The sequence below is a fragment of the Mesorhizobium sp. Ca11 genome (assembly GCF_020165275.1).
GTDB lineage: Bacteria > Pseudomonadota > Alphaproteobacteria > Rhizobiales > Rhizobiaceae > Mesorhizobium.
In genome coordinates, this window is the sequence record NZ_JAIUHU010000012.1 from 111,499 (window position 1) to 167,967 (window position 56,469).

The window sequence follows — 56,469 nt, forward strand, 5'->3', positions numbered from 1 at the left end:
CCAGCGTGTTGCGCATGGCCTTCTGCTCGTCGGACTGGGCTTCGACCCAGTCGCGCATGATCTGCTGCTCGGAGCGCATGTTCTTCACCAACCCCGAGATGCCGTCGGCAAGATTGGCCATGGCGGTGGCGACGCGCGGATTGGAGCCGCCGCCATTCTCCTGCAGGCTGCGCAGCCGCTCCGACAAGAGCCGGATGTCCTCGGAGGACTCGGCTGCTTTCGACGTCTCGGACACAACTATGTCCGACGACAGATCGGTGACCGAAGACAGCCAGTTCTCAAGCTCGGTGTAGAAGCGGGTCTGGGCGCGGCCGGCCTGCAGGTCGAGGAAGCCGAGCACCAGCGAGCCGGAAAGGCCGAACAGCGAGGACGAGAACGCGGTGCCCATGCCGGCGAGCGGCGCCGACAGGCCTTGCTTGAGCGCGTCGAGCACGGCGGCAGCATCGCCGGTGCCCGGGTCCAGCGCCTCTATCGTCTCGCGGATCGAGGCGATGGTGTTGAGCAGGCCCCAGAAGGTGCCGAGCAGGCCGAGGAACACAAGCAGGCCGACCAGATAGCGCGAGGTGTCGCGGCTCTCGTCGAGGCGGGTGGCGATGGAGTCCAGCATGGTGCGCATCGACGAGGTCGAAAACGCGATCGTCGACGAGCGGCCGATCATCGCCTTCATCGGCGCCAAAAGCACCGGCTCGGTGGTTTCGGAGCCGGCGCGGAAGGAATTGACCCAGCGCACCTCGCGGAACAGCCGCCCGACCTGGGCGAAGGCAAGCAGGATGCCGACCGCCAGCACGCCGACGATCAATCCGTTGAGCCCCGGATTGCTGGAGAAGGCGGTCGAGATCTGGCGGGTGAGGATGGCGGCGATGAAAGCGACGATGATCAGGAAGATCACCATGGTGAGCAGGAAGACCTGCGGGCTCGACAGCTTGTGCGGATCATAGACCAGGACGTCCGATCGCCTGCCGAAGGATCTGAGAAAAGCCATCCGTGCCCCGTTTCCGATGCCACCGCCGCAGAATTGCCGCGACTCTAAACGGAATTGTGACCAAATTGAATGGCGCTTGGCAATATGGCCGATAGGCCCGCGCCACAGGGCTAAAACCGGTTAACGACGAGGCAGTCAACCATGGCGGCCAGATGGAGGCCGGCGCCGGCGACGACGAAGCCGTGCCAGACGGCATTGTGAAAGCGCAGGCCCTTCCAGGCGAAGAAGACGACGCCGCAGGAATAGACGATGCCGCCGGCGACGAGCAGCGCGACCGAGGTCGTCGGCAGCGTCGCGACCAGCGGTCCGGCCAGCACGACGCCGCTCCAGCCGATGGCGAGATAGAAGACGATCGCCAGCCGGTCGTAGCGGCCGGGCAAGAACATCTTGATGGCGATGCCGGCCGCTGCCGCGCTCCACACGATGACGATCATGGTCAGCGCCAGCGGCGAGTTGTCGAGCTGGGCGAGGAAGGGCGTGTAGGTCGCGGCGATCAGGAGATAGATCGCGGCATGGTCGAAGCGGCGCAGGATCCATTTCGCCGGCCACGAGACCGGCCACAGATTATAGGCCAGCGAAACCGAGAGCACGGTGAGCAGCGACACCACATAGAACACCGCGGCGACATATTCGCCGGGGCCGGAGTGAAAGGCGGCCAGGGCCAGGAAAGTCGAGCCGGCGGCGATCGCCAGCACGATGCCCACCGCGTGAACGATGCCGTCGGCGATCATTTCGGCGCGCGAGTAGTGCCAGCGCCCGACAAAGGGGATCTCAAGCTGTGTATCTGGATGCGCGTCGTTCATGAATGATCCTGCAACGCCTAATCTGGGCAGTCGCGGACCAGTATTTCAAGCTTCGGTTGCGGTTTTGCGACCCAAGCCGCGCGTCCTTTCGACGCAAAGAACGCCTTAAAGCGCGTCGCGTTGGACCGGATTGAGGCGACGCGCTTTAAGTCTTCGTTTTGATGTCTTTGTCCCAGAACCGCTGCACAGTTCTGGGCGACATGCATTGGTCAGCGAGCAGCCAATGGCTTCTTCACGGTTTTCAGCAACGCGCGCTGGATGAGCTCGTTGCCGGCGACGACCTCGCCGCTGTCCAGCATGTCCTGTCCGCCATCCATGTCGGAGACGAAGCCGCCGGCTTCGCGCACCAGAAGGATGCCGGCGGCGACGTCCCAGGACGACAGGCCGGTTTCCCAGAAACCATCCATGCGTCCAGCTGCGACATAGGCAAGGTCGAGCGCGGCGGAGCCAAGGCGGCGGACGCCGGAGACTTCGGCCATGACGTTGCGCAGCTCGATCAGGAAATTGCCGTGCTGGCCGCGGCCGAGATGCGGCACGCCGCAGCCGATCACCGCGTCGGTCAGCTTGGAGCGGCCGGCAACACGCAACCGCCGGTCGTTCATGAAGGCGCCGCCGCCGCGCTCGGCCGTGTAGAGTTCGTCCATCGCCGGATTGTAGACGACACCGGCGACGATCTGGCCCTGGCGCTCGAGCGCGATCGACACCGAGAAGAGCGGAATGCCGTGCAGGAAGTTGGTGGTGCCGTCGAGCGGATCGACGAGCCAGCGGTGCTGAGCGTCCTCGCCTTCGACGGCGCCGCGCTCCTCCATCAGGAAGGCATAGCCCGGCCGCGCCTTGGAAAGCTCGGCGAAGACGATCTCTTCGGCCTTGCGGTCGGCCTGGCTGACATAGTCGCCCGGGCCCTTCATCGAGACCTGCAGGTTCTGCACCTCGCCGAAGTCGCGCGACAACGAGCGGCCGGCCTTCATCGCGGCCTGGACCATGACGTTGAGGAGAGCGGAACGCGCCATTTTTTCTTCCTGCTTTCTTGCCGTTAATCCGCGCGGCGCACGTAGGTGATTTCGTTGGTGTCGACGATGATGCGCTCGCCGGCCGAGATGAAGGGCGGCACCAGCACGCGGATGCCGTTCTCCAGCACCGCCGGCTTGTAGGAGGAGGCGGCCGTCTGGCCCCGCACCACCGGGTCGGCCTCGGTGATGGCCAGCGTCACCTGGTCGGGCAGCGAAATGCCGATCGGGCGCTCCTCGTAAAGCTGCACCGTCACCGTCATGCCGTCTTGCAGGAAGGCGGCGCGCTCGCCGACGAAGTCTTTCGCCAGCTCAAGCTGCTCGTAGCTTTCGGTATCCATGAAGACCAGCGCGTCGCCCTGCTCGTAGAGGAACGAAAAATCCTTCAGATCGAGCCGGATTTGCTCGACGGTCTCGGCCGAGCGGAAGCGCTCGTTGAGCTTGGTGCCGTTGATCAGGTTCTTCAGCTCGACCTGATTGTAGGCGCCGCCCTTGCCCGGCTTGACAGTGTTGGTCTTGACCGCCACCCAAAGCCCGCCATCATGCTCGATGACATAGCCGGGACGGATTTCGTTGCCACTGATCTTGGCCATGATGAACTGATCCGGAATGAGATTTTTCTGGCGCGGGTCGCGATTTGGCGCCTCCAAGACCACAAATTGCCCGGGGAGGCAAGGGAGGGAGCCCAAGGCGGCCCGGACATGCTGTCCGTGACGCCATGCGTCAAGGCAGGCGATTTGCCTTCTGCAGCGCCTGCGTGGTCTGTTCGTCGTCGAGGCCCTGCAGGAAATCGTCCATCTGCGGATCGATCAGCCCGGCGCGGCGGGCGACGATGTACCAGGCGCCGGCAAGGATCAGGTCCGGATCGGTGCCGATGCCGCTCATATAGAGCTTGGCGAGACGGTTCTGGGCGGCGACGTTGCCGCCTTCCGCCGCCCGTTTCATCCAGGCAAAGCCCGATTTCAGATCGCGCCCGCCGCCGCGCCCCTCGATCATCCAGGCGGCGAGGTCGATCTGCGCGGTGTCGTAGTTCTGTCTTGCGGCCTGTGCCAGGAGAAGACGCGCCTGGGCGTCGTCATGCGGCTTGCCACCGACGCCATTGGCGTAGAGCTGCGCCAGCGCATATTGCGCATCGGCAAGTCCGGTGGCGGCGGCGCGTTCGTAATAGGCGGCGGCCTTCACAAGGCCGTCGTCGCCGGGATCCTGCTGGACGAGCAACTGGGCGAAGTTGAACTGGGCAAGCCGGTTGCCGGCCTCGGCCGCGGCCTGCATCAGCGCGAAAGCGGCCTTTTCATCCTTCTTCACATAACGGCCGTCCAACAGCGCCAGCGCGTATTGGAACTGAGCCTCCGGCACGCCCTGTTCGGCGGCCAGCGCATACCATTTCGCGGCCTCGGCCGGATTGAGCGGCACACCCAGCCCACGCGACAGGATTTCGGCCACGAGCGTCTCGGCCGCCGGATCGCCGTTTTTGGCGCGCCCCATGGCGAGGTTGTAGGCGGTCTTGTAAAGCCCGCGCTGGAAGGCGCCATAGGCGGCGTCCGGTTGCTTGGCGCCGAAGCGGTCGGGATTGACGGCGTCGGCCGACGGCGGCGTCATGGTCGCCGGTTGCGGCAAGGTGTTTTGGATCGGCTTGTCGATATGCGCGCCGGTGCCGAACCTGTTCGGATCCGGCTCGCCGGCGTCCGGCGCGGCCGTGTCCAGTTTGCCCTTATCCGGCATGCCCTTATCCGGCGTGCCAGTATCCGGCGTGCTTGCATCCGGCTTGGTTGCGTCGGATGCGCTCTTGTCCGGTGCGCTCGTCTCCGGCCGCGGCTGCGGCAGCGGGACGGTCTCAGCCGCCATCGCGGCCTGCGCCAACAAGCCGGCCAGAACCGTCAGGCAAAGGCCACGCAGGCGCATGTCAGTCCTCGAAACGCGGCGCGGTTTCATCGAGCAACGCGTTGGCGGCAGCGATCGCGGCGCGCGGGTCGCGTCCGTCGGCAAAGACGGCGCTGGACAGCGCTACGAACTCGGCGCCGGTCGCGGCCACCGTCTCGACCGAGGCAAGCTCGGAGCCGGCCATGACGATGCAGGGGATCGAAATCATCTCCGCCCACCATTCGCCCAGGGCGAGGTTGCGGTGGTGCGGCTCCGGCTTGTTGTCATAGCCGAAACGGCCGAAGAACATATAGTCGGGCCGCTCCTCGCCGAGCTCCAGCGCCTCGTCGCGCGTCTTGGCGCCGCCGGCGCCGACCATCATCTTGCCGGCCACCCGCTCGATCGTCTCGGCGAGTTCCGCGGGCTTCACTTCGACATGGATGCCATCGGCCTGGACGCGCCCGGCGATGCGGCTGTCGCCGGCGATGATGACGGCGACGCCGGCACTTTGAGCGATCGGCACGATCCTTTCGGCGAAGGCCTGGAAGGAGGCATCGTCCATGCCGTTGTCGGGCAGGATCAACGAGGCGACGTCGCCACCGTCGAACGCCGCGCAGATTTGCTCCGCCGGCACGAGCGGCGGCGCGATCAGCACGATGCGGCAGCGGTTGGGAGGAGTTGCTTCGTTCATTGGCCTTCGATCCCGGTTTCGCCTATGCCGGGCGAAGATGGTTGCATTGCGGCATAGAGCAAAGGGAGCGGCTTGAACAGTCGGCTATGCGGCGCATGAGGACCGGTCGAGCATCGTCGCGCACGTCGATATCGGGCTGGCAATAGCGGATGCCGGCATTAATGACTATCCCGGCGGCGCCGTTCTGCGCTATGGCTGAATTCCCGCCCCCTCCAACCTTTGCCGATGTCAGGCCTGCTCAGCGACCCGTGGTTCTATGCTGCTGCCATTCCGGCGGTGATCCTTGTCGGCCTGTCGAAAGGCGGCTTCGGCGGCGCTGTCGGTTTCGTCGGCGTGCCGTTGATGGCTCTGACCATCCCGCCGGTTCAGGCGGCCGCCATCCTGCTGCCGATCCTGTGCCTGATGGACGTGGTTTCAGTGTGGACCTGGTGGGGCGTCTACGACCGCAGGATGCTGGTTGACATGATGCCCGGCGCCGTCATCGGCATCGGGCTCGGCTGGTTGACGGCGGCGTTGGTCACAGAGGAGATGGTGCGGCTGATCGTCGGCGCCGTCGCGCTGGTGTTCGTGCTGCGCTGGATCTACCTGCAGTTCCGTCACGGCGCCGATCATGTGGCGGAACCGAACCGCATTGCCGCCGCCTTCTGGGGCGCTGTCGCCGGCTTCACCAGCTTCGTCGCCCATGTCGGCGGCCCGCCCTTCCAGGTCTATGCGCTGCCGATTCGGCTCGATCCGAAAGTGCTGTCGGGAACGGCGGCGATCTTCTTTGCCGCCACCAATGCGCTGAAGCTCATCCCCTATTTCGCGCTCGGCCAGTTCGACACCGCCAATCTCACCGCTTCGGCGGTGCTGATGCCGCTGGCGCCGCTGTCGACCATCGCCGGTGCGTGGCTGGTGCGCCGCATGCGGCCGGAGATCTTCTATCCGTTCACCTACGCCACCGTCGCGGTGGTCGCCGTCAAGCTGCTTTGGGACGGCATTGCCGGTCTGATGTGAGGCGCGTCGATATTCAGGTGAGGCCGGCCTGCAAATGGCGATTTCCTGCGCTTCCGGTGCTCACGTACTTAAAGTACGCTCCGCTCCCGTTCTCGGAAATCACCACTTTCGACTCGGCCTGACCTGAATCTCAACGCGCCTTCGAGCGAGCGCCTTAATGTCACGCGGCGCTCGGTACCATCTGGCGGCTGCCGCCGAAGGCGAGCGCGGCGCCCAGCGCGACCACCATCGCCATGCCGGCAAGAATGCCGACGTCGTGCAGAGTGGGCTTCAGCACCATGTCGGCGATGATCACCAGCATCACCGCATAATCGAGGCGCGCCCAGTTCATCATGCGCTGGCCGATGGAGAGGGCGGCCGGCGTCACGCCCTGCTCGGCGATCATGGCGCCCATGCGCTCGCCGGTCGGCTTGAAGATCAGCATGCCGATCGAGAAGGTCGTGGCATAGCCGACGAGGCCGATGACGATCCACAGGTCGGCAAAGCCGACCCAGAAGCCGCACATGATGAGGCCAAAGACCAGCGTCAGCATCGACATCGGCGCGAAGAACCGGCCGCCGAGCTGTCCGCTGGCGCGTATAGCCAGCAGCTTGTCCTCGATGTTGCCGGCGCGCTCGGCCAGCACGCCGAGCAGGAACAGCACGAAGCCGCCGCCGACCCACAAAATAGCCGAGACGACGTGAAGAAATTTAACGATCGAATACCAATCCATGGTTTGCTCCGGATATCCTGCCTGATTTCAAGCGGCACGGATTTGCGCGCCGCCTTTGTGGAGCGGCCTTTTGCGTGGCGCGTGTTTCGGAACGATGCCGCGGCAGCAACAAACATGTTACGGCGCCATGATCGGCGCCCGAAATCCGGTGCTCGGACGATCCGGGCGGCGAAGCCGCTGTCCTGTTCCGGCACAGGAACGCGCGTTCGCTTAAAAAATCGCCGCCGCGTTAAGGGTTCATTAAGCTTTACAGGCGTTTACTACACCCATCCAGTTTTGCTGGATTCTTACCGAGTGGTTGGAGCCACTTTGTTTGACGCCTCCCTGTTAAACTCCTGAGAGCCGCCTTATCCGCGGCTCTTTTTTTATCCGCTGCCGGCTGGCTGATGCCATCCGCTTGCGGATGGCCGGAAGCGGCCCGGCGTTAACCGTTTGTTAAACATGCGCTTGCCTTCATTGGCATCGAAGCGCATTTTCAAGCCTCAGTCATTTAGGGTGCGGGCCGCGTCGGCAAGGATGCCGAATCGGCTTGCGGCAGTGCAGGGGCGTATCGATGAACGAGCCTTCGAAGGGCAGCGCGAAAACCATAAAACTGGCGGAGCGCCGGGTTTTCTCCCAATCCTTCAAGCCGCTTTACCAGGAAGGCATGGGGCTGGTCGAACAGGCCGCCGAATATCTCGATGGCAAGGGCAGGCTCGAAGCCAAGAAATTGTCGCGCACGGCAGCGACGCTCTATGCGGCCGAATCGATGCGGCTGACCACAAGGCTTATGCAGGTCGCCTCATGGCTGCTTTTGCAGCGGGCGGCGAATTCCGGCGAGATGACGCGCGACCAAGTGGCTTCGGAGAAATCCAAGGTGCGTCTCGACACCGCCTCCGCGCATGACGAGGCGCTTGGCTGGAACGAGCTCCCCAAGGATTTTCTGGACCTCGTGACGCGCTCGCTGCGCCTGCAGTCGCTGGTGCGGCGCATGGACGAGGAAATCTATGGCGGCGTCATCAGCGAGACGCACGCGCCCGGTCGGCGTGCCAACCCGGTGTCCGACCAGATCAGCCTTTTGAATACGGCGTTCGCGCGCGGCTGAAACCGCGTTTGCAAAAAAAACGATAGCGGTAGCGGCATATCCTTGATTGGGCGGTAATTTGGCCGTGGCTTTGGCTGCAAGTTCAACGCTTGCGACTCCGGCCGCTCGTCGAACCTGCGGCAGCCATCGCCGTATTGAAGGCCATGCCGGCCTTCGCGGGAAAGATCACACTTGCCTTGAAGCGATAGGCCCCTAGTTGGAGCCGTTCGCCGCAGCCGGGTCGACCCGAGCCGGTTCTGCAAGAAAACCACCGTCACTGTGACCAAAGCAGATTGCGAGGCTTGATCCCGTGCATTCGCCATTGGACCGCATCCCGGTATCGATCATCATCCCCAACTACAATTACGAACAGTTTCTAGGACGCGCCATCGACAGCGCGTTGGAGCAGGACCACCGAAATGTCGAGGTCGTGGTCGTCGACGACGCATCGACGGATGCATCGGTGGCCGTAATCGAATCCTACGGCGACAAAATCCGTCCGTGCCTGAGGCGCAGGAATGGCGGACATGCGGCTGCGTTCAATACCGGGTTCGAGGCGAGCACCGGGGAGATCGTCCTTTTCCTCGACGCCGACGACTATCTCTATCCGAACGCCGTTTCAGAGGTGTTGGACGAGTGGGATGCGGATGTCGCCCAGGCGCAATTCAGATTGCATCTCGTTGATGAGGACCAGCATATCAAGGATGTCTTTCCACCACCGGAACAGCCGTTCGATTCAGGCGACGTCGTGCCGGAATTGCTGCGCAAAGGGCGGTACCGTACGACGGTAACAAGCGGGCTGGCGTTCGACCGCGAGGCCCTGGAAACGATAATGCCGATGCCTGAAAGCGATTTCCGGCAAGGCGCCGACGGCTATCTCGCAACGCTGGCGCCGCTGCACGGAGAGGTGAAATCCATCGATACCTGCCTTGGCGCCTACCGCATCCACGGCTCCAATCATTCGATCTTTGCCGAAAAGCTTGCCGAGCGAGCGCGCTGGCGCGTGCAGCATGATTTCCGGCGCCTCGAGGCCTTGTCCGGCCGGGCGGCCGAGATCGGCTTGACCGTGCCGCCGGATGCCGGCCTTCGCGATCCAGTGCATCTGGAAGAGCGGCTGGCTTCGCTCTGCGTCGACGAGCCCCAGCATCCGGTCGCCACCGACTCCCGGCTGGGACTGGCAAGAGCGGGCGCCGCCGCCAGCCTGGAAATGAACGCATCCTGGCGGCGGCGGGCTGCTCTGGCGGCCTGGTTCCTTTGCATCGGAATCCTGCCGCGGCGCATGGGCAATGCAGTCCTGGCGTGGAAGCTGGTCGCATCGTCCAGGCCGGCATTTCTCACGCGACTGTCGAAAACCATCCGCCGCGTGACGAATTAGGCATCTCGCTGTTGTACGGAAACGGCGCATAGCCGAGATTGCAATTGTTTCCGGTTTGTTCACATTTTGCTGACATCGCTTGCCGCCACGGCTAGACTTGGCGCATGGGGGAAGCGATTCGCATCATCGGCATCGATCCGGGCCTGAGGCGCACCGGCTGGGGCATTATCGACAGCGTGGGCAATTCGCTGCGCTTCATCGCATCCGGCACGGTGCGGTCCGACGAGAAGGAGTCGCTGGCGACAAGACTGTGCCAGCTGCATGACGGCTTGGCCGAGGTGCTGCACCAGGCCATGCCGCAGGAGGCAGCGGTCGAGCAGACCTTCGTCAACAAGGATGCGACGGCGACGCTGAAGCTCGGCCAGGCGCGCGGCATCGCCATGCTGGTGCCGGCGCGCGCCGGGCTGGTGGTGGCCGAATATGCCCCCAATGCCGTCAAGAAGGCAGTTATCGGCGTCGGCCACGGCGAGAAGAAGCAGATCCACATGATGGTGAAGGTGCTGATGCCGAAGGCTGTCTTCGACACCGACGACGCCGCCGACGCTCTGGCCATCGCCATCTGCCATGCGCATCACCGCCCGAGCACAGCCTACCGCATGGCCGCGCTGGCGTGAGGGGACAATCATGATCGGCAAGCTGAAAGGCACGCTGGACGAGATCGATGAGGATTCCTGCATCATCGACGTGCATGGCGTCGGCTATGTCGCGCACTGCTCGGCGCGCACGCTGGCCGCCTTGCCCTCGCCCGGCGAGGCGGTGGTGCTGTTCATCGAGACCTATGTGCGCGAGGACATGATCCGGCTCTATGGCTTCCAGAGCGGGCTGGAGCGCGAGTGGTTTCGCCTCTTGATGAATAATGTCCAGGGCGTCGGCGCCAAAGTGGCGCTGGCCATCCTATCGACGCTGGCGCCGGCCGACCTCGCCAACGCGATCGCGCTGCGCGACATCGCCATGGTTTCGCGCGCGCCCGGCGTCGGCAAGAAGGTGGCCGAGCGCATCGTCACCGAATTGCGCACCAAGGCGCCTGCCTATGCGGGCGCGGCCAGCGGTACGATCGGGCTCAAGCAGGAGCTTGGCGAAGGTGTCGCGGCCGCACCGATCACCGATGCGGTCTCGGCGCTCGTCAATCTCGGCTATTCGCGAGACATCGCGGCGAACGCGGTTGCCGCGGCGCTGAAATCAGCCGGCGAGGGTGCGGATGCGTCCAAGCTCATCCGTTTCGGCCTGAAGGAACTGGCGCGGTGAAGCGACGCTTGTCCCGCCATCGGTCCTATGCAAGGAAGGCGGCATGACCCTTTCGCCTCGCCTCATTGCTCCCGACAAGCGCGGCGAGGATGCCGACCAGACGCTGCGGCCGCAGTCGCTCGATGAGTTCGTCGGCCAGGCGGCGGTGCGCGCCAATCTCAAGGTCTTCGTCGATGCCGCCAAGAGCCGCGGCGAGGCGCTCGACCATGTGCTGTTCGTCGGGCCGCCGGGACTCGGCAAGACGACGCTGGCGCAGATCATGGCGCGCGAGCTCGGCGTCAATTTCCGCTCGACCTCGGGTCCGGTTATCGCCAAGGCCGGCGATCTCGCCGCGCTGCTCACCAATCTCGAGGAGCGCGACGTCCTTTTCATCGACGAGATCCATCGCCTCAATCCGGCGGTCGAGGAAATCCTCTATCCGGCAATGGAGGATTTCCAGCTCGATCTCATCATCGGCGAGGGGCCGGCGGCGCGCTCGGTCAAGATCGACCTTGCCCGTTTCACGCTGGTCGCGGCAACGACGAGGCTCGGCCTGCTGACCAATCCGTTGCGCGACCGTTTCGGCATTCCGGTGCGGCTCAATTTCTATACGGTCGAGGAGCTGGAGCAGATCGTGCGCCGCGGCGCCCGCATCCTGTCGATGCCGCTCGGCGACGATGGGGCGGTGGAGATCGCGCGCCGCGCGCGCGGCACGCCGCGCATCGCCGGCCGGCTGCTGCGCCGGGTGCGCGATTTTGCTTCAGTCGCCGGGGACGGTCATGTCGACAGGAGGATCGCCGACGAGGCGCTGACCAGGCTGGAGGTCGATGCGCTCGGCCTCGACGCGCTCGATCGCCGCTATCTGTCGATGATCGCGCGCAATTTCGGCGGCGGGCCGGTCGGCATCGAGACAATCGCCGCCGGGCTCTCCGAGCCGCGCGACGCGATCGAGGATATCATCGAGCCTTACCTGATCCAGCAGGGCTTCATCCAGCGCACGCCGCGCGGTCGCGTGCTGACCGCCAACGCCTGGCGCCATCTCGGCCTCGACCCGCCGAAGGACATCGCCCAGCAGCAGATCAGCCTGTTTCAGGAAGAGTAACGCAGATTTGTTCGCCGTTTCGGCGGCGCAATGGCCCATCTGCGCAGAATCTGCGCGCCTCGGCCCGACTGAGGGCGCAATTGCATCCTTTAAGATAGGCTATCTGACGCAGTCCTAGGGCTTGGGGCGACCTATGATCACCAGACGCGCTTTCCTGCGCCTTGTCGGCGGCTCGGCCTTCGCCATGGTGTCGCTCAGCGCCTATGCGGTCGGCATCGAGCCGATGCTGCTCACCCATGTGAAGCGCTACACATTGACGCCGCCGCACTGGCCGGCCGGGCTCAAGCTGCGCGTCGTCGCGCTTGCCGATATCCACTCCTGCCGGCCCTGGATGACGCCGGAACGGATCGCAGCGCTTGCCCAGGAGGCCAACGCGTTGCAGCCGGATCTGATCGTGCTGCTCGGTGACTATACCGCCGGGACAAAGCTGGTGACGGGCCGGGTGCGGGTGGAGGAGTGGGCCGAGGCATTGTCGGGGCTGAAGGCGCCGCTCGGCGTGCTGTCGATCCTCGGCAATCACGACTGGTGGACCGATTTCTTCGCGCAGCGAGCGGAAGCCGGCCCGACCCAGTCGCGCAAGGCGCTCGAGCATGTCGGCATCCCGGTGCTGGAAAACGACGTCGTGCGGCTGGAAAAGGACGGGCATGGCTTCTGGATCGCCGGGCTAGCCGATCAACTCGCGCTGCTGCCGAACAAGGCCAAGGGACGCGACAGTTTCCAGGGCTTCGACGATCTCCCGGGCACCTTGGACAAGATCCAGGGGAGCGAGCCGATCATCCTGCTTGCACATGAACCGGACATCTTTCCAAAGGTGCCCTCGCGGGTATCGCTCACCTTGTCCGGCCACACGCATGGCGGACAGGTGCGGCTGTTTGGTTATTCGCCGGTCGTGCCTTCGGACTATGGCAACCGCTTCGCCTACGGCCATGTCGTGGAGAATGACCGCAACTTGATCGTGTCGGGCGGGCTGGGCTTCAGCATTCTGCCGGTTCGTCTCGGGGTGCGGCCGGAGATCCTGCAGATCGATCTGGGCTGAGGCGTGCCGCCCCGGCCCGCCGCCTCAGCGCAGCGACCTGATCACCTCCATCACGTCCGGTTCCGCCTTCTCGCCGTCGAAGGCGTCGATGACGCCGAAGGCGCCGCCATAGCTCCACACCGACCAGGAAAAGCCATGCGCCTCGGCGCGGGCGATCATGTCGCGCACATAGGCTGCGCGATATACAGCCGGCATGACGAAGCTGTTGCCGTATTCCTTGCGGATCATGCCGAATTCACCGAGCGTGATGTCCTGCGGCTTGATCCCGTTGGCCTTCGCCCAGGCGTCGACCGTCGCGAACGGCGCATCCATCACGCCGCGCAGCTTTTCAGGACTGTCCGTCGTCGCCACCTGCTCGTCGAGATAGCTAAGCAGGCCGCTTCGCCGCGCCCAGGGCGCCTCGGCCCTGATCCGGTCGCGGATCGCGTCCAGCGCCATGTCGAGTTGCGCCTTCGGCACAGCCGTCAACGGATAGGGCAGGCCGGTTACGTAGGGGATGAAGTCGCCGGCCCAGCTTGCGCCCTGATGTGTCAAAAGGAACGGATCGTAGGAATGGAAGGTCCAGATGATGTTGTCATCGGCGATCGTCTTGGGGTCGATCCTGGCCAGCGACTCCGCGTTCGAATAGCAGCCGCCGGTCAGGATCAGCGTCAGTCTGGTGGCGGAGGCGCGCGCGGCGGCGAACAGCTGCTTCTGGCGGTCGGGCCAAAGGTTGGTGCCGTTCGCCTCACAATCGGCCAGCGGCTCGTTCATCAGTTCCAGCGCGACAAGCTTCGGATCCTCGTTGGCGAGCGTCCGCGCCATCTTGCGCACCAGCTCGGCATAGGCATCGAAGGCGGCCGGATCATGCACCACCTCGCTCATGCCGATCTTGCGATTGCCGCCGGCGGGGATCAGATGCAGGTCGACGATCACCTTCAGGCCGGCACGGTTGATCATGCGAGCGGAATCCAGCACGCTGGCATAGAGGTCGTCGCGAAGGTCCGTGGTGCGGTCCGAAAGAAAGGGCGAGGGATCGACCGGCATGCGCAGGAAGTCGAGGCCGGCGCCCTTGAGCGCCTTGAGGTCGTCCTCCTTAAGGAACTTACGCCATTCCGGGTAAGGCAGGATCGCCTGGCGCTCGCCCCATGTGTCCTCGACCGGCCAGGTGACCCACTGGTCGAGATTGAGGCCGCGCTTCATCGAGAAGGTCGCCGCTGCGGCGGGCAACGCCAACGGGCCAAGCGCAAGCAGCGCCACCATCAAGGTCTTGATCATCGTGCCCAACAGTGCCATCCCGTTCCCGCGCGAAAACAGTGCGTGTCGCCCAAAGTGTGCAGCGGTTTTTGGGACAACGACACGCATAGAAAAATGCCTAAAGCCGGAGGGCTTTAGGTGCCTGTTCGGGCCTGAAAAGGAAAGCGCGATGGACGATCATGGTGAATCGGCGGCGCTCGGCGCCGGGCTTTCCGGAGCGCTGACGGAGTTCGGCCACCGGCTGATGGCGAGGGTCTACTATGCCGACACGGATTTCTCCGGCGTCGTCTATCATGCGCGCTATCTCGAATTCCTCGAACGCGGCCGCTCCGACTATCTGAGGCTGACCGGCGTCCACCACACCGAACTCCTGGACGGCAAGCATGGCGAGCGCATCGTCTGGGTGGTGCGGCGCATGGAGATCGACTTCCGTTCGCCGGCGCGCATGGACGATATCCTCACCATCGACACGCGCACCGACGATATTTCCGGCGCCCGCATCTTCATGGGCCAGCAATTGAAGCGTGGCGGCGATGTGCTGGTCGAGGCCAAGGTCGAAGCGGCGATCGTCGGCGAAAGCGGCCGGCCAAAGCGTTTCCCAAAGGAATGGATCGCGGCTTTCATGCCGAAGGCAGAAGCCTGAAGCTTCCACGCGAGGCCCACCTTGAAGGCTTCAACCGGACGGCTCCGGTTGCCGGCCGCGCCAGCCATGCGCGGCAATGCGCCGCGCCTGATCCCCTAACCCATCCTTAACCATAACGGTTCATGAAGGAATTGGCGAAGTTTGGCGCAATCCGTGCGCCTTCCTTTCACCAATATTTGCCTCGAAAAGGCCGCGAAACGGTGCATTCGGGGCTATCCCGCAAGCTTCTAGCTTCGCGCGATCGGACCAAAGGAATGCCCATGGGCCAGCCGCCAGCGATGCCCGGAAAATCTTAAGGACGTAAGTCATGGAAAATATCGCACTCGCCGAACCGGGCGCGCATCTGTCGCTCTGGGCCCTATTCATGCAGGCCGGCTGGGTGGTCAAGCTGGTCATGATCGGCCTGCTCTGCGCCTCGATCTGGACCTGGGCGATCATCATCGACAAGCTCGTCGCCTATAGCCGCATGCGGCTGGCGCTCAACCGCTTCGAGCAGGTGTTCTGGTCGGGCCAGTCGCTGGAGGATCTCTACCGCACGCTGGCCGATCGCAAGACCACGGGGATGGGCGCGATCTTCGTCGCTGCCATGCGCGAATGGAAGAAGAGTTTCGAAAAGGGCGCGAAATCGGCGCTGGCGCTGCAGACCCGCATCGACAAGGCGATGGACCTGGCGCTGACGCGCGAGATGGAGAAGCTGGAGGGTCGGCTCGGCTTCCTCGCCACCACCGGCTCGGCCGCACCCTTCATCGGGCTGTTCGGCACCGTCATCGGCATCATGACGTCGTTCCAGGCGATCGCCGCCTCGAAGAACACCAGCCTTTCGGTGGTGGCACCCGGTATCGCCGAGGCGCTGCTCGCCACCGCGATCGGCCTGCTCGCGGCCATTCCCGCGGTCATCGCCTACAACAAGCTGTCATCGGACGCGAACAAGATCGGCATGCGCATGGAAGGCTTCGCGGACGAGTTCTCCGCCATACTCTCGCGCCAAATCGATGAAAAAGTAGCGCAGAAGGGCTGAGGATCGACAATGGGGATGTCTGCTGCAGGCGCAAGTGGCTCGGGGCGAGGCGGACGCGGCCATAGGCGGCGCGGCCGTCACCATGCCCTGATGTCCGAGATCAACGTCACGCCGATGGTCGACGTGATGCTGGTGCTGTTGATCATCTTCATGGTCGCGGCGCCGCTGCTCACCGTCGGCGTTCCAATCGACCTGCCGGACACGCAGGCCAAGGCGATGAATGTCGACACGCAGCCGATCACCGTCTCGATTGACTCGACGGGCAAGATTTTCCTGCAGGAGACCGAGATCCCGATCGAGGAGCTGGTAGCCAAGCTGCAGGCGATCTCGAAGACCGGTTACGACGAACGCATCTTCATCCGCGGCGACAAGTCGACCGACTACGGCACGGCAATGAAGGTGATGGCCCGCATTTCGGCGGCCGGCTACAAGAATATCGGCCTGGTCTCGCTGCAGGAACAGGATCAGTAGACGCCAAATGCGGACCGGCCTCACCTCATCGGTGATCTTGCATACGGTGGCGCTGGCCTTCGGGCTGTTCACGCTGTCGTCGCCACCTGCAATGCCCGCGGCCGACGTGGAGTCGGTGGCGGTCGACATCGTGCCTATGGAAGCCGTGCCGCAGACGCTGCAAGGTGACAAGAAGTCGGTGATGCATGAAAAACCGGCGCCGCTGCCGACCAAGCGGCCGGACGTCGTGCCCAATGCACAGAAGGTCGGCGAGAACACCATCGATACCGACAAGCCGGTGACGGACGAAGCCAAGCCGAAGCCGGTCGAGAAGACGGCGGCGCCGCCGCCCGCGCCGACGCCGACCGAGAAGCCGGCGGTCGAGGACGTGCCGAAGCCGCAGGAAAAGCCGAAGCCGACCCCGGCGACGGAAGTTGCGCCGACGCCGACGCCGAAGGAAGAGGTCAAGCCCGAGCCGGTCAAGCAGACGGAGCCCAAGCCGACGCCGGCCAAGCAGCCGACACCGACGCCGCCGAAGGACACGACCGCCGCTATTTCGAAGGACGAGGTGAAGCCTGACGCCGTCGCCGAGGCGATCGCCCAGCAGCAACCCACCGACGAGGCCAAGCTTCCGGACTCCGCGCCTGCGCCGGAAGCGCGGCCGAAGCCGCAGCCGGCCCAGGCCGAAAGCGCCAAGGCGCCGGACCGCAAGGACGCCGACAAGCCGGTGAAGGAAGCGTCTTCCAAGCCGAAATCGGACGACAAGCAGTTCAATGCCGATGAGATTTCCGCCCTGCTGGACAAGCAGAAGCCGTCCGGCGGCGGCGCCAAGCGCTCGACGCAGCAGGCCTCGCTCGGCGGCGAAAAGGACCAGGGCCAGAAGCTGTCGAAGTCGGAGGAAGGGGCCCTGCGCGATCAGCTTGCGGGTTGCTGGACCTTCCCGGCGGGCATGGAAGCCTCGGACGATCTCATCGCCGTGATCTCGTTCAACCTCGACGCCTCAGGCAAGCTGGACGGCCGGCCTGTCGTCGAGAAATCGAGCGGAAACCGCCAGGTCGACGAAAGCGCGGTGCGCGCTATCCAGAAATGCAACATGGCCGGCCTGCAGGTTCCTCCCGGAAAACAGGACATCTGGGCGCAGATCAAGGTCACTTTCGATCCGAGGGAAATGCTTGGCCTCTGAGGCCTGCCCTCCGCACAATCAGCGAAGAGAAGCGAGAAGATATGAAATTCACCCTCAAGCCGCTCCTGATGGTCGCGACAATAGCACTGGGTTCTATCGTTGGCGCCGCCGCGCCGGCATGGGCTCTCGTCGAGATCAACGTCAACAAGGGCAATGTCGAACCGCTGCCGATCGCCATCACGGATTTTCAGTCGAATGATGCGCTGGGCGCGCAGATCACCGAGATCGTAACCGCCGACCTGAAGCGCTCCGGCCTGTTCGCGCCGATCGACAAGAGCGCTTTCATCGAAAAGATTTCCGGTCCGGACGCCACGCCGCGCTTCGACGACTGGAAGGTAATCAACGCGCAGGCGCTGGTCACCGGCAGCGTCGGCAAGGAAGCCGACGGCCGCATCCGCGCCCAGTACCGGTTGTGGGATACGTTTGCGGGCCAGCAGATGGCGGGCGAGCAGTTCTTCGCCAACGACGCCAACACCAGGCGCGTCGCCCATATCATCGCCGACGCCATCTATGAGCGGATCACCGGCGAAAAGGGCTATTTCGACACGCGCGTGGTCTTCGTCGACGAGTCCGGCGCCAAGAACGCCCGCAAGAAGCGGCTCGCCATCATGGACCAGGACGGCGCCAATATACGCTACCTGTCGGACGGCCGCGCGATCGTTCTGACGCCGCGTTTTTCGCCGAACCGGCAGGAAATCACCTACATGTCCTATGAAAGCGGGCAGCCGAAAGTGTATCTGCTGCAGATCGAGACCGGACAGCGCGAGCTGGTGGGCAACTTCCCCGGCATGACCTTCGCACCGCGCTTCTCGCCCGACGGCCAGAAGGTGATCATGAGCCTGCTGCGCGACGACGGCAACTCCAACATCTTCGCCATGGATCTGAGGAGCCGCTCGACGACGCGGCTCACCGATTCGACCGCGATCGACACTTCTCCCTCCTATTCGCCGGACGGCTCGCAGATCGTCTTCACCTCCGACCGCGGCGGCGGCAGCGGCCGTTCGCAGATCTATGTCATGGGCGCGGACGGCTCCAATCCGCACCGCATATCCTTCGGCGACGGCGTCTATTCGACGCCCGTCTGGTCGCCGCGCGGCGATCTCATCGCTTTCACCAAGCAGAGCGGCGGCGAGTTCCAGATCGGCGTCATGAAGACCGACGGCTCGGGCGAGCGCATCCTGTCCTCCGGCTTCCAGCAGGAGGGTCCGACCTGGGCGCCGAACGGCCGCGTGCTGATGTTCTTCCGCGACTCCGCCGGCGGCCCCAAGCTGGTCTCGGTCGATCTCACCGGCCGCAACGAGCAGCAGATTCCGACGGCGAACTATGCTTCGGACCCGGCTTGGTCGCCGTTGCTTGAGTGAGGGGCGGGGAACTGGGGAATTGAAGAATTGAAGAAATGAAGAAAGCGGGCGGCTCAAAATCCTGCTTTCCCCCTTGGTCGCGTTTTGGCCGCATTTCTGCCTAGTGTCCGCGCGCAGTCTTGCCCTTGGTAAATGCGTGGGACCAGAAGAGCCGCGGGGGCGGCTCGAAACCAAAAATTAACCGTGTTTCTTGAATGCCGGTTAACCCAAACGTGGTTACTGGGTGATCAACGAAATCACTCATATGCGAAGGAGAGGCGGCATGGGCCGTATCGCAGCACTTACCAGAAACCCAGCGATGATCGCTCTCGTGATGGCGCTCGCCATTACCGGTTGCGCCTCGAAGAAAACCCCGAACAGCGCGGCCGATCTCGGCCTCAACGGTGCCGGCGCCGCGACGCCCGGTTCGGCGCAGGACTTCACCGTCAACATCGGCGACCGCATCTTCTTCGATACCGATTCCTCGTCGATCCGCGCCGACGCACAGACCACGCTGGCCCGCCAGGCGCAGTGGCTGAACCAGTACCGCCAGTATGCGATCGTCATCGAAGGCCATGCCGACGAGCGCGGCACGCGTGAGTACAATCTGGCACTGGGCGCCCGCCGCGCCGCCGCCACCCGCGACTTCCTTGTCTCCAAGGGCGTCTCCGCCGGCCGCTTGAAGACGATCTCTTACGGCAAGGAGCGTCCGGTCGCGGTCTGCGACGACATCTCCTGCTGGTCGCAGAACCGCCGCGCCGTCACCACGCTTTCCGGCGCCGGCTCCTGACGCATGATACCGAAGATCGGGGTCGATTTTCGGTAACGGCGCTCGGCGTCCCAGGCGACAAAAATACAACATCCCAAAAATGAAAGGCGGCCTCAGGGCCGCCTTTTTCCTTTGCAACAAACCGAAACAAAATTTGGCCGAAGTCTCGCGTCCTGCTATGAGCGCGAGGGCGCTTCCTCCCTTGTTTGATTTGGAAAGGCGCATCAGGCCAACACCCACCGCGAGAGACAGAATGCACTTCAGAACGGTCCTGAGCGGCACGCTTGCGCTGCTGCTCGTATCAAGCCTCCCAAGCCTTGCCGCGCCGGCCGACAGTGCCGGGCCGGCCGCCGACAGCGGGTTCACCTTCCATCTGCCCACGCTCGGCATCTTCGGCGACAAGAAGAAGCCGGAACAGGCGCAGGTCGCACAACAGGAGGGCGGCGCCGGCGTGACTGGCCTGGAAGACCAACTGCGCCAGCTGAACGGCAAGATCGAGGAGATGAATTTCCAGATCCTGCAGATGCAGGAACAGATCCGCAAGCAGCAGGAAGACAATGAGTTCCGTTTCCAGCAGCTCGAGGGCCAAGGAGGCGCCAAGCCGGCCGGGCAGAAGAAATCGGAAGCCGCGCCCCAGGACAACAATAACGGCAACACCAATCTCGGCGATGCCGGCACCGGTCAATCCGGCACCGGCGACGCCGGAGCCGACAATAGCGTCGCCCAGGCCCCGGCGACGCAGCCGCCGGCTGGCACCGGTGCGCAAAACGGCGGCAAAAGCGTTGGCGACGTCATCGTGGAATCGCAGACCGGCGATCCCGGCAAGCTGATCACCGGCGCGCCGCCGAAGAATTTCGGCACCATCACCGTCGACAAGAACGGCAACGTGGTCAATGCCGAGACCGGCCCGCAGGCCAGCGCGCCGGCGGAAGCTCCCGCGGCCACGGCAAACGCTCCTTCCGCCGAGACGCCGGCCAAGAAGAGCAAGTCCGGCGGCACCGAAGTGGCGGCACTGCCGTCGACCAACAATCCCGACGAGCTCTATCGCAATTCCTACCAATTCATCCTGTCGGGCGATTATCCGACCGCCGAGCAGGGTTTTCGCGACCATATTTCCCGCTTCCCCAAGGACGCCAAGGCGGCTGATGCGCATTACTGGCTAGGCGAGTCTCTGCTCGGGCAGCAGAAATACCGTGACGCGGCCGAAGTCTTCCTCGCCGCCAGCAAGGACTATCCGAAGGCGAAGAAGGCGCCCGACATGCTGCTCAAGCTCGGCGTTTCGCTGGTCGGCCTGAAGCAGAACGACGTCGCCTGCGCCACCTTCAGTGAAATCGGCAAGCGCTATCCCGATGTTTCCGGCGCCCTCAAGGAACGCATCAAGCAGGAAAGGGCCCTGGCGTCGTGCTGACGCCCGACAGCAAACCTGACCTTTTGGACTGCCTTTTCTCCGACCTGGATCTTTCGACCGGCGCCATTGCTGCCGTGTCCGGCGGCAGCGACTCGACCGCCCTTCTCCTTCTCCTCAAAGATCACCTCGACCGGACGGCATCGGCCGCCAGGCTGCTCGCGGTGACCATCGATCATGGCCTGAGGCCGGACTCGGCCACTGAGGCGCGGCTCGTTCAACGCTTCTGCGCCGAGCGCGGCATCGCGCATCGCATTCTTGCCTGGCGCGGCGACAAGCCCGCGACCGGTCTGGCGGCCGCCGCGCGCGAGGCGCGCTACCGGCTGCTTGCCGAAGCTGCCGGCGCCGAAGGCATCAAGCTGATCCTGACCGGCCACACCGCCGACGACCAGGCCGAGACGGTGCTGATGCGGCAGGCGCGCGACGATGAGGGCCGGGGCCTCGCCGGCATGGCGCCCGCCACGCTGTTCGACTGGCGGACATGGATCGTCCGGCCGCTGCTTGGCACAAGGCGCGCGGCACTGCGCGAGATGCTGCGGGCTCGCGACATCGGCTGGATCGAGGATCCGACCAATGCCGATGCCCGCTTCGAGCGGCCGCGCGTGCGGGCGAAGCTCGCTCAGGGCGACGGCGAACAGCGTGTCGCGCAGGCGCTGGTACGGGCGGGCCAGGCGGCTCTCGAGCGCCGGGAAATCGGCCGCCGCGCCGCCATGCTCATCGACGCCTTTGCCGCCAGGCCGGTTCCGGGCCTCATCCGCCTCGATCGCAAGTTTGCCGGACATGAGGATGGCCAAGCCGCCATCCATGCGCTGCGCATCCTGTTGGCCACCATCGGCGGCGTCTCGTTTCTTGCCGACGAGACGCGCTGCGCTGCGCTGCTTTCGCGCCTGCGGTCCGCTCCGTTTCGCGCCACATTGTCGCGGACGGTTATCGACGCGCGACGAACCGGCATTTTCCTTCGCCGCGAGAACCGCGGCCTGCCTGCCGCCGCGCCACCGCAGCACAACCGGCTCTGGGACAATCGGCGGCGCATCACTTTGAAAGACGGGCCTGGCGACTTGGTGATCGCGCCGCTGGGGGCGGCCGCCGCCGGGAAAGCGCCCTTGAGTGAGGATATCCCGCCGAGCCTTTCGCGCGCCGCGCTTGCCGCGGAGCCCGCGCTGTGGTCCGCCAGCGAATGCCTTGGTTTTGCGGGCGGCAATGCCGGCTCGCGATCGGTCTCGATCGCTCCGGCGGTGGCTCCTTTCGCGCGCTTCCTGCCGTCCTTCGACATCGAGCCCGCCGCCGCCGCGGCGGCCCTGGTCGGCGCGCCGCCGTTGCCGGCACTGCCATTCCGCCGCCATGATGGTGGTTGAGGGTGGGCGAAAGCTTAACCGATACGTGCTGTTCTGCTTGGCAAGGGGGGGCGCTCTCCCTATGTTAGGCCCAAGCTAATCCATCATCGCGGGTCCGCGCGCGGACGCCAACGGGACAATAGATGAATCCGAATTATCGCAACCTCGCGCTCTGGGCGATCATAGCGGTCCTGCTCATAGCCCTGTTCAATCTTTTCCAGACGCCGCAGACGCGCGGCGCCACCACGGATATCGCCTATTCGCAGTTCCTGCAGGACGTCGCGTCGGGCCGGGTCAAAAGCGTGACCATCGCCGGCGCCCGCATCTTCGGCAACTACACGGACAACGCCAACGGCTTTCAGACCTATTCGCCCGGCGACCCGTCGCTAGTCTCCAGGCTGCAGGACAAAAACGTCACCATCACCGCAAAGCCCGAGACCGACGGCTCCAATTCGCTGTTCGGCTATCTGATCTCGTGGTTGCCGATGATCCTGATCCTCGGCGTGTGGATATTCTTCATGCGCCAGATGCAATCGGGCTCCGGGCGCGCCATGGGCTTCGGCAAGTCGAAGGCCAAGCTTTTGACCGAGGCGCATGGCCGCGTCACCTTCCAGGACGTCGCCGGCGTCGACGAGGCCAAGGAAGATCTCGAAGAAATCGTCGAGTTCCTGCGCGATCCGCAGAAGTTCCAGCGCCTCGGCGGCAAGATCCCGCGCGGCGTGCTCCTGGTCGGCCCGCCCGGCACCGGCAAGACGCTGCTCGCCCGCTCGGTTGCCGGTGAAGCCAACGTGCCGTTCTTCACCATTTCCGGCTCGGATTTCGTCGAGATGTTCGTCGGCGTAGGCGCAAGCCGCGTGCGCGACATGTTCGACCAGGCCAAGAAGAACGCGCCCTGCATCATCTTCATCGACGAAATCGATGCGGTCGGCCGCCATCGCGGCGCCGGCCTCGGCGGCGGCAATGACGAACGCGAGCAGACGCTGAACCAGCTTCTGGTCGAGATGGACGGTTTCGAGTCCAACGAGAGCATCATCCTCATCGCCGCCACCAACCGGCCCGACGTGCTCGACCCGGCGCTGCTGAGGCCCGGCCGTTTCGATCGCCAGGTCGTGGTGCCGAACCCCGACATCGTCGGCCGCGAGAAGATCCTCAAGGTGCATGTGCGCAACGTGCCGCTGGCGCCCAATGTCGACCTCAAGGTGGTTGCGCGCGGCACCCCGGGCTTTTCCGGCGCCGATCTGATGAACCTCGTCAACGAATCCGCGCTGATGGCGGCGCGCCGCAACAAGCGGCTCGTCACCATGGCCGAGTTCGAGGACGCCAAGGACAAGATCATGATGGGCGCCGAGCGCCGCTCGTCGGCGATGACGCAGGCCGAGAAGGAGCTGACCGCCTATCACGAGGCCGGGCACGCGATCCTGGCGCTCAACGTGCCGTCGGCCGATCCGCTGCACAAGGCAACCATCATCCCGCGCGGCCGCGCGCTCGGCATGGTCATGCAGTTGCCGGAAGGCGACCGGTATTCGATGAGCTACAAGTACATGATCTCGCGGCTTGCGATCATGATGGGCGGCCGCGTCGCCGAAGAGTTCAAGTTCGGCAAGGAGAACATCACGTCGGGCGCCTCCTCCGATATCGAGCAGGCGACCAAGCTGGCGCGCGCCATGGTCACGCGCTGGGGCTTCTCCGACAAGCTCGGCCACGTCGCCTATGGCGACAACCAGGAAGAGGTCTTCCTCGGCCATTCGGTGGCGCGCACCCAGAACATCTCGGAAGAGACGGCGCAGATCATCGACGCCGAGGTGCGGCGCCTGATCGACGACGCCTATTCGACCGCCAAGACCATCTTGACCAAGAAGAAGAAGGAGTGGATCGCGCTCGCCGAAGGACTGCTCGAATACGAGACGCTGTCCGGCGACGAGATCAAGCAGCTGATCGCGGGCAACAAGCCCGCCCGCGACCTCGGCGACGACACCCCGCCCAGCCGCGGCTCGGCCGTGCCGAAGGCCGGCACCGGCGGCCGCCGCAAGAAGGGCCCCGAGCCCGAAGGCGGCATGGAGCCGCAGCCGTCAAGCTGAGGTAGTGCGCGAAAGACTGATCGAGAAACGCCGCGGCTTGCTCCGCGGCGTTTTTGTTTGCATTGGAGACGAGGCAAGGCTTCCCTCGTCCTGGCGCGTAGATATCGCCCAACAGCAGATCCCAGATACTCCCGAGGATGATGGCTCAACGTCTGCGGGAAAAACGGTGAACCGCTTTATCCGCCGTATTTGATTTTTATGATTCAGCTTTCAGCCGCGCATTGCAGAGGCTGTAGTAACCGCCGCCTTTCTGGATCCAGCGAAGGCCGTTCAACGTACCCGCTTCCTTGTTGTTGTGGTAACCCTGCAGGCAGGTCTTCATCCGGGCCTTAGCGGGCTTTTCGGTCTTGAACTCGGCGGCGAGGGTGGTTGGGAATGTCACGCCCGCCGGCGCTACCGTGGGGACGACCGCCGCGCTGGTTTCCGTTTTCTGCTGCTCCGCGGATGTGACCGGATCCGCGCTGACGCTCTCCGCGGCGGACGTCGCGCATTTCTCCTTGCGGAAAGCGGCCCAGTCCATGCCGTTCAGAGTGCCGCCTTCCTTGGCCGCCCGATAGGTCTCGCTGCATTCCTTCATCGTCAGCGCGCTCGCAGGTGAGGCGTTCCAAGCGACCAATGCCGTCACAGCCAACGCCGCCAATTTCAAACTGAACATTGAGACCCTCCTGATTGATGATAAGTTGGACATCTTTTGTATACTGTTTGTTCCATATATGTTCAACTGGAATCTTTGCGAGCTCCCGACAAAACCTGGCGATGGGCAGTGTGGGCAAATCGACGATACCGACAGTCCCGCCATATGCAGATGCGAGCAAGGCCGCGGGCGTTTTCGCCTGCAACAAAAGGCCCGCGCATCTTGCGACGCGCGGGCCTTTTTCCTTCGAATAATTAGGCGATCAGCTCTTCAGCTTGGCGTTGCACAGGCTGTAGAAGCCGCCGCCTTTCTGGATCCACTTCAGGCCGTTCAGCGTGTTGGCATCCTTGTTGGCATAGTACTGCTCGAGGCAGGTATGCATGCGGCCCTTGGCCGGGGTCTCGTTGGCGAATTTCGGCGAGATGGCGGCCGGGAAAGTGACGCCCTTCGGGGCGGTCACAGTCGGCTTGGCCGGTTCCTTCGTGAAAGTCGCCTCAGTCGGCGCAGGCACGGTGTCGTCATCGTCGGCACCTGCGCCGCATTCGGCCTTGCGGAAGTCGTTCCACTTCATGCCGTTCAGCTTGTTGGCGGTCTTCGCAGCCTGGTACTTGGTGCTGCACTCGGCCATGGTCAGGCCCTTGCCGCCATCGGCAGCGGCGGTCGAGGTCTTGGTCGTCGTGGCGGTTTTGGTGGCGGGGGCGGTGGCAGCCGCAGCGGTTGCGCCAGGGCCGCACTCGGCCTTGCGGAAGTCGTTCCACTTCATGCCGTTGAGCGTGCCGGCGGATTTTGCGGCCTGGTATTTGGTGCTGCACTCCTTGGAGCTCAGGCCCTTGGCCGCGTCGTCGGCAGCGGCGGCCGCCTTCGTCTTCTTGGCGGGCTTGGTGTCGGCGGCATTCGTATCGGTCGCGGCCTTGGTGTCGGTCGCGGTGGCGTCGCTGCCGCACTGGGCCTTGCGGAACTGGTTCCAGGTCTGGCCGGCGAGCGTTCCCGCATCCTTGGCCGCGTTATACTTGGTGCTGCACTCGGCCATGGTCAGCGCGTTGGCCGGCGCCGCCAGGAACAAGGTTGCGACGGCGATACCCGTCAAAGCTGCAAGTCTATGAATAAGCATGGCGTTTTCTCCCTTGCTGCCGCCAATAAGTGTCCCTATGCCAAATCAATAGCTCTCAATGTCCGGTTGCGCCAGATGCTTCCGGCACAGGCGCTCTCACAAAGTGTGTTATTCGCGATAAGGTGATGAATTGCCTGCCGGTTCGCCGCCAGCCAGGCTTTGCCGGGAACAGGGCGCCGACAAGCCTCGCACCGGCAGGTATAGCGCCGCCACGTCAAAGGTGGTGACAGGCTGTCGAATCGCTTGCATCGCCCGCTACAATGTTTTTCTAAGAATTGGTAATATACAATCACGAAATTTGATGATCGGATGCGGCTCAATTTGTGGCAAAACGGGCGGCTGAAAAACCGACGGGGACTTTGAGACACATGGCAGGTCAGTATTTCGGCACCGACGGTATCCGCGGACGCGCCAACAAATTTCCGATGACGGCCGAGGTCGCCATGCGCGTCGGCATGGCCGCCGGGCTCTCCTTCCAGCGCGGCAATCATCGACACCGTGTCGTGCTCGGCAAGGACACGCGGCTTTCCGGCTACATGATCGAGAACGCCATGGTGGCGGGCCTGTGCGCCGCCGGGATGGACGTGTTCCTGCTCGGCCCAATACCGACGCCCGCGGTCGCCATGCTGGTGCGCTCGCTGCGCGCCGACATCGGGGTGATGATCTCGGCCTCGCACAATCCTTACTACGACAACGGCATCAAGCTGTTCGGTCCCGACGGCTACAAGCTTTCCGACGAGATCGAGGAACGCATCGAAGGCATGCTCGACAAGGACATCGAGCTGGCGCTCGCCGATTCCGATGGGCTCGGCCGCGCCAAGCGCGTCGACGGCGTGCATGACCGATATATCGAATTCGCCAAGCGCACGCTGCCGCGCTCGATGTCGCTTTCTGGGCTGAGGATCGTCGTCGACTGCGCCAACGGCGCGTCCTACAAGGTGGCGCCCGAGGCGCTGTGGGAGCTCGGCGCCGAGGTGGTGGCGATCAATGTCGAGCCGAACGGCTTCAACATCAACAAGGAGTGCGGCTCGACCCATCCGGCCGGCCTGCAGAAGAAGGTGCACGAGGTCCGCGCCGATATCGGCATCGCGCTCGACGGCGACGCCGACCGCGTCGTCATCGTCGACGAGAACGGCACCATCGTCGACGGCGACCAGATCATGGCTCTGATCGCCGAGTCCTGGCACCAGAGCGGGCGGTTGGCCGGCGGCGGCGTCGTCTCCACCGTAATGTCCAATCTCGGGCTGGAACGCTTTCTTGGCGACATGAAGCTGCAGCTGCACCGCACCAAGGTCGGCGACCGCTATGTGGTCGAGCACATGCGCGCACATGGCTTGAATGTCGGCGGCGAGCAGTCCGGCCATATCGTGCTGTCCGATTTCTCGACCACCGGCGACGGCCTGGTCTCGGCGCTGCAGGTGCTGGCCTGCATCAAGCGGCAGAACCGGCCGGTCAGCGAATTGTCGAAGAAGTTTGAGCCGGTGCCGCAGCTCTTGAAGAATGTCCGCATCTCCGGCGGCAAGCCGCTGGAGGAAGCTGCGGTCAAGGCGGCCATCGAGGATGCGCGCAACCGGCTTGGCAAAGCCGGCCGCCTGGTGATCCGTCCCTCCGGCACCGAGCCGCTCATCCGGGTCATGGCCGAGGGCGATGATCCACAGCTGGTCGAAGCGGTCGTCAACGATATCGTTGGCATCCTGCAGGACACCCGCAGCGCCGCCTGAACGCCGTCCCGCAGTTCCTCTAAATCCGCAAGCCCGCTGCCAGGCGGGCTTTTGGTCGCCGGGCGGGCCGATCGGACAACGACCTACCCTCTAAAATTGTATAGATTCGTGGTTAATCGGTACGGTTAAACGGCTTTTAACCTTTGCAATTCATTATCCAAACCCGAGGTCAATCATCTTCGGGCGGGAGTCGTCCCGAGGCTTCTTAGGGGTGACAGAATGTTCAAGACAGCAAGAATGGCATTGCTTGCCGCGCTGTTCGCGGGGATAGCCGGACCGGCTCTCGCCGCCGATCTCGCGGAACCGCCTCCCGTCGAGCCGGCACCGCCGCCCATCGCCGAAGTGCAGCCCGTCGATGTAGGCGGCTGGTACATCCGCGGCGACATCGACTATCACTGGTCGCGCTTCGGCGGCGGCGATTACATCACTTATGGTGCCGCACCTCAGACCCAAGGCAGCTTCGCCAGCGGTTCTCTCAAGGGTGCGTTATCTGCCGGCGCCGGCGTCGGCTACCAGGTGAACCAGTATTTCCGCACCGATCTCACGGCCGACTGGATGGGCAAATCGAACTTCCGCGGCTCAACCGACGGCTTCTGCGCCGGCGGGGTGCCTTGTACTTCTGTCGACACTTCCTCCTACTCGGCCCTGCTGCTGTTGGCCAATGCCTATATCGACATCGGCACATGGCATGGGGTTACACCTTACGTCGGCGCCGGCATCGGCGGCGCCTGGGTCAAGTGGGACACGCTTCACAACAGCGATCTCGACGGAGACTTCTTTCATCGCGGCGGCAAGGGCTGGCGCTTCGCCTATGCCCTTATGGCCGGCGCCTCCTACTGTCTGACCGATCGCGTCAAGCTGGACGTCGGCTACCGCTACAGCCACATCAATGGCGGCAAGATGTTCGAATACGCTTCGGACAGCAATGTCGGCCCTGGCTACGACCGTGGCATCAACGTGCATGAGGTACGCGGCGGTCTCCGCTACCAGTTCGGCGGCCAGTCCGATTGCGCCCCGCCGCCGGAGCCCTACGTGCCGGAACCGGAACCGATCTACACCAAGTAATCGCTTCCTGAATCCTGGAATTTCAAAGCCGCCCGGCGCTAGCCGGGCGGCTTTCGTTTATGCGTCGCTGATAAATGTTGATTGAAATCAATTCGGTAACCGGCCGTTATCCTTAACCGCCACTTAACCACTATGGTTAACAATGGCTCCTTGAAACGGCGCCCGCGTTCGCGGTTGGCGCCAATTTCAGGAGCCGGGGACCATGATATCCAGATCGCGTATCGCGTCAGCGCTTGCCGCAATCATCCTGTTGCCGATGACGCCGGCGCTTGCGGCCGATTACGATCCGCCGATCTATGTCGATCAGGCGCCGGACTATCAGCCGGTCGAGATCGGCTCGGGCTGGTACCTGCGCGGCGATGTCTCGTATCTGGCGAACAAGAGCTTCAAGAACGGGGATTTCACCTTCCCGTCGACGATCGCCAGCGAAAGTTTTAGCGAGAGCGAGGACGCGTATTTCGCGAGCATCGGCTTCGGATATCATTTCAACGATTACCTTCGCGCCGACATCAACCTCGGCTACCTGCCCGGCAACAAAGCCAGCTTCAGCTATGACGACACAGCAACCGTGGTGGCACCGGCAACGGCGACCGTGGGAGATGGAAACCTCAAGAACTATGCCTTCTCAGGCATATTGAACGGCTATGTCGATCTTGGCACATATGTCGGCATCACGCCCTATATCGGCGCGGGTATTGGTATCGTTCAAAGCAAATACAGTCTTTCGGCGGATTATTTCACCGACAACGGGGATGCAAGCGACGACTTCTCTCGGCGCAGCAGCAAAACAAAATATTCCTTGGCCTACACATTGAACGCCGGCCTTGCCTACCAGGTCTCGAAGAATGTTCTGATCGACCTTGGCTATCAGTATTTCTCCGCGCCCGAGGCCGAATATGTCACGGCCGCAAGCCTGAATTCCTTCCCTGTCCACAAGGGCATCAGCAATCATCAGATCAAGCTTGGGCTGCGTTACGATCTCTGGTGAGCCACGCAGGCTGAGAGGTTTCGACGGCGGGTCCTAAGGGCCCGCCGTTCTCCTTTCGGATCGAGCGCGAGTTGGAGCGAATATCCCGTCCGCGACAAAAACTTTGCTCTTGACGCCGAAGCTCTGAGCGCATATCGCCGTCCGTGGGCCACCCCTCCCCAACGAGGGGCCACTATCTGGAAGGATAGACCACGATGACGACGCTTACCAAGCCCGGACTCCGTCCGGCAAACCCCAATTTCTCTTCAGGTCCCTGCGCAAAACGCCCCGGCTGGTCGGTCGAGGCGCTGAAAGCCGCCGCGCTCGGGCGCTCGCACCGCGCCAAGATCGGCAAGGCGAAGCTCGAGCAGGCTATCGAGCTAACGCGCGAAATCCTCAAGGTTCCCACAGATTATCGCATCGGCATCGTGCCGGCGTCGGACACCGGCGCGGTCGAGATGGCGCTCTGGTCGCTGCTAGGCGAGCGCGGCGTCGACATGGTCGCCTGGGAGAGCTTCGGCTCGGGCTGGGTGACCGATGTCGTCAAGCAGCTCAAGCTCGCCGATGTTCGCAAGTTCGAGGCCGGCTACGGTCAACTGCCCGACCTGACGCAGGTCGACTTCGACCGCGACGTGGTCTTCACCTGGAACGGCACAACCTCGGGCGTGCGCGTGCCGAACGGCGATTTCATTCCGGCGAACCGCAAGGGTCTGACCATCTGCGACGCGACCTCGGCGGCGTTCGCGCAGCGGCTCGACTTCGAGAAGCTCGATGTCGTCACCTTCTCCTGGCAGAAGGTGCTGGGCGGCGAGGGCGCGCATGGCATGCTGATCCTGTCGCCCCGCGCCGTCGAGCGGCTGGAGACCTACAAGCCGGCCTGGCCGCTGCCGAAAATCTTCCGCCTGACCTCGGGCGGCAAGCTGATCGAGGGCATCTTCAAGGGCGAGACCATCAACACGCCGTCGATGCTGTGCGTGGAGGATTATCTCGATGCGCTCCGCTGGGCGAAGTCGATCGGCGGCCTGGAAGCGTTGATCGCCCGCGCGGACGCGAATGCCGCGGTGCTCGACCGGTTCGCTGAGAAGTCGACGTGGCTCGGCCACCTCGCCGTCGATCCGGCGACGCGCTCGAACACATCAGTGTGCCTCTCCTTCACCGACGCGCAAGTGGCGGCGCTCGACGCCGATAGCCAGGCGGCTTTCGCCAAGGGGATCGTGTCCGCGCTCGACAAGGAAGGCGTCGCCTACGACATCGGCTCCTACCGCGATGCCCCGCCCGGCCTGCGCATCTGGTGCGGCGCCACCGTCGAGACCGCCGATCTCGAAGCGTTGCTGCCCTGGCTCGACTGGGCCTTCGCCACGCAGAAGGCGTCGCTCAAGGCAGCGGCCTGAGTTTCATGGCGGCCCGCGGGCCGCCAGTTCCCGACATATCCATTCCCACGTCAAGGAGGCCGCAATGGCGCCCCGCGTTCTCGTTTCGGACAAACTTTCCACCACCGCCGTGCAGATCTTCAAGGATCGCGGCATCGACGTCGACTATTTGCCCGATCTCGGCAAAGACAAGGAAAAGCTCGCCGAGGTGATCGGCCAGTATGACGGCCTCGCTATCCGCTCGGCGACCAAGGTAACCGAGAAGCTGATCAATGCGGCAACCAGGCTCAAGGTCGTCGGCCGCGCCGGTATCGGCGTCGACAATGTCGATATCCCGGCCGCCAGCCGCAAGGGCATCATCGTGATGAACACGCCCTTCGGCAATTCGATCACCACGGCCGAGCATGCGGTGGCGATGATCTTCGCGCTGGCGCGGCAGATACCGGAAGCCAATGCCTCGACCCATTCCGGCAAGTGGGAAAAGAACCGCTTCATGGGTGTCGAGATCACCAGCAAGACGCTGGGCGTGATCGGCTGCGGCAATATCGGCTCGATCGTCGCCACGCGCGGCGTCGGCCTGAAGATGCATGTGATCGCCTTCGACCCGTTCCTGTCCGACAGCCGCGCCGAGGAGCTCGGCGTCCAGAAAGTCGAGCTCGACGAGCTCTTCGCCCGCGCCGACTTCATCACGCTACACACGCCGCTGACCGACAAGACGCGCAACATCATCGATGCGGCTGCGATCGCCAAGATGAAGGACGGCGTGCGCATCATCAATTGCGCCCGCGGCGGATTGATCGTCGAGGCGGACCTGGTCGCGGCGCTGAAGAGCGGCAAGGTGGCCGGGGCCGGCATCGACGTGTTCGAGGTCGAGCCGGCCGAGAACAACCCGCTGTTCGGCATGGAGAATGTCGTGGCAACGCCGCATCTCGGCGCCTCGACCACCGAGGCGCAGGAGAATGTCGCGCTGCAGGTTGCAGAGCAGATGAGCGACTACCTGATCAAGGGCGCGGTCTCCAACGCCATCAACATGCCTTCGATCACAGCCGAGGAGGCGCCGCGGCTGAAACCCTTCGTCAAGCTTGCCGAAGTGCTCGGCGCCTTTGTCGGCCAGGTCACCGAGGATCCGATCAAGGAGGTCGAGATACTGTTCGACGGCTCGACCGCGACGATGAACACGCGCGCGCTGGTGAGCGCTGCCCTTGCCGGCCTCATCCGGCCGCAGGTCTCCGACGTCAACATGGTGTCGGCGCCGATCATGGTGAAGGAGCGCGGCATTATCGTCGCCGAGGTCAAGCGCGACAAGTCGGGCGTGTTCGACGGCTATATCAAGCTCACGGTCAAGACCGAGCATATGACGCGTTCGATCGCCGGCACCTGTTTCTCCGACCACAAGCCGCGCTTTATCCAGATCAAGGGCATCAATCTCGATGCCGAGGTCGGCCAGCACATGCTCTACACCACCAATGCCGATGCGCCCGGCATCATCGGCCTGCTTGGCACCGTGTGCGGCGAGAACGGCGTCAACATCGCCAACTTCCAGCTCGGCCGCAACCGACCGGGCGGCGATGCGATAGCGCTGCTTTATCTCGATGCGCCCTTCCCGGAAAGTGTGCTGGAGCAAGTACGCGCGCACAAGTCGATCGACTCGGCGAAGCGGCTGCGCTTCGACGTCGGCGGCGAGTAACGTCCGGACGTGAAAACGCCCCGCTTGCATCAGCAGGCGGGGCATTCATGAGATGGCCGTCACCCGATGGCCGCTTGCCGGGAAGTTGAGATATTCACCCCGTCTGCAGCACTGCTCGGCTGCCGCTGTACTCGGCAAGCGCAATGCCGCCGAGGACAAGCGCCAGCGCGAAGGCCTGATAAGCCTGAAACTGCTCGCCGACGATCAGCACCGAAAGCAACGTGCCGAAGATCGGCACCAGATTGATGAACAGGCCGGCGCGGTTGGCGCCGATCAATTCGTTGCCCTTGATGTAGAGGACCTGCGAGACGAGCGAAGCGCCAAGCGCCGTGTAGAGCGTGAGCGCCCAGCCACGGGCGTCCGGCACGATGACGCGGCCAGACGCGACCTCCCAGACGAAGAAGGGCAGCGAGACCAGCAGCGCGGCGATCGACAGCGCCAGCATGAAACTTTGCCAGCGGATTGCCGGCCTGAGGCGCAGTCCCACCGAATAGAGGCTGTAGCAAAGCACCGCCACAAGCATGATGGCGTCGCCGAAATTGAGCTCGAGCTTCAGCAACTGGCCGAGGTCGCCATGACTTGCCGTCAGCGCAACGCCGGCGATGGTGAGCACGACGCCGACGATCTGCAGAGGCTGCACGCGCAGCCTGAACAGCACGAAATTGGCAAGGATGATGACGATCGGGATGGCTGCCTGCTCGATCGAGACATTGATGGCGGTCGTGTAGTTAAGCGCCGTATAGAAGATGACGTTGAAGATGGTGAAGCCGCAAGCGCCGAGCCCGGCAAGCAGCCTCCAGTGCCTGCGCACCTCGGGCCAATCCTCACGCAGCGTCCGCCAGCCGATGGGCAGCAGGATCAGCACCGCCATCACCCAGCGCAGGAACACCAGCGTCATCGGCGAGACATGGCCGACGGCAAGCTTGCCCGCCACCGAATTGCCGCCCCACAAGAGCATGGTCGACAGAAGGAACAGATAGGCGGCTCGGTGCATGAAGGTTCCGGCCCTGCGGGTGCTCGAGGGTTCGGCCCGGCCTAGAGTGGCGGCGGCGGCAAGTAAATGATGCGAAAGCCGGAATTTGTTGTGCCTGGACCAGGTTGACGTCTCGGCGTTGGCGTCATTTTGATCCAAGTCCTTGAGGGACATGGTCACTTGCGGAAGCCGGTTCCCGCTTTTTGGGTTCGCCGACCTTCGGTTCGGGTCATGCTCCAACGATGGTTTCGGCGGCAAAGAAAGGGTCGCGCCAGCCTCCGCTTGACGCTATAGAGGCCTGTCGTTTCAGGCCGCCCGCGCGGCATTTCAAGGGAAAAGAACATGGCCAATGTGGTGGTCGTCGGCTCGCAATGGGGTGACGAAGGCAAGGGCAAGATCGTCGACTGGCTGTCGGAACGGGCCGATGTGGTCGTGCGCTTCCAGGGCGGCCACAATGCCGGCCATACGCTGGTCGTCGACGGCAAGGTCTACAAGCTGTCGCTGCTGCCCTCCGGCGTGGTCAGACAGGGCAAGCTTTCGATCATCGGCAACGGCGTGGTGTTTGATCCGCATGCCTTCGTCGCCGAAGCCAAGAAGCTCAAGGAGCAGGGCGTGGAGGTCACGCCGGAACGCCTGAAAATAGCCGAAAACACCGCGCTTATCCTGTCCCTGCACCGGGAGCTGGACGGATTGCGCGAAGACGCAGCCTCGAATTCAGGAACCAAGATTGGCACGACACGACGCGGCATCGGCCCCGCCTATGAGGACAAGGTGGGCCGGCGCGCGGTGCGGGTGATGGATTTGGCGGATCTGGAAACGCTGCCCTTGAAGGTCGACAGGCTGCTGACGCATCACAATGCGCTGCGCCGCGGGCTCGGTCATGCGGAAGCGACGCATGAGGCGATCATGCAGGAACTGACCTCGGTGGCCGCCGAGATCCTGCCTTACATGGACCGCGTCTGGAAGGTGCTCGACGACAGGCGCCGCGCCGGCGAACGCATCCTGTTCGAGGGCGCGCAGGGCACGCTGCTCGACATCGACCACGGCACCTATCCCTTCGTCACCTCGTCCAACACCGTGGCCGGGCAGGCCGCAGCCGGTTCGGGCGTAGGCCCCGGCGTCATCGGCTATGTGCTCGGCATCACCAAGGCCTATACGACGCGCGTCGGCGAAGGGCCGTTCCCGACCGAGCAGAAGAACGAGATCGGCGAGTTCCTCGGCACGCGCGGCCACGAGTTCGGTGTCGTCACCGGCCGCAAGCGCCGCTGCGGCTGGTTCGACGCCGTGCTGGTGCGCCAGGCGGTCGCTGTCAACGGCATCAAGGGCATCGCTCTTACCAAGCTCGACGTGCTCGACGGGCTCGACGAGATCAAGGTCTGCACGGGCTATCGCCTCGACGGCGAGACGATCGATTACCTGCCGGCCAGCCAGGGCGCGCAAGCGCGGGTCGAGCCCGTCTACGAGACGCTCGAAGGCTGGAAGGGAACCACGGCCGGCGCCAGAAGCTGGAACGATTTGCCGGCGCAAGCCGTCAAATATGTCCGCCATATCGAGGAGCTGATCGGTGCCCCCGTGGCGTTGCTCTCCACCAGCCCCGAGCGGGACGACACAATACTTGTGACCGACCCATTTCAAGACTAGTTTCACAGCCCTTCCCGGCGCTATGGCTGATTTGCGGCCGGCGGGAAAAGAATGCAGGTCACCTGACGCATGGCAGATTTCGTTAGTGTTCTGAAAAAGCAGCTCGACAAGAAGGCCGACCCTTCGTTCGAGATGCGCAAGCAGATATACGACGGCGCCCGCGCCGTGCTGGCAAAGAAACTGGCCGAGTATTCCCCGCCGCTTGCGCCCGATGTCGTCAGCAAGCAGAAGCGCTCGCTGGAAGACGCCATTTCCAGTGTCGAGCGCGAGTATGTCAAACGCGTTCCGGCTGAGGATCCGCTGGCGGAGCTGGAGCATATTTTCTCCTCCATCGACCGCAACAAGAACCAGCCGAGCCATTCCCGCCAGCCGGTGGCGCCGGAACCCGCCAAGCCGGATCCGTTCAAGTCCGAGCCGTTCAGGCCGTCGCCCGCGCCCGCCAGGACCGAACCCAGCTGGCAAAGCGGGCCGAAGGCGGAACCCCCGCGCCAAGCCCCTGCGAAGGACGAGCCAGCCTGGCAGAACACGGCAAGGACCGAGCCGAACTGGCAGACCGCGCCAAAGGCGGAGCCAGCCTGGCAGAAGGCGCCGCCGCCGATGCCGTCGCCGCGCGAAGACGATGTAAGCCTGGCGGGCATGGACGATGCCGATGACGGCAGCGATGTCTTTGCCAATGACGAGCAGCCGGCGGCCGATACCTTCCAGCGCCTGCGGCCACAGCCGCAAAAGCGCAAGCGCAGCTATGGCGGCTTGATCGCCGCCGTCGTCGCGCTCCTGGTGCTGGCCGGCGGCGGCTACGGCATATGGCTGAACAAGAATGCGTTCGGGTCGCTCTTCGGCCTTGGCGGCGGTGGCAGCAAGACGGCCTCGACAGAGCCGCTGGTCAAGCCGGCTCCGGCCAAGCCGGCGACGGAGACGGCGGCCGCGCCGGCTGCGTCCGGCACCGGCGAGGCGGCCGACACCAACAAGTTCACGCAACGACTGACGCCCGAGGGCAAGGAGACCGATCCCGGCCCGGCCGGCGGACAGCCCACGATCGGCGAAGGCGAATCCGTCGCGGCGCTGACCTCGCGGCCGCCGGCTACGCCGGCGACGACCCCGCCTGCTCCGGCAGCGGTCGCTCCGGCCACGCCTGCTCCGGCCACGCCGACGCCTGAGACGCCTGCCGCCGGAGCGCCGGCGACCGACGCGGCCAATCCAACGCCGCCCGGAGCCGGAACCACGCCTCCGGCGGCTAACGCGGCAACGCCGCCGCCCGCGGGCGCGACACCGGCTGCGCCGGCGCCTGCGACCGCCGAGGCGACGGTGCCAGTCGGGCAGAAGGCGATCTTCTATGAGGAGCGCACCAGCACGCAGCAGGGCACGGCCGAGCCCGGCAGCATCGTGTGGTCGCTTGTGCAGGAATCGCCCGGCGGCGACCTGCCGCCGGAACCGGCGATCCGCGCCGAGGCGACGATCCCGGGCAAGAATATCCAGCTGCGCATGACGATCCGGCGCAACACCGACCAGACGCTGCCCGCCAGCCACATCATCGAGATGATCTTCCTGACGCCGGAAGGGTTCGACGGCGGCGGCGTCGACAACATCTTGCGCATCGCCATGAAGAGCTCCGAGCAGGATGCCGGCAGCCCACTGATCGGCATCCCGGCCAAGATCGCCGACGGCTTCTTCCTCGTCGCGCTCAACGACACCAAGGCCGACGAGGACGCCAACCTGACGCTGCTGAGAGGCCAGGCCTGGATCGACGTGCCGGTGGTCTACAAGACCGGACGCCGCGCCCTGCTCACCATGGAAAAGGGCATCCCGGGCGAGAAGGTTTTTGACGAGGCGCTGAAGGCCTGGGCGGCGAAGACGTCGGGGTGATGGCAGCAGCGGTGGCGCAATGGCGCCGCTGCTCAAAATCCCTGAAAAAGCATGTCGAGAGCGGCGACGATCTCGTCATGATGCCTGCCAAGGTTTCCTTCTGCCGCCCGCAATTCGGAAGCCGTCACAGCCGAAATGAACTGAGTGATCATAACGTGTTCCTTGCCATCGATCCTGAAGATCGGGTTCAGCCTGCGTGCCGGCAGCGGTGCGATGTTGGGGGGCAGAAGGGGAACGACGACGTTGGTATCGAGCTGTTCTAGTATGTCGGACTGGACATCGAGGAGATAACCGTCGCTTCCCGTGCTTCGGTAGAAATCGTAGCGAGCCATCAAAACAGCCGGTACTTGGCCAAAGGCAGACCGTTACGCTTGACGTATTCGTTAGAGCTTTCGAGCGCTTCCTTGTTCTCCTCCTGCCAGCGACGGATCTTCTCGGCAGAAATTGCCTTGGCGATTCCTTGCTCGGCGGCGCGGGACATATTGATACCCAATGCCTTGGCCTCCTCGATCAATCTCGAATCGATCGAGGTGTTTACCGATTTGCGTTGCGGTTTCGCAGTTGATTGGAGCACGGCAGCCTCTCTATTCCATGCGCATAATATAAGCGCATAGAACGTGCAGGCAAGCCTACCCCTCCATCTCTTCGCGCAGCATCTCCAGTTCCAGCCACTCTTCCTCGAGTGCCGCCAGCGTCGTGCGCTCCTTGTCGAGCGCGGCGATAGTCTTCTGGAACGAGGCGGGATCGCGCTCGTAGAAGGAGGGGTCGGCGATGTTGTTCTCCAGTCGCGAGATCGAGGCCGTCACCGCTTCGATCTTCTTAGGCAGCGAATCCAGTGCGAATTTCTGCTTGAACGAGAGCTTTTTCGCGGCGCCTTTGGGCGCCGCCGGTTCGGCTCTCGGTCCAGCCTCGCTCGCCTCGGTCTTGGATCTTGCCTTGCGGTCTTCCAGCCTGGAGCCGCCGCGCTGCGCCAGCATGTCGGAATAGCCGCCGGCATATTCGATCCAGCGGCCGCCGCCGTCCGGCGCGATCACGCTGGTGACGGTGCGGTCAAGGAAGTCGCGGTCGTGGCTGACCAGTATCACGGTTCCGGCAAAGCCCGCGACAAGCTCCTGCAGCAGCTCCAGCGTCTCCATGTCGAGATCGTTGGTCGGTTCGTCCAGCACCAGAAGGTTCGCTGGCCGGGCCAGCACGCGGGCCAAAAGCAGCCGCGCGCGTTCGCCGCCGGAAAGCTCGCGCACCGGCGTGCGGGCCTGCTCCGGCTTGAACAGGAAATCCTTCATGTAGGAGACGACATGACGCTGCTCGCCATTGACGACAAGGTTCTCGCCGCGTCCGTCGGTGAGGTAATGCGCCAGCGTCTCCTGCGGATCGACGGCCTCGCGCTTCTGATCGAGCGTCGCAATCTCGAGATTGACGCCAAGCCGCACGGTGCCGGCGTCCGGCGCCAGCTCGCCGGTCAGCATCTTCAACAATGTCGTCTTGCCGGCGCCGTTCGGGCCGACCAGGCCGACGCGGTCGCCGCGCTGGATGCGGGTCGAGAACCCCTTGACCACGGTGAGATCGCCAAAGCTCTTGTCGATGTTCCTGGCCTCGATCACCAGCTTGCCGGATTCGGCGGCGTCGCTGGCCACCATCGTCGCGGTGCCCTCTGCGCCGCGATGGCTGCGGAAGCGCTGGCGCATGGTTTGCAGCTCCCCGAGGCGGCGCATGTTGCGCTTGCGCCTGGCGGTCACGCCATAGCGCAGCCAATGTTCCTCGCGCACGATCTGGCGGCCGAGCTTGTGCTGGTCGCGCTCTTCCTCTTCCAGCACCTGGTCGCGCCATTCCTCGAAATGCGCAAAGCCCTTGTCCAGCCGCCGCGTCTGGCCGCGGTCCAGCCAGACAGTGGCGCGCGTGACGCGCTCGAGAAAGCGGCGGTCATGCGAGATCAGGATAACCGCGGAGGAGGTGCGGGCGAGCTCTTCTTCCAGCCATTCAATCACCGAAAGGTCGAGATGGTTGGTCGGCTCGTCGAGGAGCAGGATGTCGGGTTCCGGTGCCATGACGCGGGCAAGGGCGGCGCGGCGCGCCTCGCCGCCGGACAGGTCGTTCGGCCGCTCCTCGCCGGTCAGGCCAAGATGGTCCATCAGATAGGTGGCGCGATGCGGATCGTCGGCCGGGCCAAGGCCCGCCTCGACATAGGCGCGCACGTCGGCGAAGCCGTCCATGTCCGGCATCTGCGGCAGATAGCGGACGGTCGCCGAAGGCTGGCGGAACACCTCGCCGTCCTGCGGCTCGATCATCCCTGCGGCGATCTTGAGCAGCGTCGACTTGCCCGAGCCGTTGCGTCCGACCAGCGCGATCTTCTCGCCGGCGGATGCGCTGAGCGCCGCGCCGTCGAGCAGCGGGGTGCCGCCGAAAGTCAGTTTAATGCCGTCGAGGTTGAGGAGTGGCGGCGCCATGTCAACTTTCTGGAAGAGGATAGGGGTGGGCCAGAAGCAGCGCCCGGCCGCGCTCCAGCGCGATGCCAAGCTGCCCTTTGACCTCATTTGATATAGTGAGCGAGGAACCGAACGCCACCTCGACGCGGTCGAGAGGCCATTTGGCGCCGGTGACCGTCAGGCCGGACAGGTCGGAAAAGCCGAGCACCGAAAACAAGGTGCCGTCGTCATAGTCGAAGCTGGCCTTGCTGGGCAGGATGGGAGCGCCTTCCTGCGCGCCACTGGTCAGCAGCACGGTCGTGCCAGCCTCGGCCAGCCGCACGGCCAGCGCCAGATGCAGGAAGGCATGGTCGGCGCGCTTGCCGCCAAAGGCGCCGGCCAACACGAGGCTGGTGGCGCCACGCTGAAGCGCTTCCGCTATGGCGAGCTCGCCATCGGTCATGTCCTTCTCGGCCGGAAAGACTTTTCGCGGCACGGCGGCGAGGTCATCCGGCAGGTTCGCCGGCACCGAGTCGAAATCGCCGACCCAAAGTTCGGGGACAAGTCCAAGCATGCGGGCATGGCCGATGCCGGCATCGGCGGCGATGACGCGCGAGCCTTCGATCTGGCGTTCGAGCCGGGGCGTGCGGATAAGCTCGCCGCCAAGCAGGATGGTGAATGTGCCCATGGCCGTCGCCCTTACCAGCCCGTCGGGCGAAACGGAAGCGGGATGCCGTGCGCTTCGGCTGCGAGGGTACCGGCGAACATTAGCTGCCCGGCAAACTTCCGCTTGCGCGCTGCTTCGGCCGGGCCTATCTGTCGAAACGCTCTAACGGGGTGCCGGACGTGATCCGGCTGAGAGGCGATCAAGCCAACCCGCTGAACCTGATCCGGTTTGTACCGGCGGAGGGATTAGACGTTTCGGACCATCCGGCGCCTCAATTCCTTGTCACTCGAACGAAGGAGGCGCCGATATGCGCGCAATACTGTCCCATCTCATTCTCGCAACCGGCTTAGTTTCGCTTCTGGCGGGCGTCGCGCCTGCCGCTGCGAAGGACAAGCTCACCGTCTATACCTATGAAAGCTTTACCGCCGATTGGGGTCCCGGCCCGGCGGTGAAGAAGGAATTCGAGGCCGAATGCGGCTGCGATCTCGAATTCGTCTCGGTGGCCGACGGCGTGGCGCTCCTCAACCGCGTCAAGCTCGAAGGCGCCGGCACCAAGGCCGACATCGTGCTCGGCCTCGACACCAATCTCACCGCCGACGCCAAGTCGAGCGGTCTGTTCGCGCCGCATGGCGAAGTCTCCGCCATCGACGTCCCTGGAAGTTGGAGCGACGACACTTTCGTGCCTTTCGACTATGGCTATTTCGCCGTCATCTATGACACGCAGAAGCTTAAAGTCCCGCCGAAGAGCCTGAAGGAGCTGATCGAAGGCGCCGGCACGGACAAAATCGTCATCCAGGACCCGCGCACCTCGACGCCCGGTCTCGGGCTGCTTTTGTGGGTGAAGTCAGTCTATGGCGACAAAGCGCCGGAGGCTTGGGCAAAGCTCAAGACCAAGGTCCTGACGGTGACGCCGGGCTGGAGCGAAGCCTATGGCCTGTTCACCAAAGGCGAGGCGCCGATGGTGCTGTCCTACACCACCTCGCCGGCCTACCATATGGTGGCCGAGAACACCGAGCGCTACCAGGCCGCCTCGTTCGAGGAAGGCGAATACCTGCAGATCGAGGTTGCCGGCATCACCATGACGGGCGCGAAGAACCCGCTGGCGCAAAAGTTCATCGCCTTCATGACCGGACCGAAATTCCAGGATGTCATTCCGGAAACCAACTGGATGTTCCCGGCCGGCAAGACCGACAAGCCGCTCAACCCGGCCTTCGACAAACTGGTGAAGCCGACCAAGACCTTGCTGTTCAGCCCGCAGGAGGTCGCCGCCAACCGCAAGGCGTGGGTGGATGAGTGGCTGGCGGTGATGAGCAAGTAGGATCGCTATTCGCGCAAGATGATCGCTCTACGGCGCCCCCCTCTGTCCTGCCGGACATCTCCCCCTCTAAGGGGGAGATTGGCTGTCATCGGCGATTTCGCCAACTGGCAACGTTGCAGTGATGAGCGAGGCGCGGGCGCTGCTGATCTCCCCCCTTGTGGGGGAGATGTCCGGCAAGACAGAGGGGGGCGCGAAGGAACGCGGCGTTTGCTGAATTCCACCAAGGTGCAGCATGCAAGCCGCCGTGCACCCTGACTCCCGCGTCACCGCCGGCGTCGTCGCGCTGGCGGCCATCGCCCTCCTCATCGGCGGTGCCTTCGCCGGCCTCGCCGTCGAAGGCGCGCACGACCTCTCCGGCGCTGCCGCCGCCTTCGACAATTACCTCCTGCGCGTCGCCCGCTTCACGCTGTGGCAGGCGGCTCTCTCGACGCTGCTGTCGGTCGCGCCGGCGCTGCTCGTGGCGCGCGCTTTGTCGAGGCACCCAAGTTTCCCGGGACGCCGCCTGATCCTGCAATTGTTCACCGTGCCGCTGGCATTGCCGGCGATCGTCGCCGCGCTCGGCATCCTGGCGCTCTACGGTCGGGCTGGATATTTTGCCGGCGTCTTGGCCGGACTTGGCGGTGGGGATTGGCCGGGGATCTACGGCCTCTCCGGCATCCTTGTCGCTCATGTCTTCTTCAACCTGCCCTTGGCGACGCGCCTGTTCCTCGAGGCGCTGGGCACCGTTCCCGCCGACCAGTGGCGGCTGGCGAGCCAGCTCGGCATGGGTGCCTGGCCGGCCTTCCGGCTGATCGAATGGCCGGTGCTGCGCGCGGCCCTGCCGGGGATTGCCGGGCTGGTCTTCATGCTCTGCATCACCTCCTTCACCATCGTGCTGACGCTGGGCGGCGGTCCGGCCGCGACGACACTGGAAGTGGCCATCTACCAGGCGCTGCGCTTCGATTTCGATCCTACGCGGGCCGTAACAGTGACGTTTCTTCAGATCGCGCTCACCTTCGTCGTGGTCGCAGCACTCACGCGGCTCGGCGCCAACACGGTCGGTGATGCCAATCTGCCGGTCGCGCCGCGCCGCTACCTTTCCGCGGGCCCGCTCGAAACCGTGCTGAATGCCGGCCTCATCGCACTTACGCTGCTGTTCGTTGCCGGACCGATGGCGGCGACGCTGCTTTCAGGCCTGGAGGCCGATCTCGGCCGGCTGGCAGGCGAGGAAGCGGTGCGCCGCGCCACCCTCACCAGCGCGGGCCTTGCCCTGCTTGCAGCGCTTCTCAGCGTGACGCTGTCGCTGGCGCTGATCGCGGCACGGCGCGCGCTGGCCCTGCGGCGCCGGGCAGGCGGGGCCATGGGCCTGCTCGAATATGCCGCCGACACCGGCGCCGGCTTCGTGCTCGTCGTGCCGCCGATCGTGCTTGGCGCCGGCTGGTTCCTGGCGCTGCGCCACGTCACCGATGTCTTTGCCATCGCGCCGGTCATGGTCGTCGCCGTCAACGCGGTGATGGCGATGCCCTTCGCCATCCGCGCCGTTCGCCCGGCTTATGACGCGGCGAGCGAGCGCCACGAGCGGCTTTGCCTTGCGCTCGGCATATCCGGCTGGAACCGGCTCAGCCTGATAGACTGGCCGTCGCTCAGGCGGCCTTTGGCGACCGGCTTTGCCTTCGCCATGGCGCTATCGCTTGGCGATCTCGGCGTGATCGCGCTGTTCGGCAGCGATTCCGTGCAGACCTTGCCCTATCTGCTTTTGGCGCGCATGAGCAGCTACCGGACAGCCGACGCCGCGGGACTTGCCTTGCTGCTCGGCCTCGTCTGCCTGATGCTGGTGGTCGCCGCGGACTGGCTGGGGCGGGAAGGAAAGTCATGACGACGACCATCGACGGCATCGCCGCGCAAAAGGGTCTCCCCGTCGCGCTGGATGGCGTCTCGTTCAGCTATGGCGAATCCTCCTTCAGCTTCGACGCCGAATTCGCGGCCGGCAGGATCACCGCCATCATGGGGCCGAGCGGCTCCGGCAAGTCGACGCTGCTCAATCTGATAGCCGGCTTCGAAATGCCCGATGCGGGCAAGGTCCTGATCGGCGGCGTCGGTCTCGGAAACACGCCGCCTTCGGCGCGGCCGGTGTCGATGGTGTTCCAGGAAAACAATTTGTTTGCGCATCTTTCCGTCGAAGCCAATGTCGGGCTCGGCCGCTCGCCGTCGCTGAAACTCGGCGACGCCGATCGCGCCGACGTCGCCGAGGCGCTGGCGCGGGTTGACCTTGCCGGTAAGGAAAAGCGGCTGCCGCGCGAGCTTTCCGGCGGCGAGCGGCAGCGCGTGGCGCTGGCGCGCGTGCTGCTGCGCGACCGGCCCGTTTTGCTGCTCGACGAACCTTTCGCGTCGCTCGGCCCGGCGCTGCGCGACGATATGCTGGACCTTGTGGCTGGCATTCATGCCGAGCGCGAAATGACGGTGTTGTTCGTGACGCATCAGCCGGAAGATGCGCGCCGCGTCGGGCAGGACGTGGCATTTCTCGACGAAGGCACGATCGCGGCAGCCGGGCCGGCCGAGGATTTCTTCGATCGGTCTGGACCGGATGCGTTCAGACGCTATATCGGCGATCGAGGTGGCACCGTTGCCGGATCACAACATGTTGCCCGGAAGCGGACATAATTTATGGCCAAACCGGCAATGGGCGATCCGGCGTTTCCTTGCCTTGTCCGGGGGAGTATGGCTAGGTCCGGCCATGCTGGTCCGGATGGACCGTGATTTGCCGAAAGATTTGGAAAGGAAGCCGACCTGTCGAGCGGCGCTGAGAAGGTGTGGATGAAGCCGCTGGCACGATTTCTCGCGCTGGCGAGCGTCGCCGTGCTGGCGAGCTGCCAGATGTTCACGCCGCCGGACGTGCAGGAGAGCGGCTTCCAACCTTCCGACAAGCCGATCACCGTCGACAATGTCGTGGCCAACGCCAAGCTCGCAGAGATGGCGAAGGCGCAGCACCCGCGGATTCTCGCCACCTATGGCGGCGAATATTCCGACCCAAAGCTCGAACGCATGGTGGCCAAGGTCGTCGGCAATCTGACGGTGGTGTCGGCCAACCCGACCCAGACCTATCGCATAACCATCCTCAACTCGCCCAATGTCAACGCCTTCGCGCTGCCGGGCGGCTATCTCTATGTGACGCGGGGCCTGCTGGCGCTGGCCAACGATTCCTCCGAGCTTGCCGCCGTCATCGCGCATGAGATGGGGCACGTCACCGCGAATCACGGCCTGCAGCGGCAGCAGCTCGAAGCCGAGGAGGGCCTGGCGACCAAGGTGGTTTCCGATGTGCTCGGCGACAGCCCGACCGCCAAGGCGGCGCTGATCCGCGGCAAGCTCAGGCTTGCGCAATTCTCGCGCAACCAGGAACTGCAGGCCGACGCCATCGGCATCAAGTCGATCGGCGAGGCGGGCTATGATCCCTATGCCGCCGGCCGCTTCCTGCAGTCGATGTCGGCCTATACGGATTTCCGCTCGGTGAGCGGCGCCACCGACGCCAGCCTCGACTTCCTGGCGACGCACCCGAACACGCCGCAGCGTATCGAGCTGGCGCAGCGGCTGGCGCGCAATTTCGGCCCGCCGGGCGTCGGCACGCGCGACCGCGACGCATTTCTGGCCGGCATAGACGGCCTGCTTTACGGCGACACGCCGGAAGAAGGCTATGTGCGCGGCCAGACCTTCATGCATCCCAATCTCGGCGTCTCGTTTACCGTGCCGGACGGTTTCGTCATCGACAATTCGGCGGCCGCCGTGACGGCGACCGGGCCGGGCGACATCGCCATCCGCTTCGACGGCGTGGCGATCGACAAGTCCGTCTCGCTCACCGATTACATCCGCAGCGGCTGGGTAGCGGGGCTGGAAGACGCCAGCGTGCGCCAGGACACGATCAACGGCAACGATGCGGCGACGGCGCATGCCAGCGCGCAAGGCTGGCAGTTCGACATCGCGGTGATCCGGGCCGGTGGGCAGGTCTACAGGCTGCTGACGGCCGCGCCCTCGGCCAGCACTTCGCTGGACCCTGTGGCGCGCTCGGTCAGTGGCTCCTTCCGCGTGCTGAGCCCGGCCGAGAAGGCGGCGCTGAAGCCGCTGCATATCAGGGTCGTCACCGTCCAGGCCGGCCAGACCATGGGCTCGCTTGCCGCGCAGATGGTCGGCGTCGACCGCAAGCTCGATCTGTTCCGCGTGCTCAACGCCATGTCGCCGGGCGCGACTGTGTCGTCCGGCGACAAGGTCAAGATCGTCACCGACAAATAAGACCGACACCCCGCTTTCCGGCGGCCGCTTGATGGTGACGGCGTTTCGTTGAATCGCCATCACGATCCTTGTTGGAGCATGATGTCGTCCGAAACCGGTTCCCACTTATCGGGATCATGCTCTCTCGACGCTGCCGTTCGGCTGGCTGCGTCCACGCCATCGATGCCGCTATCTGATCCCGTCAGAGCCGCCGGTGCTGCCAGTATCAGTGCCGCCGGAATCAGTGCTGCCGGTGCCGCCGGAATCAGTGCTGCCGGTGCTGCCGGAGTCAGTGCTGCCGGTGCTTCCAGTGTCGGTGCTGCCGGTGCTGTCACCGTCGGTGCTGCCGCTGTCAGATCCGCCGCCGCGGGGCTCGGGGTGATCGCCGCCATTGCCACGCCAAGATGCCGATCCGGTGCCGTTCGGTATGCGCTTGGCCGGTATCTTGGTGACCGGTGGCGGCGCTTTTGGCGCGGGGGTACGGACCACCTTTATCTTCGTGACCACTTTGGTCACCACCTTGGGCTTGCACACCGGGACCGTCTTTTCGCTTCGCTTGGGCGAGAGACCGAGAATGGCCATCGAATAAGCCTCCTGCCGGTCGATGCCGGCTCGGAGGAAAGCCAAGGCGCGGGCCGGGTCGGCGGGCACGCCGTTGCGGCCTTCCTTGAAGATCACCGCAAGGTCCTTGGTGGCATCGACATGCCCCATCGCCGCTGCCTGGAGCAGCAGGTCCAGTCCCTTGCCGGTGTCGCGCTGGACGCCGACACCGTCGAACAAAGCGCGCCCCAAGGCAGTCATGCCGTAGGGATCTCCCTTGTCCGACGCCTGTGCATAGAGGCTGTTGGCTTTGGTCAAATCCGGAGCCGCGCTCATTCCGGATGCGGCGATGTAGCCGAGCTCGTACACGGCACGGACGTGCCCCTTATCGGCCGCCTCCTGGATCACATTCCTGGCTTCGTCGATCCGGCCCGACGCCAGCAGTGCCCGCCCCAACTCGTAGCGGAAGCGCGCAATGTCGGGATAGGACTTCACCGCCGCCTCGCAAGCTTCGACAGCTCCGCCGCCGATCTCGTTCGGCAAGCGGCCCGAGACAACGCCCTGCAGGTCGAGCGGCTCGCCGGCGGCTTGGTCGCAAGGGTCGACGCTCGGCGAGAGTTGCATCGTCGATCGCTTCGCGGCGCTGCCCGCGCGGATATCGAAGCCGACTTCGACGGGCGCGACCGAACCGATCTGCGGCTCGTAGCGCAGTTTGTCGACCTCGGCGGCCGTCAACCTCGATTGCGGCGAAAGGACACGGTCGGGCAGGGACAGCGTGCCGGCCGCCGGGTAGCTCGCAAGCTTGAGGCTGATAGAGGCATCCTTGGCCGGAAGCTCCAGTTTCAGCGGAACCGGACCGACGCCGAGCGGGACCTGGATATCGCGACGTCCAATCGCTTCGGCGGCGTCGGCCACCTGGATTCCGCGTTCCGCCGTCTGCTGGTCCTGCTCAGCTTCCGGCGGCGGCGCCGGTTGCTCCGCCCCGCGCATCAGCACGACGTCGTCGATCAGCGAGGAGTTCTCCCACGGAACCTGCTTGCCGTTGGTGGCCTTGACCACGTCGCGGCGGACGGCCGCCATCACCGAGCGTATCTCCTGGCCCGGCGCCAGCGCACGGCGGGAGAAGGACGACGAAAACGGGCTGAGGTCGCCGGACCCGTCATAGGCGACCGCCCCCGGCTCGGTGGCAAAGGCAATCAGCGTGTTCTGCGAACCCGTTACCTGCGCAAGGCCGCTGCCGCCGGCGACGATCAACTGGTCGCGCAGCCAATAGTCCTTGCGCGGGAAAGGATCGTTGCGGCAAGCGTCGAGGATGATCATCTGGACTTTCGATCTCGAGCGCAGCTGCCGCAATATGTCGTCGACCTTGATGGCCTGGACCTCCATGTCGGCCGCATCTTTCAGCGACGCATCGACCGGGATCAGGAAATTCTCTCCGCCGATCTGGAAGCCGTGCCCCGAATAATAGACGACCGCCAGATCGGCGCCGTCCGCCGCCGCCAGATAGTTGCGGAACCGCTCTTCGAACTGAAGCTTGGTCAGGTCCTTGGCGGCGAACACCTCGAAGCCGGCCAGCCGGAATGTCCTCGATACGTTTTCTGCGTCCTTGTCCGGATTCTTGAGCGCCGGGATTTCGCGGTATTGCGAATTGCCGACCACAAGGGCAACCCTTCGCTCGGCATGCGCTTGAAACGTCGTGAGACCCACGAGGATCAAGAGTGCAATCAGCGCGCAGCATCGCAGCATGGCAAATCCCCCATGTGGTGTGATCTGGAGGAGTCAAAAAGCCGATTGCGGCGCAACAGTCTGTTAAAGAGCTCACAATCCTAGTTTATCATCGAGGAAAAATGGCCCCGATGACGGCGTGTTATTTCTTATCTTTGAGTTTGGTCCCGGACTGACTTCAGGCGGCTTCCGCCAGGAATTCAGGGTTTTGCTTCACCAGCGCCAGCTTCAGCTTTTCCATGGCGCGGGCCTCGATCTGGCGGACGCGCTCCTTGGAGATGCCGAGCTGTTCGCCAAGCGATTCCAGCGTGGCGCCGTCATCGCTCAGCCTGCGCTCCTCGATGATGCGGAGCTCCCGGGCATTGAGCGCGCCGAGCGCGCTCCGCAGCCAGATAGCGCGGCGCTGGACGTCGATCCTCTCGCCGACGATCTCGTCGGGAAGCGGATCTTCGGAAACCAGGAAATCCATCCGCTCGGCAGCGCCGTTCTCGTCGGCCAAAGGCGCGTTGAGCGAGCTGTCGGGGGAAGACAGGCGCGAATCCATCATCGCCACGTCGGCCTCCGGCACGCCCAGCGCCGCCGAGACCTCGCGGTAGAGCGAGGCATTGGAGAGAGGCTCGGCGCCGTTGGCGAGGCGCGCGCGCAGACGCCTGAGATTGAAGAACAGCGCCTTCTGCGCGGAACTGGTGCCGCCGCGTACGATCGACCAGTTGCGCAGGATGTAATCCTGCATCGAGGCGCGGATCCACCAGGTGGCATAGGTCGAGAAGCGTACTTCGCGCGCGGGTTCGAAACGGGCGGCCGCCTCGAGCAGGCCGACATGCCCCTCCTGAATGAGATCGCCGAGCGGCAGGCCGTAATGGCGAAATTTCGAGGCCATGGAGATCACAAGGCGCATATGGGCGACAGTGATCCTGTGCAGCGCATGCTGGTCGTTCTCTTCCTTCCAACGAAGCGCAAGGACATGCTCCTCGTCGCGCTCGAGGTATGGAGCCTTCATTGCCGCCCGGACCAATGTCCGTCCTGCCGCGTCTTCGATCATGCCGGCTCCTTTTGCGACGATTGCGCGTATAGCGGTTGAAAAGATGCCGCCGCGCCCTACAACAGCCATGCAACGTGTCAGGCGCATGGATGGTTCCGCCGCCCGAGGCGGGTAGATGGTGCCGACGGAAGCATTCTGTATCTGCCGGGAAGCCTTCTGGTGAATTCTCGGCGGTTTAGAGAATCAGATTTCTGGCAGAGCCGATTTTTGAAATCTGGTTCTTTATTTTGCAGCCTTCTATCTGCCAGTTTGCGGCTCGCACAGTCGCGCCGGGACACCGGTCAAAACGGGATCACAGAAAAATGAAATGGCTCAAACCGCTTCTTCTCGCCGGAACGCTGCAGGTTCTGGCGATCACCGCCGGCTATGCCGGCGCCAATCTCGACCAGATCAAGCAGGCCGGGGTGCTCAAGGTAGGCACTGAGGGCACCTATGCGCCCTTCACCTATCACGATGAGTCCAACGCGCTGGTCGGCTTCGACGTCGAGATCGCCAAGGCCATCGGCGACAAGCTCGGCGTCAAGGTTCAGTTCCTTGAAGGCAAGTGGGACGGCCTGATCGCCGGCCTCGACGCCAACCGCTACGACGCCGTCATCAACGAGGTCGGCATCACCGATGCGCGCAAGGCCAAGTATGATTTCTCCGATCCCTACATCGCCTCGAAGGCGGTGCTGATCGTGCGCGGCGACAACACCGACATCAAGACCTTCGCCGATCTCAAGGGCAAGAAGTCGGCGCAGTCGCTGACCTCCAATTTCGGCAAGCTCGCCGAGAAGAACGGCGCCGAGCTCGTCGGCACCGACGGGTTCGACCAGTCGATCCAGCTTCTGCTCACCGGCCGCGCCGACGCCACGATCAATGACAGCCTGTCCTTCCTCGATTTCAAGAAGCACAAGCCGGACGCCAATGTGAAGATCGCGGCGCAGGAAGAGAATGCCGATTATTCCGGCGTGATCGTGCGCAAGGGGGATCCGGAGCTGGTCGCGGCCATCAACAAGGCGCTGGCCGACATCAAGGCCGACGGCACCTACCAGAAGATCGCCGACAAGTATTTCGGCCAGGACGTTTCGAAGTAAGGCAATCGTCTCCTTGCTCGGATACCGGCGGGCCGTCTTCGACGGCCCGCTGTTTTTGCACGGCATTCATCGGGGTCGTCTTTGACGGCCCGCCGGGTTTTGCATGATAGTCGGTCCATACGGGGGACGCGCCGCCGTATCTGGAAGGGAGAAGCGCTTCGTGCCGCACTGGCTGCAATTGATGCTGGAATCGTTGCCGACGCTGTTGTGGGCGGCGCTGATCTTCACCGTGCCGCTGACGCTCCTGTCCTTCGCGCTTGGGCTCATCGCCGGACTGGTGACGGCGCTGATCCGGCTGTTCGGCCCGAAGCCGCTGGTCGCGATGGTGCGCTTCTATGTCTGGATTTTTCGCGGCACGCCGCTGCTCGTTCAGTTGTTCCTGATCTTCTACGGCCTGCCGTCGGTCGGCATTCTGCTCGATGCCTTTCCCGCCGCTCTGATAGGCTTCACGCTCAACATCGGCGCCTATACGTCTGAGATCATCCGGGCCGTCATCGGCTCGGTGCCGAAGGGGCAGTGGGAAGCTTCCTATTCGATCGGCATGACCTGGAGCCAGGCGATGCGGCGCACCATCCTCCCACAGGCGGGCCGCGTTGCTGTCCCGCCGCTTTCCAACACCTTCATCTCGCTGGTCAAGGATACCTCGCTGGCGGCGGCAATCACGGTGCCCGAGATGTTCCAGGCCGCGCAGCGCATCGTCGCGACCACCTATGAGCCGCTGATCCTCTATGTCGAAGCGGCCGCGCTCTATCTCGCGTTGAGCTCGGTTCTGTCGGCGCTGCAGGCGCGGCTGGAAGTGCGGCTAAACCGCTATGGCGGGTTCCTGGAGGCCAACGCATGATCGGCCTCAGCAACATCGAAAAGCGCTTCGGCGACAATCTTGTGCTGAAGGGCGTGACCGTCACCCTCGACGAGGGCAGCGTGACTGCGCTGGTCGGCCCTTCCGGCGGCGGCAAAAGCACGCTCTTACGCTGCATCAACCTGTTGGAAATCCCGACGTCCGGGTCCCTGCGCATCGGCGACGAGACGCTTGCGTTCCATCCGGGTGGCAAGGTGCCGGCCAAGCATATCCAGCGCATCCGCCTGCAGACCGGCATGGTGTTCCAGAATTTTCAGCTTTTCCCGCATCGCACAGCGATCGAGAATGTCATGGAAGGACTGGTGACGGTGCTGAAATGGCCTGAGCCAAGGGCGCGCGAGCGGGCGATGGCGCTGCTCGAAAAGGTCGGCATGGCGGAAAAGGCCGACGCCTGGCCGGCGACTCTGTCCGGCGGCCAGCAGCAGCGCGTGGCGATCGCCCGGGCGCTGGCGCCGTCGCCGCGCGTGCTGCTCTGCGACGAACCGACCTCTGCGCTCGATCCGGAACTGGCGCAGGAGGTAGTAGACGTGCTCGGACAGCTCGCACGCGAAGGCACGACCATGGTGATGGCCACGCATGATCTCAGGCTCGCCTCCAAGATCGCGCAGGAGGTGGTGTTTCTGGACGCCGGCTCGATCGTCGAGAAAGGCCCGGCTTCGGTCGTGTTCGACAATCCGGAGCGCGAGCGAACCAAGCGCTTCATCGCCTCGCTCAGGCAAGAGGAGGCGCAGAGGGAAGGCGGCAGCGGGGTGTAGAATTGGGTACCAGAAACAAAAAACCCGGCGCGACGCCGGGTTCTTCGTAAACTCAAAAGCGAAAAAGCTCAGGCAGCTTCTTCCTGCTCGGCTTCCTCGTTGTCGGCCTTGGCGCCGCGCTTCGGACCCTTGTTGAGGTTGACCTCGATGAGGCGCACCGCCTCGGTCTCCGACATGCGGTTCACCGCGGCGATCTCGCGGGCCATGCGGTCGAGCGCGGCTTCGTAGAGCTGGCGCTCGGAATAGGACTGCTCCGGCTGGTTGTCGGCGCGGTAGAGGTCGCGCACAACTTCCGAGATCGAGATCAGGTCGCCCGAGTTGATCTTGGCGTCATATTCCTGGGCGCGGCGCGACCACATGGTGCGCTTGATGCGGGCGCGGCCCTGCACGACCTTCAGCGCGCGGTCGACATAATCCTCTTCCGACAGCTTGCGCATGCCGATCGAGGTCGCCTTGGCGACCGGCACCTTCAGCCGCATCTTGTCCTTCTGGAAATCGATGACGAACAGTTCTAGCTTGTGACCCGCAACTTCCTGCTCGTCGATCGCCACGATCTGGCCGACGCCATGCGCCGGATAGACGATGAATTCGCCGGTCTTGAACCCGTGACGAGCCGCGTTGGACTTCTTCTGCGGGGTGATCGTTGCCATTACGCCCTGAACTCCTTAAGTTGTGCAGCCGGCATCATGCCGGCTCGAACCCACGAGGTCGGCAAAGCCGACCGTTAGCCGCGCAACAGGATGAACCCACCGGAAAAGCCAAGGGCCGGCATATCGCACGAATGCGACCGCCTGCCCCAGATCGCTCTGGTCCGGATCTAAAAGCTCACCTTTCAGTGATTTGGGGCGTTAGCGCCATAAATCGACGTTGTGTCACCGGCATGTTTCGTTGATGTAACACAAAAAGTCGGAAGAATCAAGGTTTTGCTGCATTCGCTAACGCCAAGCGGCAGCGCTGCCCGTCAAGACAGCAATTGTATCGGTCCGGTTACGCCGCGTCATGCCGGTATTCCCGGCCGCTATATCAATCGCCTTCGCCGGGCTCCGCCGAGAAATATTTCTCGAACTTGCCGGTCTCGCCGTCGAAGGTCTTGGCGTCCGCCGGCGGCTCCTTCTTGGCGGTGATATTGGGCCACTTCTCGGCGTATTCGGAATTGATCTGCAACCATTTGTCGAGGCCGCCCTCGGTGTCCGGCTTGATCGCGTCGGCCGGGCATTCGGGCTCGCAGACGCCGCAGTCGATGCACTCGTCAGGATGGATGACGAGCATGTTCTCGCCCTCGTAGAAACAGTCGACCGGACAGACCTCGATGCAGTCCATATATTTGCATTTGATGCAATTGTCGGTCACGACATAGGTCATTGCAGGCTCCGGAACGTCCCATTTTGCTGGGCTTTTCGGCTGAGGTAACGCCTTTGCCCGCCGCATGCAAGGGCAGGGATTGCAGGCGCAGCCGGTGTCGCGGAATGGAATTCCAGCCGGAAAGCTTCGGCCAAGTCCTCCAGCCCAACCGTTGCGCAGTTTTCCTGGAATTGCTGCAGCCGTGCCGCGGCCCGGCTATATCTCAGTCGTCGCCGAGCAGCCGGTCGGTCTGCCGCCGCTCGCGTTTGGTCGGGCGGCCGCTGCCGGCCTCGCGCAAGGCTGGAACGGCGTCCGGAACCGCCTCGCCTTTGGGTGCCGGCGCCGGCGACAGATCCTCGTAAAGCAGCCGCGCCTCGTCGGCCGGGCCGCGCCTGGCGCCACAGTTCAGCACCTTCCAGACGAGGATACGGCGCTCGAGCATGATGGTGAGCACGTCGCCGGGCTTGACCAGATCCGACGCCTGCGCTGCTTTGTCGCGATTGATGCGGACGCGTCCCGCGACGACGACCTTTGCCGCCAAGGACCGCGACTTCACCGCGCGCGAGAAGAACAGCCATTTGTCGATGCGTTGACGGCCTTCTCCAACCATCGCGGCTAGCTTTGGTAGAGCATGATCTTATCCGAAAATCGGTTCCCACTTTTCGCTGACGCGGTCCTTCGGTTCGGGATCATGCTGGTTCTTTGATGGAGCATGATCTCGCCCGAAAACCGGGTCCCACTTTTCGGGATCATGCTCTAGCCTATTTCTTCAGCTGGTCGCGCAAGGCGGCGAGCTTGGCGAAGGGCGAATCCGGATCGAAGCGCTGCGGACGTTCCTCGCGCGGCTTGCCCTGGAAGGCTGGCTTGCCGCCCGGGGCGTTGCCCTTGCCGTCCTGCCTGCCGCCCTTCCAGTCCGGCCGGCCTTCGCGGCGTTCGCCTTGCGGCTTGCCTTCGCGCCGTTCAGCGCCCTCACGCCGGTCGCCCGTCTCGGGCCTCGGCTTGAACTTCGAGCGGTCGAAGCGCGGCTTGCCGGCGCCTTCGCGCTGCTCGCGGCGGCCTTCCTGGGCGGGCCGATCGCCGGGCTGACCGCTTGCGGCGCCTGTCTCGCGTGCGGGCTGGGCGCCGCGCGGGCGATTGTCGCGACGGTTGTCGTGGCGATGGCGCGGACGCTGATGGTCGAAACGCGCCTGGCGCCACAGGAGCACAGGTTTTGGTTCCTCGGCTTCGGCTGGCGCCTCGCCGCCAGCACTACCCTCCACCTGGTGGTGGGGGGAGGTAAGAGCGTCGGCGCTTTCGGCCGACTCGGGCGCTGCCGCAATGTCCACCGCTGCGGCGTCTTCCACCGCTGCGGCCTCTTCCGTAACCGCGGCCGGAGCTTCTGCCGGCTCTGCCGTGGCAGGTTCCACCGCCACTTCCGCGACGGCTTCGGCCGGAGCTTCGGCGGCAGCCGGCTCCGAGCTCTCGACCGTTGCCTCCGCGACCGTATCGGTTGCCGCGGCTTGTGCCTCTGCCTCCCGCGCGGCGCGCGCGGCATTATCCGCGGCGAGCTTGGCCGCGGCCGCTTCGCGGGCGGCGTCGTCCAGCGCGTCGAGCTTCGCCTTAACCTCGGCGGCCGGCTTGGCCTCCGAGCGATAGCCGAGACCTTTCAGGATCTCCTCCATGTCGTCGGCCGTGGCGCCGAGGATCGACATCATCGGCGGCGTCACCATGAAGGCGTGACCGTCATAGGCGCCGTCCGGACGCTGGCCGAGGCCGGGCTTCCAGTTGGTCGCCGGGCGGATGAGGTCGGCAAGCCGCTCGAGGATATCGACGCGCACGGCGCGGCGGCCGAGATTGCGGTAGCCGGCGAGCTTGTAGAAGGTCTTGTCGAAGGCCGGGTCGATAACGACCGAGGTGCGGCCGGAAGCCAGCGCATGCACCACATCGCCGAAGCCGGGCTTGTCCTTGCCGTCGTTCTTCAGCGCCCACAGCAACGTCACCAGGCCAGCCGGCGCCGGCTTGATCAGCGCCGGCACGAAGACATGGTAGGCGCCGAAGCGGACGCCGAGGCGGCGAAGCGCTGCGCGGCCTTCCTGGTCGAGCGACTTCATCTCCTCCGCGATGTCGCGGCGATTGATCAGGCCGAAATGCTCGACCAGCTGGAAGGCGATGCCGCGCGCGATGCCGGCGAGCTGGTCGGCATTCTTCAGGTCGACCAGCGGCTTCAAAAGCGTTTCGATCTGGAAATTGACGAAACGCTCGGCGCGCGCCGCGACCTTGTCGCGGGCGGGGCCGGTCAGCTGCTCGTCGGCAAGCAGAACCAGGCGCGGCTTCAGCGCCTCGTCGGCGGCGACCAGCGTGCCGATCGGCGCGCCGATCCAGCGCAGGACACCGTCCGAGCCCAAAGCCAGGTCGCCATTGGCGCAGGCGGCAAAGCGCTCGGCGCGCGCCTCGAACTCGGCCGCGAGCGCCTTTTGGGCGGCGGTGCGCACCGCCTTGGCGTCCTCGCCGCCGGCGCTCTGGTCGGCGGTGAAGCGGAACCCCTGCAACTCGCCGACGTGATGGCCTTCGACGAGGACGGTTCCGGACGGGCTGATTTCGGCTTCAGGCATGGTATTTTCTCTAAGGCGCCGCATGAGGACGGAAGTCCTGCGGTCTACGAAGCGTTTCGTCAACCGCTCATGCAGCGCATCCGACAATCTGTCTTCGATTTCGCGCGTCTTTTCCTGCCAGTGTAGCTGATCGGCCAGCCAGCCGGGGCGGTTGGAGACGAAAGTCCAAGTGCGGATCTGCGCGATCCGGTGCGACAGCGTGTCGATATCGCCTTCCGTCGTGTCGGCGCGCCGCACTTGCTCGGCCATGTAATTCTCATCGACATGGCCGTGACGCGCAAGGTCCATATAGATCGAGGCGATAAGATCGGCATGCTGTGCCGGCGCGATCTTGCGATAGTCGGGGAGCGCGCAGGCTTCCCAAAGCAGCGCCACGCGCTCCTTGCCAGTGGCCAAGCCGCGGATGTCGCCGTCGCGCGATAGCTGCTCCAGTGCCTGCGCATCCACCGCCGGCAACGCGCGGGTCAGCCCTTCGACAGGCGCATTGGCCTCAATCGAGCGCTTCAGCGCATCGAGGCTGGAAAAGTCGAAATCGGCGGTGCGCCACTGCAGCACCTTCGCCGGATCGAAATCGT

The 56,469-nt window shown here is 64.3% G+C and carries 51 protein-coding genes and 1 riboswitch (2 of these 52 cut by a window edge); of the genes, 30 read left to right on the forward strand and 21 right to left on the reverse strand.

Annotated features, from left to right (window positions below; genetic code table 11):
- From LB538_RS21145 to LB538_RS21170, 6 genes are all read right to left on the reverse strand, one after another.
- Positions 1 to 982, reverse strand: the 5' portion of a protein-coding gene (locus tag LB538_RS21145) for a MotA/TolQ/ExbB proton channel family protein (protein ID WP_095767261.1). Its footprint begins 41 nt before the window's first position; the window shows 982 of its 1,023 coding nt (coding positions 1-982); its start codon is at positions 980 to 982; the stop codon falls past the left edge of the window.
- Positions 983 to 1,092: 110 nt separating this feature from the next.
- The gene (trhA, locus tag LB538_RS21150; protein ID WP_224528050.1) at positions 1,093 to 1,785 is read right to left on the reverse strand and encodes a PAQR family membrane homeostasis protein TrhA; all 693 of its coding nucleotides are present in this window, start codon (positions 1,783 to 1,785) and stop codon (positions 1,093 to 1,095) included.
- A gap of 209 nt (positions 1,786 to 1,994) precedes the next feature.
- Positions 1,995 to 2,795: an inositol monophosphatase family protein gene (locus tag LB538_RS21155; RefSeq protein ID WP_095767263.1), complete on the reverse strand. Its 801-nt coding sequence runs from the start codon at positions 2,793 to 2,795 to the stop codon at positions 1,995 to 1,997.
- Positions 2,796 to 2,818: 23 nt separating this feature from the next.
- Complete coding sequence (efp, locus tag LB538_RS21160; protein ID WP_224528048.1) at positions 2,819 to 3,385, reverse strand: elongation factor P; 567 nt, start codon at positions 3,383 to 3,385, stop codon at positions 2,819 to 2,821.
- 130 nt (positions 3,386 to 3,515) lie between these two features.
- Complete coding sequence (locus LB538_RS21165) at positions 3,516 to 4,694, reverse strand: tetratricopeptide repeat protein (RefSeq protein ID WP_224528046.1); 1,179 nt, start codon at positions 4,692 to 4,694, stop codon at positions 3,516 to 3,518.
- Between the two features lies 1 nt (position 4,695).
- The gene (locus LB538_RS21170; protein WP_140841696.1) at positions 4,696 to 5,343 is read right to left on the reverse strand and encodes a thiamine phosphate synthase; all 648 of its coding nucleotides are present in this window, start codon (positions 5,341 to 5,343) and stop codon (positions 4,696 to 4,698) included.
- A 225-nt stretch (positions 5,344 to 5,568) separates the two neighbouring features.
- Here LB538_RS21170 and LB538_RS21175 point away from each other — a divergent pair, with 225 nt between their 5' ends.
- A complete protein-coding gene (locus tag LB538_RS21175) occupies positions 5,569 to 6,339 on the forward strand; it encodes a sulfite exporter TauE/SafE family protein (RefSeq protein ID WP_095767265.1) in 771 nt (256 codons plus the stop codon).
- A gap of 160 nt (positions 6,340 to 6,499) precedes the next feature.
- On the opposite strand, the gene LB538_RS21180 is transcribed toward LB538_RS21175, so the two are convergent.
- Positions 6,500 to 7,051, reverse strand: coding sequence for a DUF2269 family protein (locus tag LB538_RS21180; RefSeq protein WP_140841692.1), 552 nt, complete (start codon positions 7,049 to 7,051; stop codon positions 6,500 to 6,502).
- A 553-nt stretch (positions 7,052 to 7,604) separates the two neighbouring features.
- On the opposite strand from LB538_RS21180, the gene LB538_RS21185 reads away from it, so the two are divergent.
- The 6 genes from LB538_RS21185 (at position 7,605) to LB538_RS21210 (ending at position 12,851) form a co-directional block, all read left to right on the forward strand.
- Positions 7,605 to 8,135, forward strand: a complete 531-nt coding sequence (locus tag LB538_RS21185) for a DUF1465 family protein (protein ID WP_140841690.1) — start codon at positions 7,605 to 7,607, stop codon at positions 8,133 to 8,135.
- Between the two features lie 289 nt (positions 8,136 to 8,424).
- Positions 8,425 to 9,489 (forward strand): glycosyltransferase family 2 protein, encoded by a 1,065-nt coding sequence (locus LB538_RS21190; RefSeq protein ID WP_140841685.1) that lies wholly within the window; start codon positions 8,425 to 8,427, stop codon positions 9,487 to 9,489.
- 104 nt (positions 9,490 to 9,593) lie between these two features.
- Complete coding sequence (gene ruvC / locus LB538_RS21195; RefSeq protein WP_224528035.1) at positions 9,594 to 10,103, forward strand: crossover junction endodeoxyribonuclease RuvC; 510 nt, start codon at positions 9,594 to 9,596, stop codon at positions 10,101 to 10,103.
- Between the two features lie 10 nt (positions 10,104 to 10,113).
- Entirely contained in the window at positions 10,114 to 10,734 is a 621-nt protein-coding gene (gene ruvA / locus LB538_RS21200; protein ID WP_224528033.1) for a Holliday junction branch migration protein RuvA, read from the forward strand.
- Between the two features lie 43 nt (positions 10,735 to 10,777).
- Positions 10,778 to 11,815 carry a Holliday junction branch migration DNA helicase RuvB gene (gene ruvB, locus LB538_RS21205; protein ID WP_224528031.1) on the forward strand — a complete coding sequence of 346 codons (1,038 nt, stop codon included), beginning with the start codon at positions 10,778 to 10,780 and terminating at the stop codon, positions 11,813 to 11,815.
- Between the two features lie 133 nt (positions 11,816 to 11,948).
- The gene (locus LB538_RS21210) at positions 11,949 to 12,851 is read left to right on the forward strand and encodes a metallophosphoesterase (protein WP_224528030.1); all 903 of its coding nucleotides are present in this window, start codon (positions 11,949 to 11,951) and stop codon (positions 12,849 to 12,851) included.
- A gap of 24 nt (positions 12,852 to 12,875) precedes the next feature.
- On the opposite strand, the gene LB538_RS21215 is transcribed toward LB538_RS21210, so the two are convergent.
- A complete protein-coding gene (locus LB538_RS21215; RefSeq protein ID WP_224528028.1) occupies positions 12,876 to 14,126 on the reverse strand; it encodes a glycoside hydrolase family 5 protein in 1,251 nt (416 codons plus the stop codon).
- Between the two features lie 130 nt (positions 14,127 to 14,256).
- On the opposite strand from LB538_RS21215, the gene ybgC reads away from it, so the two are divergent.
- The 9 genes from ybgC to ftsH all read left to right on the forward strand — a co-directional run bounded on the left by ybgC (position 14,257) and on the right by ftsH (position 24,307).
- The gene (gene ybgC, locus LB538_RS21220) at positions 14,257 to 14,730 is read left to right on the forward strand and encodes a tol-pal system-associated acyl-CoA thioesterase (RefSeq protein ID WP_224528025.1); all 474 of its coding nucleotides are present in this window, start codon (positions 14,257 to 14,259) and stop codon (positions 14,728 to 14,730) included.
- A gap of 307 nt (positions 14,731 to 15,037) precedes the next feature.
- Entirely contained in the window at positions 15,038 to 15,748 is a 711-nt protein-coding gene (gene tolQ, locus LB538_RS21225; protein ID WP_095767277.1) for a protein TolQ, read from the forward strand.
- Between the two features lie 9 nt (positions 15,749 to 15,757).
- Positions 15,758 to 16,219, forward strand: a complete 462-nt coding sequence (tolR, locus tag LB538_RS21230) for a protein TolR (RefSeq protein ID WP_411909045.1) — start codon at positions 15,758 to 15,760, stop codon at positions 16,217 to 16,219.
- A 7-nt stretch (positions 16,220 to 16,226) separates the two neighbouring features.
- Positions 16,227 to 17,381 (forward strand): energy transducer TonB, encoded by a 1,155-nt coding sequence (locus tag LB538_RS21235; RefSeq protein ID WP_224528022.1) that lies wholly within the window; start codon positions 16,227 to 16,229, stop codon positions 17,379 to 17,381.
- 68 nt (positions 17,382 to 17,449) lie between these two features.
- Entirely contained in the window at positions 17,450 to 18,742 is a 1,293-nt protein-coding gene (tolB, locus tag LB538_RS21240; protein ID WP_224528395.1) for a Tol-Pal system beta propeller repeat protein TolB, read from the forward strand.
- 262 nt (positions 18,743 to 19,004) lie between these two features.
- Positions 19,005 to 19,511, forward strand: coding sequence for a peptidoglycan-associated lipoprotein Pal (gene pal, locus LB538_RS21245; protein ID WP_095767281.1), 507 nt, complete (start codon positions 19,005 to 19,007; stop codon positions 19,509 to 19,511).
- Positions 19,512 to 19,743: 232 nt separating this feature from the next.
- The gene (gene ybgF / locus LB538_RS21250; protein WP_095767282.1) at positions 19,744 to 20,898 is read left to right on the forward strand and encodes a tol-pal system protein YbgF; all 1,155 of its coding nucleotides are present in this window, start codon (positions 19,744 to 19,746) and stop codon (positions 20,896 to 20,898) included.
- Positions 20,892 to 22,250 (forward strand): tRNA lysidine(34) synthetase TilS, encoded by a 1,359-nt coding sequence (tilS, locus tag LB538_RS21255; protein ID WP_224528019.1) that lies wholly within the window; start codon positions 20,892 to 20,894, stop codon positions 22,248 to 22,250. The genes ybgF and tilS overlap by 7 nt, the downstream gene beginning before the upstream one ends.
- 122 nt (positions 22,251 to 22,372) lie before the next feature.
- On the forward strand, positions 22,373 to 24,307 hold the full coding sequence (gene ftsH, locus LB538_RS21260) for an ATP-dependent zinc metalloprotease FtsH (protein WP_095767284.1): 1,935 nt from the start codon (positions 22,373 to 22,375) through the stop codon (positions 24,305 to 24,307).
- A gap of 196 nt (positions 24,308 to 24,503) precedes the next feature.
- Here the strand turns inward: ftsH and LB538_RS21265 are convergent, their stop codons facing one another.
- Entirely contained in the window at positions 24,504 to 24,962 is a 459-nt protein-coding gene (locus LB538_RS21265) for a hypothetical protein (RefSeq protein ID WP_224528015.1), read from the reverse strand.
- Between the two features lie 241 nt (positions 24,963 to 25,203).
- On the reverse strand, positions 25,204 to 26,052 hold the full coding sequence (locus LB538_RS21270; RefSeq protein WP_224528012.1) for a hypothetical protein: 849 nt from the start codon (positions 26,050 to 26,052) through the stop codon (positions 25,204 to 25,206).
- Positions 26,053 to 26,420: 368 nt separating this feature from the next.
- Here LB538_RS21270 and glmM point away from each other — a divergent pair, with 368 nt between their 5' ends.
- The 5 genes from glmM (at position 26,421) to serA (ending at position 32,862) form a co-directional block, all read left to right on the forward strand.
- Positions 26,421 to 27,773, forward strand: coding sequence for a phosphoglucosamine mutase (glmM, locus tag LB538_RS21275; RefSeq protein ID WP_095767287.1), 1,353 nt, complete (start codon positions 26,421 to 26,423; stop codon positions 27,771 to 27,773).
- A 219-nt stretch (positions 27,774 to 27,992) separates the two neighbouring features.
- Entirely contained in the window at positions 27,993 to 28,838 is an 846-nt protein-coding gene (locus tag LB538_RS21280) for an outer membrane protein (RefSeq protein WP_224528009.1), read from the forward strand.
- Between the two features lie 202 nt (positions 28,839 to 29,040).
- Positions 29,041 to 29,826, forward strand: a complete 786-nt coding sequence (locus tag LB538_RS21285; protein ID WP_095767289.1) for an outer membrane protein — start codon at positions 29,041 to 29,043, stop codon at positions 29,824 to 29,826.
- 194 nt (positions 29,827 to 30,020) lie between these two features.
- Positions 30,021 to 31,196 (forward strand): phosphoserine transaminase, encoded by a 1,176-nt coding sequence (locus tag LB538_RS21290; RefSeq protein WP_224528006.1) that lies wholly within the window; start codon positions 30,021 to 30,023, stop codon positions 31,194 to 31,196.
- Positions 31,197 to 31,260: 64 nt separating this feature from the next.
- Positions 31,261 to 32,862: a phosphoglycerate dehydrogenase gene (gene serA / locus LB538_RS21295; RefSeq protein ID WP_224528004.1), complete on the forward strand. Its 1,602-nt coding sequence runs from the start codon at positions 31,261 to 31,263 to the stop codon at positions 32,860 to 32,862.
- 94 nt (positions 32,863 to 32,956) lie between these two features.
- Here serA and LB538_RS21300 read toward each other — a convergent pair whose 3' ends face one another.
- Complete coding sequence (locus LB538_RS21300) at positions 32,957 to 33,856, reverse strand: DMT family transporter (protein ID WP_224528000.1); 900 nt, start codon at positions 33,854 to 33,856, stop codon at positions 32,957 to 32,959.
- A 321-nt stretch (positions 33,857 to 34,177) separates the two neighbouring features.
- Between LB538_RS21300 and LB538_RS21305 the strand changes: the two genes are divergently transcribed.
- Together LB538_RS21305 and LB538_RS21310 are read left to right on the forward strand one after the other, a co-directional pair.
- Complete coding sequence (locus LB538_RS21305) at positions 34,178 to 35,476, forward strand: adenylosuccinate synthase (RefSeq protein ID WP_224527997.1); 1,299 nt, start codon at positions 34,178 to 34,180, stop codon at positions 35,474 to 35,476.
- A 69-nt stretch (positions 35,477 to 35,545) separates the two neighbouring features.
- Entirely contained in the window at positions 35,546 to 37,339 is a 1,794-nt protein-coding gene (locus LB538_RS21310; RefSeq protein ID WP_224527994.1) for a hypothetical protein, read from the forward strand.
- 32 nt (positions 37,340 to 37,371) lie between these two features.
- Here the strand turns inward: LB538_RS21310 and LB538_RS21315 are convergent, their stop codons facing one another.
- Genes LB538_RS21315 through LB538_RS21330 form a run of 4 tightly spaced genes read right to left on the reverse strand, consistent with a single transcriptional unit; the run spans position 37,372 to position 40,429 of the window.
- Positions 37,372 to 37,671 carry a CcdB family protein gene (locus LB538_RS21315; RefSeq protein WP_224527982.1) on the reverse strand — a complete coding sequence of 100 codons (300 nt, stop codon included), beginning with the start codon at positions 37,669 to 37,671 and terminating at the stop codon, positions 37,372 to 37,374.
- Positions 37,671 to 37,913, reverse strand: coding sequence for a type II toxin-antitoxin system CcdA family antitoxin (locus LB538_RS21320; protein WP_095767295.1), 243 nt, complete (start codon positions 37,911 to 37,913; stop codon positions 37,671 to 37,673). Before LB538_RS21320 ends, LB538_RS21315 begins: the two co-directional genes overlap by 1 nt.
- Positions 37,914 to 37,968: 55 nt before the next feature.
- A complete protein-coding gene (locus LB538_RS21325; protein WP_224527979.1) occupies positions 37,969 to 39,783 on the reverse strand; it encodes an ABC-F family ATP-binding cassette domain-containing protein in 1,815 nt (604 codons plus the stop codon).
- Between the two features lies 1 nt (position 39,784).
- The gene (locus tag LB538_RS21330; RefSeq protein WP_224527976.1) at positions 39,785 to 40,429 is read right to left on the reverse strand and encodes a thiamine diphosphokinase; all 645 of its coding nucleotides are present in this window, start codon (positions 40,427 to 40,429) and stop codon (positions 39,785 to 39,787) included.
- A 135-nt stretch (positions 40,430 to 40,564) separates the two neighbouring features.
- A riboswitch (TPP riboswitch) is annotated at positions 40,565 to 40,670 on the forward strand.
- A gap of 45 nt (positions 40,671 to 40,715) precedes the next feature.
- Here LB538_RS21330 and thiB point away from each other — a divergent pair.
- From thiB to LB538_RS21350, 4 genes are all read left to right on the forward strand, one after another.
- Positions 40,716 to 41,726: a thiamine ABC transporter substrate binding subunit gene (gene thiB / locus LB538_RS21335; RefSeq protein ID WP_224527973.1), complete on the forward strand. Its 1,011-nt coding sequence runs from the start codon at positions 40,716 to 40,718 to the stop codon at positions 41,724 to 41,726.
- Positions 41,727 to 41,958: 232 nt separating this feature from the next.
- Complete coding sequence (gene thiP / locus LB538_RS21340; RefSeq protein ID WP_224527969.1) at positions 41,959 to 43,581, forward strand: thiamine/thiamine pyrophosphate ABC transporter permease; 1,623 nt, start codon at positions 41,959 to 41,961, stop codon at positions 43,579 to 43,581.
- Positions 43,578 to 44,366 (forward strand): thiamine ABC transporter ATP-binding protein, encoded by a 789-nt coding sequence (gene thiQ / locus LB538_RS21345; RefSeq protein WP_224527965.1) that lies wholly within the window; start codon positions 43,578 to 43,580, stop codon positions 44,364 to 44,366. The genes thiP and thiQ overlap by 4 nt, the downstream gene beginning before the upstream one ends.
- A 153-nt stretch (positions 44,367 to 44,519) precedes the next feature.
- Positions 44,520 to 45,986: a M48 family metalloprotease gene (locus LB538_RS21350; RefSeq protein WP_140841608.1), complete on the forward strand. Its 1,467-nt coding sequence runs from the start codon at positions 44,520 to 44,522 to the stop codon at positions 45,984 to 45,986.
- 168 nt (positions 45,987 to 46,154) lie between these two features.
- Here LB538_RS21350 and LB538_RS21355 read toward each other — a convergent pair whose 3' ends face one another.
- Both LB538_RS21355 and LB538_RS21360 read right to left on the reverse strand, forming a co-directional pair.
- The gene (locus tag LB538_RS21355) at positions 46,155 to 48,251 is read right to left on the reverse strand and encodes a caspase family protein (RefSeq protein ID WP_224527962.1); all 2,097 of its coding nucleotides are present in this window, start codon (positions 48,249 to 48,251) and stop codon (positions 46,155 to 46,157) included.
- 157 nt (positions 48,252 to 48,408) lie between these two features.
- The gene (locus tag LB538_RS21360) at positions 48,409 to 49,272 is read right to left on the reverse strand and encodes an RNA polymerase factor sigma-32 (protein ID WP_095767541.1); all 864 of its coding nucleotides are present in this window, start codon (positions 49,270 to 49,272) and stop codon (positions 48,409 to 48,411) included.
- A gap of 302 nt (positions 49,273 to 49,574) precedes the next feature.
- Here LB538_RS21360 and LB538_RS21365 point away from each other — a divergent pair, with 302 nt between their 5' ends.
- The 3 genes from LB538_RS21365 (at position 49,575) to LB538_RS21375 (ending at position 51,962) form a co-directional block, all read left to right on the forward strand.
- Positions 49,575 to 50,348 carry an amino acid ABC transporter substrate-binding protein gene (locus LB538_RS21365; protein WP_095767302.1) on the forward strand — a complete coding sequence of 258 codons (774 nt, stop codon included), beginning with the start codon at positions 49,575 to 49,577 and terminating at the stop codon, positions 50,346 to 50,348.
- Positions 50,349 to 50,508: 160 nt separating this feature from the next.
- Positions 50,509 to 51,189: an ABC transporter permease subunit gene (locus tag LB538_RS21370; protein WP_140841602.1), complete on the forward strand. Its 681-nt coding sequence runs from the start codon at positions 50,509 to 50,511 to the stop codon at positions 51,187 to 51,189.
- A complete protein-coding gene (locus tag LB538_RS21375; RefSeq protein WP_224527960.1) occupies positions 51,186 to 51,962 on the forward strand; it encodes an amino acid ABC transporter ATP-binding protein in 777 nt (258 codons plus the stop codon). Before LB538_RS21370 ends, LB538_RS21375 begins: the two co-directional genes overlap by 4 nt.
- Before the next feature lie 68 nt (positions 51,963 to 52,030).
- On the opposite strand, the gene LB538_RS21380 is transcribed toward LB538_RS21375, so the two are convergent.
- The 4 genes from LB538_RS21380 to LB538_RS21395 form a co-directional block, all read right to left on the reverse strand.
- Positions 52,031 to 52,612, reverse strand: a complete 582-nt coding sequence (locus tag LB538_RS21380) for a CarD family transcriptional regulator (RefSeq protein WP_040991750.1) — start codon at positions 52,610 to 52,612, stop codon at positions 52,031 to 52,033.
- A 373-nt stretch (positions 52,613 to 52,985) separates the two neighbouring features.
- Entirely contained in the window at positions 52,986 to 53,324 is a 339-nt protein-coding gene (fdxA, locus tag LB538_RS21385) for a ferredoxin FdxA (protein ID WP_095767304.1), read from the reverse strand.
- 202 nt (positions 53,325 to 53,526) lie between these two features.
- Positions 53,527 to 53,913 (reverse strand): RNA-binding S4 domain-containing protein, encoded by a 387-nt coding sequence (locus LB538_RS21390; RefSeq protein WP_095767305.1) that lies wholly within the window; start codon positions 53,911 to 53,913, stop codon positions 53,527 to 53,529.
- A 151-nt stretch (positions 53,914 to 54,064) separates the two neighbouring features.
- Positions 54,065 to 56,469, reverse strand: the 3' portion of a protein-coding gene (locus LB538_RS21395) for a helicase-related protein (RefSeq protein WP_224528391.1). 904 nt of this gene lie beyond the right edge of the window; 2,405 of the gene's 3,309 nt are visible here — the last part of the coding sequence; the start codon falls outside the window, past its right edge; its stop codon occupies positions 54,065 to 54,067.

Excerpts from the sequence above, each read along its gene's own strand:
- trhA (WP_224528050.1), bottom strand. The coding sequence starts at position 1,785 with ATGAACGACGCGCATCCAGATACACAGCTTGAGATCCCCTTTGTCGGG.
- LB538_RS21155 (WP_095767263.1), bottom strand. The coding sequence starts at position 2,795 with ATGGCGCGTTCCGCTCTCCTCAACGTCATGGTCCAGGCCGCGATGAAG.
- efp (WP_224528048.1), bottom strand. The coding sequence starts at position 3,385 with ATGGCCAAGATCAGTGGCAACGAAATCCGTCCCGGCTATGTCATCGAG.
- LB538_RS21165 (WP_224528046.1), bottom strand. The coding sequence starts at position 4,694 with ATGCGCCTGCGTGGCCTTTGCCTGACGGTTCTGGCCGGCTTGTTGGCG.
- LB538_RS21170 (WP_140841696.1), bottom strand. The coding sequence starts at position 5,343 with ATGAACGAAGCAACTCCTCCCAACCGCTGCCGCATCGTGCTGATCGCG.
- LB538_RS21175 (WP_095767265.1), top strand. The coding sequence starts at position 5,569 with ATGTCAGGCCTGCTCAGCGACCCGTGGTTCTATGCTGCTGCCATTCCG.
- LB538_RS21180 (WP_140841692.1), bottom strand. The coding sequence starts at position 7,051 with ATGGATTGGTATTCGATCGTTAAATTTCTTCACGTCGTCTCGGCTATT.
- LB538_RS21185 (WP_140841690.1), top strand. The coding sequence starts at position 7,605 with ATGAACGAGCCTTCGAAGGGCAGCGCGAAAACCATAAAACTGGCGGAG.
- ruvC (WP_224528035.1), top strand. The coding sequence starts at position 9,594 with ATGGGGGAAGCGATTCGCATCATCGGCATCGATCCGGGCCTGAGGCGC.
- ruvA (WP_224528033.1), top strand. The coding sequence starts at position 10,114 with ATGATCGGCAAGCTGAAAGGCACGCTGGACGAGATCGATGAGGATTCC.
- ruvB (WP_224528031.1), top strand. The coding sequence starts at position 10,778 with ATGACCCTTTCGCCTCGCCTCATTGCTCCCGACAAGCGCGGCGAGGAT.
- LB538_RS21210 (WP_224528030.1), top strand. The coding sequence starts at position 11,949 with ATGATCACCAGACGCGCTTTCCTGCGCCTTGTCGGCGGCTCGGCCTTC.
- LB538_RS21215 (WP_224528028.1), bottom strand. The coding sequence starts at position 14,126 with ATGGCACTGTTGGGCACGATGATCAAGACCTTGATGGTGGCGCTGCTT.
- ybgC (WP_224528025.1), top strand. The coding sequence starts at position 14,257 with ATGGACGATCATGGTGAATCGGCGGCGCTCGGCGCCGGGCTTTCCGGA.
- tolQ (WP_095767277.1), top strand. The coding sequence starts at position 15,038 with ATGGAAAATATCGCACTCGCCGAACCGGGCGCGCATCTGTCGCTCTGG.
- tolR (WP_411909045.1), top strand. The coding sequence starts at position 15,758 with ATGGGGATGTCTGCTGCAGGCGCAAGTGGCTCGGGGCGAGGCGGACGC.
- LB538_RS21235 (WP_224528022.1), top strand. The coding sequence starts at position 16,227 with ATGCGGACCGGCCTCACCTCATCGGTGATCTTGCATACGGTGGCGCTG.
- tolB (WP_224528395.1), top strand. The coding sequence starts at position 17,450 with ATGGTCGCGACAATAGCACTGGGTTCTATCGTTGGCGCCGCCGCGCCG.
- pal (WP_095767281.1), top strand. The coding sequence starts at position 19,005 with ATGGGCCGTATCGCAGCACTTACCAGAAACCCAGCGATGATCGCTCTC.
- ybgF (WP_095767282.1), top strand. The coding sequence starts at position 19,744 with ATGCACTTCAGAACGGTCCTGAGCGGCACGCTTGCGCTGCTGCTCGTA.
- ftsH (WP_095767284.1), top strand. The coding sequence starts at position 22,373 with ATGAATCCGAATTATCGCAACCTCGCGCTCTGGGCGATCATAGCGGTC.
- LB538_RS21265 (WP_224528015.1), bottom strand. The coding sequence starts at position 24,962 with ATGTTCAGTTTGAAATTGGCGGCGTTGGCTGTGACGGCATTGGTCGCT.
- LB538_RS21270 (WP_224528012.1), bottom strand. The coding sequence starts at position 26,052 with ATGCTTATTCATAGACTTGCAGCTTTGACGGGTATCGCCGTCGCAACC.
- glmM (WP_095767287.1), top strand. The coding sequence starts at position 26,421 with ATGGCAGGTCAGTATTTCGGCACCGACGGTATCCGCGGACGCGCCAAC.
- LB538_RS21280 (WP_224528009.1), top strand. The coding sequence starts at position 27,993 with ATGTTCAAGACAGCAAGAATGGCATTGCTTGCCGCGCTGTTCGCGGGG.
- LB538_RS21285 (WP_095767289.1), top strand. The coding sequence starts at position 29,041 with ATGATATCCAGATCGCGTATCGCGTCAGCGCTTGCCGCAATCATCCTG.
- LB538_RS21290 (WP_224528006.1), top strand. The coding sequence starts at position 30,021 with ATGACGACGCTTACCAAGCCCGGACTCCGTCCGGCAAACCCCAATTTC.
- serA (WP_224528004.1), top strand. The coding sequence starts at position 31,261 with ATGGCGCCCCGCGTTCTCGTTTCGGACAAACTTTCCACCACCGCCGTG.
- LB538_RS21300 (WP_224528000.1), bottom strand. The coding sequence starts at position 33,856 with ATGCACCGAGCCGCCTATCTGTTCCTTCTGTCGACCATGCTCTTGTGG.
- LB538_RS21305 (WP_224527997.1), top strand. The coding sequence starts at position 34,178 with ATGGCCAATGTGGTGGTCGTCGGCTCGCAATGGGGTGACGAAGGCAAG.
- LB538_RS21310 (WP_224527994.1), top strand. The coding sequence starts at position 35,546 with ATGGCAGATTTCGTTAGTGTTCTGAAAAAGCAGCTCGACAAGAAGGCC.
- LB538_RS21315 (WP_224527982.1), bottom strand. The coding sequence starts at position 37,671 with ATGGCTCGCTACGATTTCTACCGAAGCACGGGAAGCGACGGTTATCTC.
- LB538_RS21325 (WP_224527979.1), bottom strand. The coding sequence starts at position 39,783 with ATGGCGCCGCCACTCCTCAACCTCGACGGCATTAAACTGACTTTCGGC.
- LB538_RS21330 (WP_224527976.1), bottom strand. The coding sequence starts at position 40,429 with ATGGGCACATTCACCATCCTGCTTGGCGGCGAGCTTATCCGCACGCCC.
- thiB (WP_224527973.1), top strand. The coding sequence starts at position 40,716 with ATGCGCGCAATACTGTCCCATCTCATTCTCGCAACCGGCTTAGTTTCG.
- thiP (WP_224527969.1), top strand. The coding sequence starts at position 41,959 with ATGCAAGCCGCCGTGCACCCTGACTCCCGCGTCACCGCCGGCGTCGTC.
- thiQ (WP_224527965.1), top strand. The coding sequence starts at position 43,578 with ATGACGACGACCATCGACGGCATCGCCGCGCAAAAGGGTCTCCCCGTC.
- LB538_RS21350 (WP_140841608.1), top strand. The coding sequence starts at position 44,520 with ATGAAGCCGCTGGCACGATTTCTCGCGCTGGCGAGCGTCGCCGTGCTG.
- LB538_RS21355 (WP_224527962.1), bottom strand. The coding sequence starts at position 48,251 with ATGCTGCGATGCTGCGCGCTGATTGCACTCTTGATCCTCGTGGGTCTC.
- LB538_RS21360 (WP_095767541.1), bottom strand. The coding sequence starts at position 49,272 with ATGATCGAAGACGCGGCAGGACGGACATTGGTCCGGGCGGCAATGAAG.
- LB538_RS21365 (WP_095767302.1), top strand. The coding sequence starts at position 49,575 with ATGAAATGGCTCAAACCGCTTCTTCTCGCCGGAACGCTGCAGGTTCTG.
- LB538_RS21375 (WP_224527960.1), top strand. The coding sequence starts at position 51,186 with ATGATCGGCCTCAGCAACATCGAAAAGCGCTTCGGCGACAATCTTGTG.
- LB538_RS21380 (WP_040991750.1), bottom strand. The coding sequence starts at position 52,612 with ATGGCAACGATCACCCCGCAGAAGAAGTCCAACGCGGCTCGTCACGGG.
- fdxA (WP_095767304.1), bottom strand. The coding sequence starts at position 53,324 with ATGACCTATGTCGTGACCGACAATTGCATCAAATGCAAATATATGGAC.
- LB538_RS21390 (WP_095767305.1), bottom strand. The coding sequence starts at position 53,913 with ATGGTTGGAGAAGGCCGTCAACGCATCGACAAATGGCTGTTCTTCTCG.